The 57671-nt window shown below is 71.4% G+C and carries 54 protein-coding genes (2 of these 54 only partly in view); 5 read left to right on the top strand and 49 right to left on the bottom strand.

All coding sequences use genetic code 11. From position 1 onward, the window contains the following. The 7 genes from OG462_RS10045 to fmt all read right to left on the bottom strand — a co-directional run. On the bottom strand, positions 1-26 hold the 5' portion of the coding sequence (locus OG462_RS10045; RefSeq protein ID WP_406056534.1) for a GuaB1 family IMP dehydrogenase-related protein. Its footprint begins 1417 nt before the window's first position; 26 of the gene's 1443 nt are visible here — the first part of the coding sequence; its start codon is at positions 24-26; its stop codon lies beyond the left edge, outside the window. Positions 27-131: 105 nt separating this feature from the next. Beyond that, positions 132-464 carry a barstar family protein gene (locus OG462_RS10050; RefSeq protein WP_406056535.1) on the bottom strand — a complete coding sequence of 111 codons (333 nt, stop codon included), beginning with the start codon at positions 462-464 and terminating at the stop codon, positions 132-134. Then, a complete protein-coding gene (locus OG462_RS10055) occupies positions 454-882 on the bottom strand; it encodes a ribonuclease domain-containing protein (protein ID WP_406056537.1) in 429 nt (142 codons plus the stop codon). Before OG462_RS10055 ends, OG462_RS10050 begins: the two co-directional genes overlap by 11 nt. Positions 883-956: 74 nt before the next feature. After that, complete coding sequence (locus OG462_RS10060; protein ID WP_030316333.1) at positions 957-1973, bottom strand: sugar-binding transcriptional regulator; 1017 nt, start codon at positions 1971-1973, stop codon at positions 957-959. A 180-nt stretch (positions 1974-2153) separates the two neighbouring features. Then, positions 2154-2837, bottom strand: coding sequence for a ribulose-phosphate 3-epimerase (gene rpe / locus OG462_RS10065; protein ID WP_406056539.1), 684 nt, complete (start codon positions 2835-2837; stop codon positions 2154-2156). Positions 2838-2988: 151 nt separating this feature from the next. Next, the gene (locus OG462_RS10070) at positions 2989-4401 is read right to left on the bottom strand and encodes an RsmB/NOP family class I SAM-dependent RNA methyltransferase (protein WP_406056541.1); all 1413 of its coding nucleotides are present in this window, start codon (positions 4399-4401) and stop codon (positions 2989-2991) included. A 149-nt stretch (positions 4402-4550) separates the two neighbouring features. Continuing rightward, positions 4551-5483, bottom strand: coding sequence for a methionyl-tRNA formyltransferase (gene fmt, locus OG462_RS10075; protein ID WP_406056543.1), 933 nt, complete (start codon positions 5481-5483; stop codon positions 4551-4553). A gap of 227 nt (positions 5484-5710) precedes the next feature. On the opposite strand from fmt, the gene OG462_RS10080 reads away from it, so the two are divergent. Next, on the top strand, positions 5711-6229 hold the full coding sequence (locus OG462_RS10080; RefSeq protein ID WP_406056545.1) for a hypothetical protein: 519 nt from the start codon (positions 5711-5713) through the stop codon (positions 6227-6229). Positions 6230-6402: 173 nt separating this feature from the next. Here the strand turns inward: OG462_RS10080 and OG462_RS10085 are convergent, their stop codons facing one another. The 14 genes from OG462_RS10085 to pyrR all read right to left on the bottom strand — a co-directional run bounded on the left by OG462_RS10085 (position 6403) and on the right by pyrR (position 23049). Continuing rightward, positions 6403-8541: a primosomal protein N' gene (locus tag OG462_RS10085; RefSeq protein WP_406056547.1), complete on the bottom strand. Its 2139-nt coding sequence runs from the start codon at positions 8539-8541 to the stop codon at positions 6403-6405. A 94-nt stretch (positions 8542-8635) separates the two neighbouring features. Further along, positions 8636-9844: a methionine adenosyltransferase gene (gene metK, locus OG462_RS10090; RefSeq protein WP_406056549.1), complete on the bottom strand. Its 1209-nt coding sequence runs from the start codon at positions 9842-9844 to the stop codon at positions 8636-8638. A 299-nt stretch (positions 9845-10143) separates the two neighbouring features. Further along, positions 10144-11355, bottom strand: a complete 1212-nt coding sequence (gene coaBC, locus OG462_RS10095) for a bifunctional phosphopantothenoylcysteine decarboxylase/phosphopantothenate--cysteine ligase CoaBC (RefSeq protein WP_406056551.1) — start codon at positions 11353-11355, stop codon at positions 10144-10146. Positions 11356-11451: 96 nt separating this feature from the next. Continuing rightward, the gene (gene rpoZ, locus OG462_RS10100; protein ID WP_030316319.1) at positions 11452-11724 is read right to left on the bottom strand and encodes a DNA-directed RNA polymerase subunit omega; all 273 of its coding nucleotides are present in this window, start codon (positions 11722-11724) and stop codon (positions 11452-11454) included. Positions 11725-11788: 64 nt separating this feature from the next. Then, on the bottom strand, positions 11789-12361 hold the full coding sequence (gene gmk, locus OG462_RS10105) for a guanylate kinase (RefSeq protein ID WP_406056553.1): 573 nt from the start codon (positions 12359-12361) through the stop codon (positions 11789-11791). Between the two features lie 73 nt (positions 12362-12434). After that, complete coding sequence (locus tag OG462_RS10110; protein ID WP_030204477.1) at positions 12435-12758, bottom strand: integration host factor; 324 nt, start codon at positions 12756-12758, stop codon at positions 12435-12437. A gap of 342 nt (positions 12759-13100) precedes the next feature. Beyond that, positions 13101-13937: an orotidine-5'-phosphate decarboxylase gene (gene pyrF / locus OG462_RS10115; RefSeq protein WP_406056555.1), complete on the bottom strand. Its 837-nt coding sequence runs from the start codon at positions 13935-13937 to the stop codon at positions 13101-13103. After that, positions 13934-15043: a quinone-dependent dihydroorotate dehydrogenase gene (locus OG462_RS10120; protein WP_406056557.1), complete on the bottom strand. Its 1110-nt coding sequence runs from the start codon at positions 15041-15043 to the stop codon at positions 13934-13936. Before OG462_RS10120 ends, pyrF begins: the two co-directional genes overlap by 4 nt. Before the next feature lie 75 nt (positions 15044-15118). Continuing rightward, a complete protein-coding gene (gene carB, locus OG462_RS10125) occupies positions 15119-18427 on the bottom strand; it encodes a carbamoyl-phosphate synthase large subunit (RefSeq protein WP_406056558.1) in 3309 nt (1102 codons plus the stop codon). Then, positions 18420-19562 carry a glutamine-hydrolyzing carbamoyl-phosphate synthase small subunit gene (gene carA, locus OG462_RS10130; RefSeq protein WP_406056560.1) on the bottom strand — a complete coding sequence of 381 codons (1143 nt, stop codon included), beginning with the start codon at positions 19560-19562 and terminating at the stop codon, positions 18420-18422. The genes carB and carA overlap by 8 nt, the downstream gene beginning before the upstream one ends. Next, positions 19559-20131, bottom strand: a complete 573-nt coding sequence (locus OG462_RS10135) for a hypothetical protein (protein WP_406056562.1) — start codon at positions 20129-20131, stop codon at positions 19559-19561. Before OG462_RS10135 ends, carA begins: the two co-directional genes overlap by 4 nt. After that, positions 20128-21414, bottom strand: coding sequence for a dihydroorotase (locus OG462_RS10140; RefSeq protein WP_406056564.1), 1287 nt, complete (start codon positions 21412-21414; stop codon positions 20128-20130). Before OG462_RS10140 ends, OG462_RS10135 begins: the two co-directional genes overlap by 4 nt. Positions 21415-21416: 2 nt before the next feature. Then, positions 21417-22397 carry an aspartate carbamoyltransferase catalytic subunit gene (locus OG462_RS10145; protein ID WP_406056566.1) on the bottom strand — a complete coding sequence of 327 codons (981 nt, stop codon included), beginning with the start codon at positions 22395-22397 and terminating at the stop codon, positions 21417-21419. 85 nt (positions 22398-22482) lie between these two features. Continuing rightward, complete coding sequence (gene pyrR / locus OG462_RS10150) at positions 22483-23049, bottom strand: bifunctional pyr operon transcriptional regulator/uracil phosphoribosyltransferase PyrR (protein WP_406056568.1); 567 nt, start codon at positions 23047-23049, stop codon at positions 22483-22485. Positions 23050-23295: 246 nt separating this feature from the next. On the opposite strand from pyrR, the gene bldD reads away from it, so the two are divergent. Next, the gene (gene bldD / locus OG462_RS10155; RefSeq protein WP_015032294.1) at positions 23296-23796 is read left to right on the top strand and encodes a transcriptional regulator BldD; all 501 of its coding nucleotides are present in this window, start codon (positions 23296-23298) and stop codon (positions 23794-23796) included. 320 nt (positions 23797-24116) lie between these two features. On the opposite strand, the gene nusB is transcribed toward bldD, so the two are convergent. The 15 genes from nusB to OG462_RS10230 all read right to left on the bottom strand — a co-directional run bounded on the left by nusB (position 24117) and on the right by OG462_RS10230 (position 37931). Next, complete coding sequence (gene nusB / locus OG462_RS10160; protein WP_266963945.1) at positions 24117-24554, bottom strand: transcription antitermination factor NusB; 438 nt, start codon at positions 24552-24554, stop codon at positions 24117-24119. A 2-nt stretch (positions 24555-24556) separates the two neighbouring features. Further along, positions 24557-25123 (bottom strand): elongation factor P, encoded by a 567-nt coding sequence (gene efp, locus OG462_RS10165; protein ID WP_030316297.1) that lies wholly within the window; start codon positions 25121-25123, stop codon positions 24557-24559. Positions 25124-25172: 49 nt separating this feature from the next. Then, positions 25173-26285, bottom strand: coding sequence for an aminopeptidase P family protein (locus OG462_RS10170; RefSeq protein ID WP_406056570.1), 1113 nt, complete (start codon positions 26283-26285; stop codon positions 25173-25175). 71 nt (positions 26286-26356) lie between these two features. Next, positions 26357-27175: an AAA family ATPase gene (locus tag OG462_RS10175; protein ID WP_406056572.1), complete on the bottom strand. Its 819-nt coding sequence runs from the start codon at positions 27173-27175 to the stop codon at positions 26357-26359. A 437-nt stretch (positions 27176-27612) separates the two neighbouring features. Further along, positions 27613-28059, bottom strand: coding sequence for a type II 3-dehydroquinate dehydratase (aroQ, locus tag OG462_RS10180; RefSeq protein ID WP_328945649.1), 447 nt, complete (start codon positions 28057-28059; stop codon positions 27613-27615). Beyond that, complete coding sequence (gene aroB, locus OG462_RS10185; protein ID WP_406056574.1) at positions 28056-29153, bottom strand: 3-dehydroquinate synthase; 1098 nt, start codon at positions 29151-29153, stop codon at positions 28056-28058. Before aroB ends, aroQ begins: the two co-directional genes overlap by 4 nt. Further along, complete coding sequence (locus tag OG462_RS10190) at positions 29150-29671, bottom strand: shikimate kinase (RefSeq protein ID WP_406056576.1); 522 nt, start codon at positions 29669-29671, stop codon at positions 29150-29152. The genes aroB and OG462_RS10190 overlap by 4 nt, the downstream gene beginning before the upstream one ends. Continuing rightward, on the bottom strand, positions 29668-30852 hold the full coding sequence (aroC, locus tag OG462_RS10195; protein ID WP_406056578.1) for a chorismate synthase: 1185 nt from the start codon (positions 30850-30852) through the stop codon (positions 29668-29670). Before aroC ends, OG462_RS10190 begins: the two co-directional genes overlap by 4 nt. A gap of 114 nt (positions 30853-30966) precedes the next feature. Further along, positions 30967-31200 carry a hypothetical protein gene (locus OG462_RS10200; RefSeq protein ID WP_406056580.1) on the bottom strand — a complete coding sequence of 78 codons (234 nt, stop codon included), beginning with the start codon at positions 31198-31200 and terminating at the stop codon, positions 30967-30969. Between the two features lie 38 nt (positions 31201-31238). After that, positions 31239-32066 carry a shikimate dehydrogenase gene (locus tag OG462_RS10205; protein ID WP_406056582.1) on the bottom strand — a complete coding sequence of 276 codons (828 nt, stop codon included), beginning with the start codon at positions 32064-32066 and terminating at the stop codon, positions 31239-31241. Continuing rightward, positions 32063-33892, bottom strand: a complete 1830-nt coding sequence (mltG, locus tag OG462_RS10210) for an endolytic transglycosylase MltG (protein WP_406056584.1) — start codon at positions 33890-33892, stop codon at positions 32063-32065. The genes OG462_RS10205 and mltG overlap by 4 nt, the downstream gene beginning before the upstream one ends. A 102-nt stretch (positions 33893-33994) precedes the next feature. Next, a complete protein-coding gene (gene ruvX, locus OG462_RS10215; RefSeq protein ID WP_406066454.1) occupies positions 33995-34459 on the bottom strand; it encodes a Holliday junction resolvase RuvX in 465 nt (154 codons plus the stop codon). Between the two features lie 2 nt (positions 34460-34461). Further along, entirely contained in the window at positions 34462-37131 is a 2670-nt protein-coding gene (gene alaS / locus OG462_RS10220) for an alanine--tRNA ligase (RefSeq protein WP_406056586.1), read from the bottom strand. Then, positions 37131-37487 carry a DUF6167 family protein gene (locus tag OG462_RS10225; RefSeq protein ID WP_406056588.1) on the bottom strand — a complete coding sequence of 119 codons (357 nt, stop codon included), beginning with the start codon at positions 37485-37487 and terminating at the stop codon, positions 37131-37133. The genes alaS and OG462_RS10225 overlap by 1 nt, the downstream gene beginning before the upstream one ends. Positions 37488-37493: 6 nt before the next feature. Continuing rightward, positions 37494-37931 (bottom strand): DUF948 domain-containing protein, encoded by a 438-nt coding sequence (locus OG462_RS10230; RefSeq protein WP_055599503.1) that lies wholly within the window; start codon positions 37929-37931, stop codon positions 37494-37496. Positions 37932-38089: 158 nt separating this feature from the next. Here OG462_RS10230 and OG462_RS10235 point away from each other — a divergent pair, with 158 nt between their 5' ends. Further along, positions 38090-40402, top strand: a complete 2313-nt coding sequence (locus OG462_RS10235; protein ID WP_406056590.1) for an ATP-binding protein — start codon at positions 38090-38092, stop codon at positions 40400-40402. A 49-nt stretch (positions 40403-40451) separates the two neighbouring features. Here OG462_RS10235 and rpsD read toward each other — a convergent pair whose 3' ends face one another. From rpsD to OG462_RS10265, 6 genes are all read right to left on the bottom strand, one after another. Beyond that, the gene (gene rpsD / locus OG462_RS10240; RefSeq protein WP_024758279.1) at positions 40452-41066 is read right to left on the bottom strand and encodes a 30S ribosomal protein S4; all 615 of its coding nucleotides are present in this window, start codon (positions 41064-41066) and stop codon (positions 40452-40454) included. A gap of 355 nt (positions 41067-41421) precedes the next feature. After that, positions 41422-42114: an HNH endonuclease family protein gene (locus OG462_RS10245; protein WP_406056593.1), complete on the bottom strand. Its 693-nt coding sequence runs from the start codon at positions 42112-42114 to the stop codon at positions 41422-41424. Between the two features lie 131 nt (positions 42115-42245). After that, the gene (locus OG462_RS10250; protein WP_406056595.1) at positions 42246-43604 is read right to left on the bottom strand and encodes a replication-associated recombination protein A; all 1359 of its coding nucleotides are present in this window, start codon (positions 43602-43604) and stop codon (positions 42246-42248) included. 91 nt (positions 43605-43695) lie between these two features. Further along, positions 43696-44322, bottom strand: a complete 627-nt coding sequence (locus OG462_RS10255) for a vitamin K epoxide reductase family protein (RefSeq protein WP_406056597.1) — start codon at positions 44320-44322, stop codon at positions 43696-43698. Between the two features lie 167 nt (positions 44323-44489). After that, on the bottom strand, positions 44490-45752 hold the full coding sequence (gene hisS, locus OG462_RS10260) for a histidine--tRNA ligase (protein ID WP_406056599.1): 1263 nt from the start codon (positions 45750-45752) through the stop codon (positions 44490-44492). A gap of 10 nt (positions 45753-45762) precedes the next feature. Then, positions 45763-46470, bottom strand: coding sequence for an MBL fold metallo-hydrolase (locus OG462_RS10265; RefSeq protein ID WP_030316256.1), 708 nt, complete (start codon positions 46468-46470; stop codon positions 45763-45765). A 172-nt stretch (positions 46471-46642) separates the two neighbouring features. Here OG462_RS10265 and OG462_RS10270 point away from each other — a divergent pair, with 172 nt between their 5' ends. Together OG462_RS10270 and OG462_RS10275 are read left to right on the top strand one after the other, a co-directional pair. Beyond that, on the top strand, positions 46643-47452 hold the full coding sequence (locus OG462_RS10270) for a peptidylprolyl isomerase (protein WP_406056601.1): 810 nt from the start codon (positions 46643-46645) through the stop codon (positions 47450-47452). Between the two features lie 199 nt (positions 47453-47651). Next, positions 47652-48881 carry a DUF349 domain-containing protein gene (locus tag OG462_RS10275; RefSeq protein ID WP_406056603.1) on the top strand — a complete coding sequence of 410 codons (1230 nt, stop codon included), beginning with the start codon at positions 47652-47654 and terminating at the stop codon, positions 48879-48881. Between the two features lie 66 nt (positions 48882-48947). Here the strand turns inward: OG462_RS10275 and OG462_RS10280 are convergent, their stop codons facing one another. The 7 genes from OG462_RS10280 to ruvA form a co-directional block, all read right to left on the bottom strand. After that, positions 48948-51437 carry a RelA/SpoT family protein gene (locus tag OG462_RS10280; RefSeq protein WP_406056605.1) on the bottom strand — a complete coding sequence of 830 codons (2490 nt, stop codon included), beginning with the start codon at positions 51435-51437 and terminating at the stop codon, positions 48948-48950. A 276-nt stretch (positions 51438-51713) separates the two neighbouring features. Then, positions 51714-52265: an adenine phosphoribosyltransferase gene (locus OG462_RS10285; RefSeq protein ID WP_406056607.1), complete on the bottom strand. Its 552-nt coding sequence runs from the start codon at positions 52263-52265 to the stop codon at positions 51714-51716. Beyond that, on the bottom strand, positions 52262-53344 hold the full coding sequence (gene secF, locus OG462_RS10290; protein WP_406056609.1) for a protein translocase subunit SecF: 1083 nt from the start codon (positions 53342-53344) through the stop codon (positions 52262-52264). Before secF ends, OG462_RS10285 begins: the two co-directional genes overlap by 4 nt. Position 53345: 1 nt before the next feature. Further along, positions 53346-55121 (bottom strand): protein translocase subunit SecD, encoded by a 1776-nt coding sequence (secD, locus tag OG462_RS10295; RefSeq protein ID WP_406056611.1) that lies wholly within the window; start codon positions 55119-55121, stop codon positions 53346-53348. Between the two features lie 144 nt (positions 55122-55265). Beyond that, positions 55266-55742 (bottom strand): preprotein translocase subunit YajC, encoded by a 477-nt coding sequence (gene yajC, locus OG462_RS10300; protein WP_406056613.1) that lies wholly within the window; start codon positions 55740-55742, stop codon positions 55266-55268. Positions 55743-55907: 165 nt separating this feature from the next. Continuing rightward, the gene (gene ruvB, locus OG462_RS10305; RefSeq protein WP_406056616.1) at positions 55908-56987 is read right to left on the bottom strand and encodes a Holliday junction branch migration DNA helicase RuvB; all 1080 of its coding nucleotides are present in this window, start codon (positions 56985-56987) and stop codon (positions 55908-55910) included. A gap of 88 nt (positions 56988-57075) precedes the next feature. Further along, a protein-coding gene (gene ruvA / locus OG462_RS10310; RefSeq protein ID WP_406056618.1) for a Holliday junction branch migration protein RuvA crosses the window boundary here: on the bottom strand, positions 57076-57671 show its 3' portion. 37 nt of this gene lie beyond the right edge of the window; only the last 596 of its 633 coding nucleotides appear in the window; the start codon falls outside the window, past its right edge — the gene reads right to left on this strand; the stop codon is at positions 57076-57078.

Consider the following 57671-nt stretch of genomic DNA (forward strand, 5'->3'; position numbering starts at 1 on the left):
GGCTTGACGTCATTGAGGAAACGCACGTGCTGACATCCCAGTCGTTCGGATCGGCCCCTAGGCATTTCAGCCAGGGGAAAAAGCACGTAGTTCATTCTCCCACGCCAGTACGAATACCAGCCCCGGGCGATTCATCCGAGGCTTGCGGCAGGGCTTTCGTCGGATCCTCCGAAAGCCTCCCCCAGGGAGACGAGGACCGTGAGGTGCGTGGGACGCTCGTCGACGGCCGTGGCGAAGACGTCCTGGGCCGTCCGCCACTCACGCGGGCGTGTCCTGGCGTACTCCTGCCAGCCGGTGACGACGAGGGTGACCGGCTCGGGCAGATCGGTGAGGCAGTCGGCGAGTGCGTCCCAGTTCCGGCCGAACCAGTCGGGCAGCGCGAGGGCGGTGGCACACCGGTCCATGAGGCCGGCCTTCTCCGTGACGCCGGTCAGGTCGAGGACGACGGGGTCGTCAATTCTCATCCGTGATCACCTCCCGGAAGCTGTCGTAGTGGTCGTCGGTCCAGTAGATCTCGCCGTTCCGCCCGGTGACGATCCGGCGTGCGCCCCGGTCGCGTTCGCCGGGGGTCTTCACGGTGTACTCCCGGTAGTAGCCGCGTTGCTCGCGGGGCAGGATCCGCTCGAAGTTGGAGAAGACGGCGCCGTCCTTGGCGTACGGGAAGGGGCCGCCGCGCGCGATGAGTTCGAGCGTCCTGCGCGCTTCGGGCGGCAGGTCGGAGGCCCGCACGGTGGGCAGTCCGGAGGTTCCGGTGGGCGCGGCGGCCGTGGCGGTGGTGCGAGCAGGGGCGACCGGGTCGGCGCCACCGCTCGCCGAGGAGCACCCGGCCAGGAAGACGCACAGGACGAGCGCGAGGAGCACGCGCAGGGGCCGGAGCAACATGTCCCGAACATACCGTTACGGGATGGCTCCGGCCCCTTGATCGTGCTGCGATCCGTTGGTCGTGCTGCGATCCGTCAGACGCCGTCCGGGTCCGTCCGGTCGAGCGCCGGGTGCGTACCCGGGCTGGACTCGGTCAGCAGGTAGTCCGCCGCGGCCCGGTCGGTGACCAGGCTGGTGACGAGCCCGGAGCGGAGCACCGCGCCGATCGCCGCCGCCTTGCGCTGACCGCCGGCGATGGCCACGACCTCGGGGATCCGGCGCAGCCGGTCCGCCTCGACGGTGATGCAGCGCTCGCCCAGGTCGCGGCCGACCCGGCGCCCCTCGGCGTCGAAGAGGTGTGCGGACATCTCGGCGGCGACGCCGAGCGAGGCGTAGTGGGCGCGCTCCTCGTCCGAGAGCATGTCGTGGACGGTCGAGATGCCCGGCTCCCAGGAGCCGATGGAGACACAGGCGACGGTCACCTTGTCGAAGTACTCGAAGGCCCGCGCGATACCGGTCTGGCTGCGCAGCGCGGCCGCGGTCGCCGGGTCGGGCAGCAGCATGGGCGCGTAGATCGGGTGCGCCTCGCCGCCGGAGACCTGCGCGGCACGGCGTACCGCCTCGACCGAGCCGCGCTCGGCGGTCCCGGCGTCGTACACCCCGGTGAGCTGGACGACCGTGCACGGGGGCAGCCGGTCGAGGGCCGCCGCCATGTGGATGGTGGAGCGGCCCCAGGCGAGGCCCAGGACGTCTCCCTCGGTGACCAGCTCGCCGAGCAGGTCTGCCGCGACCTCGCCGAGGTTCTCGGGGTCGGGCGACTCGTCCTCGCCCTCCGCCGGGGACTCGACGACGACGGCGTGACGAAGCCCGTAGCGGGCGCGGAGCGCGTCGGAGCGCTCGGCGTCCAGCTCGGCCGGCACGCGGATCTCGATCCGTACGAGATCGCGCTCCAGGGCGGTCTCCAGGACCCGGGCCACCTTGAAGCGGCTCACGCCGAACTCCTCGGCGATCTGGATCTTGGACTTGCCCTCGAGGTAGAAGCGGCGGGCCATGGCCGCCGCCTGCACCAGCTCCGCGGGGCCCATCCGCAGGGCTGACCGTCCCGCCGACATACCCGCCACCGCGATCTCCTCACCTGTTCACGTACCGCTGTTCACGTACCGACGTTCATGTACCGCTGTTCGCGTACCGCTGTCGTTCACACTCTGGACTCGCCGTCCATCCTGTCAGATACGGCGGGCCTTGATCAGTCCTGTCGGCGGCCCGACGGACCGCGTTCATCAGCCGGAGGCTCAGTGGCCACACGCCCACGGGGCGGTGGCCGTCACGGCGTCCGCGCGGGCCCGCAGCGAGGCGACGGCGGCGGCCGGGTCGGCGGCTCCGTAGACCGCGGAACCCGCCACGAAGACGTCGGCGCCGGCCTCGGCGCACCGCTCGATCGTGGACTCGGCGACCCCGCCGTCGACCTGGAGCCACAGCTCCAGACCGTGCTTGGAGATCAGCTCACGCGTCCGGCGGATCTTGGGCAGCATGATGTCGAGGAAGGCCTGACCGCCGAAGCCGGGCTCGACGGTCATGATCAGCAGCATGTCGAGCTCGGGGAGGAGATCCTCGTACGGCTCGATGGGCGTGGCCGGCTTGAGCGCCATCGAGGCACGCGCGCCCTTGGCCCGGATCTCCCGCGCGAGCCGGACGGGCGCGGCGGCCGCCTCGACGTGGAAGGTCACCGAACCGGCGCCCGCCTCGACGTACTGGGGCGCCCAGCGGTCGGGGTCCTCGATCATCAGGTGGCAGTCGAGAGGGGTTTCGGTCGCGCGGGCGAGAGACTCCACGATCGGCACACCCAGGGTCAGGTTGGGCACGAAGTGGTTGTCCATCACGTCGACGTGCAGCCAGTCGGCCCCGTCGACGGCCTTCGCCTCATCGGCGAGCCGGGCGAAGTCCGCGGACAGGATGCTGGGGTTGATCTGCGCCATGTGCCAAGCCTCCCACGTTCTTGGGCACTTCTTTGCCGCCGAGCGGTTTCGGATGCGGTCCAGACCATTTTCGGTGCGAAGCGACGAGTCCGGGACCGGCGCAGACCGGGAGATTACGGTCAGATGATCGAAGGGTCGGGCAGCAGCGCGGTCACGCGGTCCGGCGGATCAGCGCCAGATACATGGCGTCCGTACCGTGCAGATGCGGCCAGAGCTGGATGTCCGGTCCGTCGCCGATCGCCGGCACCCCCGGCAGCAGCGGGCGCGCGTCGATCAGCTCGGCGCCGCCGACCTTCTTCAGGACGTCGTCGACGACCACCCGGGTCTCGGCCAGGTGCGGCGAGCAGGTCGCGTACCCCACGACACCGCCGACGCGGACGGCGCTCAGCGCCTCCGTGAGCAGGGCGCGCTGGAGCGGGGCGAAGCCGTCCAGGTCCTCGGGGCGACGTCGCCAGCGGGCCTCGGGGCGACGGCGCAGCGCGCCGAGGCCCGAGCAGGGCACGTCCATGAGGACGCGGTCGAAGGAGCCGGGGCGCCACGGCGGGCGGGTGCCGTCGGCGGCGATCACCTGGTACGGGCCGGGGTTGCCGGCGAGGGCGCGCTCGACGAGACGCGCGCGGTGCGGCTGCTTCTCGGAGGCGAGCAGGGCGGCGCCGCGCTCGGAGGCGAGGGCCGCGAGGAGCGCGGCCTTGCCGCCGGGGCCCGCGCAGCCGTCGAGCCAGCGGGCGTCGGGGCCGTCGAGCGGGGCGTTGGCGAGGGCGATCGCGACAAGCTGGCTGCCCTCGTCCTGGACACCGGCCCGGCTCTCCTTCACGGCCTCGATGGCGCCGGGCTCGCCGCCCTCGGCCATCCGGACCGCGTACGGCGACCAGCGGCCCGGCAGGCTCTCGGTGGCCGCGGCCAGCTCCTCGGTGGTGGAGCGGCCGGGACGGGCGACGAGGGTGACCTCGGGACGCTCGTTGTCGGCCTCCAGGAGGTCCTCGATCCCGGCACGGCCGCCGCCGAGGGAGTCCCAGAGCGCCGAGACGACCCAGCGGGGGTGCGAGTGGACGACGGCGAGGTGGTCCTCGGGGTCCGCGTCGTACGGCGGGGCGACCTGCGCCACCCAGGCGTCGAGGTCCTGCTGCGAGATCTTCCGCAGCACGGCGTTCACGAACTTGGCCCGCCCGTCGCCGAGCACCACCCGCGCCAGCTCGACGCTGGCGGAGACGGCGGCGTGGGTGGGGATCCGGGTGCCGAGCAGCTGGTGCGCGCCGAGCGCGAGCACGTCGAGCACGGGCGGGTCGACCTCGCGCAGCGGCCGGTCGATGCACGCGGAGATGATCGCGTCGTACGTGCCCTGGCGGCGCAGCGTCCCGTAGACGAGCTCGGTCGCGAGCGCCGCGTCCCGCCCGTCGAAGTCCCCGCCCTCGCGGGCCTTCTTCAGCAGCGGCGGCAGCACCAGGTTCGCGTAGGCGTCCCGCTCGTCCACCGCCCTCAGCGCCTCGAAGGCGAGCATCCGGACGGGGTCCTTCTGGGGCCGCCGGTAGGGCTTGTGGGGACGGCGACGTGCCTGCTCGCTCAAAGGTGCTCCGCGTGACGAAATGACGAGGTCGAACCCCCCAAGCCTACGTCCGCCGCACCCCCACCCGCTCCCGGGCCCTTGAGGGCCGGTCCGTGTCCGGAAGGTCCCGCCTGGTCCGCAGGGCAGACGGCGCTACTTTCCGGACACCCCTAGGCTCCGAGGAGCTCGCCCGGCGCGATCCGCACGCCGCGGGCCCAGTCGGCGGCCTTCATCGGCTTCTTGCCCTGGGGCTGGACCCAGAGGAGTTCGACGGCGTACGAGCCGGTGCCCGCGTACACGTTGTTCTTGCCCGCCGCGAGCTGTCCCGGGGCCAGGTCGGTGCGGTCGGGCAGCGGGGCGACCTGGATCAGCTTGAGGCGCTCGCCACGGAAGAGCGTCCAGGCGCCGGGGGCCGGGGTGCAGCCGCGGACCACGCGGTCCACCCGGAGAGCGGGCGCGGCGAAGTCGACCTGAGCGTCCTCGACCTGGATCTTCGGGGCGAGGGTGAGGCCCTCGATCGGCTGCGGGACGGCCTTGAGCGTGCCGTCCTCGATGCCGTCCATGGTGGCGGCGAGCAGCCCGGCACCGGCGAACGCGAGCCGGGTGAGCAGGTCGCCGCTGGTGTCGGTCGGGCGGATGTCCTCGGTGACGACGCCGTAGACCGGGCCCGAGTCCAGCCCCTCCTCGATCAGGAAGGTGGACGCGCCGGTCACCTGGTCGCCCGCCATCAGCGAGTGCTGCACGGGCGCCGCGCCGCGCCAGGCCGGCAGCAGCGAGAAGTGCAGGTTGACCCAGCCCCGGGCGGGGATGTCGAGGGCGACCTTGGGCAGCAGCGCGCCGTACGCGACGACCGGGCAGCAGTCCGGGGCGATCTCCCGCAGCCGGGCGAGGAAGTCCTCGTCACGGGGCCGGGTCGGCTTCAGGACCTCGATCCCGGCCTCCTCGGCCCGCTGGGCCACCGGGCTGGCGACGAGCCGCCGGCCGCGCCCCGCCGGGGCGTCCGGCCGGGTGACGACGGCGGCCACCTCGTGCCGACCGGAGGCGAGCAGGGCGTCCAGGGCGGGTACGGCGACCTCGGGGGTGCCTGCGAAGACGAGCTTCATGGGTGGCGACTGCCTGTCTGTCCGGGGGCTTTACGGGCAACGCACCAGTCTAGGCGCCCCTAACGGAGGGGGCGTACGGAAGGACGAGCGCCCCGCGCATATGCGTGTACGCCCCCGCAGCGTGACCCAACTCCGGGTGGCGCGTTGGTCAAGAGAGATTGACCGAATCGGGTCGCCGTTCCCCCCTGCGGCCCTTCCCCTTACATGCCGGTTCGAGAGGCTTTCACATGGCCGACCACGCAACCCACGACGCCCAAGCTCGGGCGAGTCTGCACCTGTTGGTGCGGGACATCGAGCGGGTCCGGCGGCAGGTGGACGCACTGCGCACGCTCACGGCCCAGCTGGGCAATGTCTACCGCCCTCGCCGCTCCGGCCCGTCCACGGGCTTCGTCGTCTACGGGCGGGCCCCCGCCCCGACCGTTCGTCTCGCCCAGGAGCTGCGGGACAGCGTCGAGACCCTGGTGACAGCCGCGGTCGACTTCGACCGCTCACTCGGGTTCTCCTGGGACGCGGTGGGCTCCGCGCTCGGCGTCACCAAGCAGGCCGTCCACCGCCGTTACGGTGCCCGCCGGGCCCCCCAGCCGGGAGTCGGCATCGACCAGGACCCGATCGTGGAGCCGGGCGCGACCCGCACCCTTCCCTCGGTTCCCGCCGCCCGCTCGATGCCCCCGCAGCCCACGTCGGGCAGCGCCGCCCTCCGTGAGGAGCCGCGCACATCGGCCTTCCCCGGCCCGCGCAACGGCTGACCCGCGAGCACCCGACGGCCGTCCGTTCCCACGGGGAACGGACGGCCGTCCCATGTACCGGGGCGCCGCCGGGCACACGCGGCTGACCGGCGGGGCCGCACACCGGCCGGACTCGCGGCCGGCCCCCGGCTCGTACACGCGCACGCCCCGCTCCCCACAGGGCCACCCACCCGTCAGCCGATGTCCGGCGGGTCCACCCGGATCCGTACCGGGTCCCCGCCGCCCCGCGCGAGCCGGGCCGCGCGGGCCTGCTTGAGCGCCGTCGCCAGGGCCGCGCCGCTGCCCGGCGGGACCCGGACCAGGGCGCGGTCCCACTGCTCGCCCGGCGGCGGGTCGCCCGGCCTGCGTGGTCCGCCGGGGCGGACCACCGGCAGCGGCACCGGGCCGAGCACCTCGGCGTCGGCGGGCAGCCCGGCCGCCGCCAGGAAGCCTTCGACGGCCTCCGGCGGACCGGTCACCGCCGCCATCCGGGAGACCGGCGGGAAGCCCAGCTCGGCCCGCTCGGCCAGCTCGCGCTGGGCGTGCCCGACCGGGTCCCAGCGGACGAGCGCCTGGACCGGCCGGAGCGTCGGCTCGGCGACCACGACGACCGTGCCCCCCTCGGGCTGGCCCCGTACGAGCGAGGCCGCGTCGATCCAGCGGCGCAGGGCCTCCTCGCCCGCGCGCAGGTCGGGCCGGCCGAGCATGGCCCAGCCGTCGAGGAGCAACGCGGCCGCGTAGCCGCCCTCGGCGACCGGTTCGGCGCCTGGTGTGGAGACGACGAGCGCGGGGCGCCCGGGCACGGTGTCCAGGATGTGGTCCCGTCCCGAGGTCCTGACCGGCACCGCAGGAAACGCCCGGCCTAGCTCCTCCGCCGTCCGTCGCGCGCCGACGACCTGGGCCCGCAGCCGGGTCGAGCCGCACTCCACGCAGTGCCAGTCGGCGGCGCCGCGCCCGCACCAGCCGCAGTGCAGTTCCTGCTGCTCGGGGGCCTCCAGGGGCCCGGCGCAGTGGCGGCAGCGCGCGGGCGTCCGGCACCGCTCGCAGGCAAGCCTCGGTACGTACCCCCGGCGGGGCACCTGCACCAGGACGGGCCCGGTCTTGAGCCCTTCGCGTACGGTCTGCCAGGCCAGTGAGGGCAGCCGGGCGGCGCGCGCGGCCTCGTCACGGGCCAGTTCGCCGTCGCCCACGGTCCGGATCAGCGGGGCGGCCCTGCGGACCTGCTCGCGTCCGGCGATCAGCGCCTTGGCCCAGCCGGACTCGACGAGCTGCGCGGCCTCGACGGTGCAGCCGGTGCTGCCGAGGAGGAACGCGCACCGGTCGTGGGCGGCGCGGAGCAGCAGCACCTCGCGCGCGTGGGGCTGCGGGGCGTGCGGCTCGCTGTGGCTGCCGTCGCCGTCGTCCCAGATGACGACGAGTCCGAGGTCCCGGACGGGGGCGAACATCGCGGCCCGGGTGCCGACGACGGCCCGCACCGCGCCGCGCCGCACGGCGAGCCACTGCGCGTACCGCTTCTCGGGGCCCGCCTCGGCGGTGAGCACCGCGTGCCGTCCCTCCCCCAGGACTGCGGTCAGCGCCGCGTCGACGCGCCCCGCCGCACGGCCGTCGGGGACGACGACGAGCGCGCCCCGGCCGGAGGCCAGCGTGGCGCCCACGGCGCGGGCGATCTCCTCGGCCCAGTGCCGTCCCGGGAGCGCGTTCCACACGGCCCGGGGCGTCCCGCCGCGCGCGAGGGAGTCCAGGAACGCGGGCCCCCGCTCGTACCGCGTCCAGCTTCCCGGCTCCGGCGCGACGGGCGGCGGCAGCGGCTCCGGTGAGGTGCGCCCCTCGGCGCGGGCGCTGCGCGGCGGCACCGCGAGCTGGAGCACGTCCGCGAGGCTTCCCGCGTACCGGTCGGCGACGGCACGGGCGAGCCCCAGCAGCTCGGGCCCGAGGACCGGCTCCGGGGAGACGACGTCGGCGAGCGCGGCCAGCGGCCCCGAGTAGTCGGAGGTGGCCCGGCGCTCGACGAGGAAGCCGTCGATGAGCCGCCCGCCCTCCCGGCGCCCGTTCTTGACCTGGTGCGCCCCCGCACCGAACCGCACCCGCACCCGCACCCCGGGCTGGGCCGCCTCGTCCAGCTCCTCGGGGACCGCGTAGTCGAAGAACTGGTCGAGATGGAGCGACCCCTTGTTCACGACGACCCGCGCGACGGGCAGCTCTTTGGCCAGCGCGGCCCCCCGCCAGGTCCGCGGCTTGGCCCGCGGCACCTTCGCCTTCCGCACGGTCTCCCGAATGAGCGCGAGCTGCTCGGGCTCACCGGACTCGTCGGGCCTCTCGTTCTCGCTGCTCACAGCCCCATACCTACCAGACGCCACCGACAACCGGGCATGCCGAAGCCCGGCACCCCCACGGGGTACCGGGCTTCGGTCACGTACAGCCGGGGCCTTACAGGCCGGCGGCCTGCTTCAGGGCGTCCACGCGGTCCGTGCGCTCCCACGTGAAGTCCGGCAGCTCGCGGCCGAAGTGGCCGTAGGCGGCGGTCTGGGAGTAGATCGGGCGGAGCAGGTCGAGGTCGCGGATGATCGCGGCCGGGCGGAGGTCGAAGACCTCGGCGATGGCGTTCTCGATCTTCTCGTTGTCGACGGTGTTGGTGCCGAAGGTCTCGACGAAGAGGCCGACGGGCTCGGCCTTGCCGATCGCGTAGGCGACCTGGACCTCGCAGCGCGCGGCGAGGCCGGCGGCGACGACGTTCTTGGCGACCCAGCGCATGGCGTAGGCGGCCGAGCGGTCGACCTTGGACGGGTCCTTGCCGGAGAAGGCGCCGCCACCGTGGCGGGCCATGCCGCCGTAGGTGTCGATGATGATCTTCCGGCCGGTGAGTCCGGCGTCGCCCATCGGGCCGCCGATCTCGAAGCGGCCGGTCGGGTTCACCAGGAGCCGGTAGCCGTCGGTGTCGAGCTTGATGCCGTCCTCGACGAGCTGCTTGAGCACGTGCTCGACGACGAACTCGCGGATGTCGGGCGCGAGCAGCGACTCCAGGTCGATGTCGGACGCGTGCTGCGAGGAGACGACGACCGTGTCGAGGCGGACGGCCTTGTCGCCGTCGTACTCGATGGTGACCTGGGTCTTGCCGTCGGGGCGCAGGTACGGGATGGTGCCGTTCTTGCGGACCTCGGTCAGCCGGCGGGAGAGCCGGTGCGCGATGTAGATCGGCAGCGGCATCAGCTCGGGAGTCTCGTCCGACGCGTAGCCGAACATCAGGCCCTGGTCGCCGGCGCCCTGCTTGTCCAGCTCGTCCTCGTCGCCCTCGACCCGCTGCTCGTACGCGGTGTCCACGCCCTGGGCGATGTCCGGGGACTGGGATCCGATGGACACCGACACGCCACAGGAGGCGCCGTCGAAGCCCTTCTTCGAGGAGTCGTAACCGATCTCGAGGATCTTGTTCCGGACGAGGGTCGGAATGTCCGCCCACGCCTTGGTGGTCACCTCACCGGCGACGTGCACCAGGCCGGTGGTGATCAGCGTCTCGACTGCGACGCGCGAGGTGGGGTCCTCTCGCAGCAGTGCGTCGAGGATGGTGTCGCTGATCTGGTCAGCGATCTTGTCGGGGTGTCCCTCGGTGACGGACTCCGAGGTGAACAGACGACGGGACACAACGCTCCCTGGGGTTGCAGCGGCTGCTGGCTACTCGTTACGCGGACCGGCAGGGGGCTGCGCCCCGCGACGTTCCACGAACAGTCTATCGGTCGTGGTCGCGCAATGGACCAGGTGTCTCGCCTGGCGAATGCCCGTGGGCGAACGGAATCGGCCTCCGGCAAGGCGGAGGCGCCCGTCCCGGTGCGGCGTAAATCACCCGCCAGGCGGTGTTTCTCTTCCCTCGGAGCGTCGCGACACGCCGAAAATCAGTCGTCCCGCACCGGGCTCGCGCGGCCCGCCGCGGCGGGCCGGATGCGTCAGGTCGTGGCGCGCAGCCGGGGCAGGACCAGGTCCCAGACCGTCTCGGCGAGCGCCTCCTTCGGACCGTACGGTACGGGGGTCTCGGTGCCGTCCGAGGCGAGCACCACGGCCTCGTTCTCCTCGGAGCCGAAGGTCTTGCGCTCCCCCACCTCGTTGACGACGAGAAGGTCGCAGCCCTTGCGGCGGAGCTTCTCGCGGCCGTTGGCGAGGACGTCGTCGGTCTCGGCGGCGAAGCCGACCACCACCTGGCCCGGCAGGGCACGGTCCGCGGCGATCTCGGCGAGGATGTCGGGATTGCGGACGAGCTCGACGGTGGGCGCTCCGCCGTCGTCCTTCTTCTTGATCTTCCCGGCGGTGTAGACGGCCGGGCGGAAGTCGGCCACGGCGGCCGCCATGACCACCGCGTCGGCGTCGGCGACGGCCTTGAGCACGGCCTCGCGGAGCTGGACGGCGGTGCCGACGTGGACGACGTCGACGCCGGCCGGGTCGGGGATGCCGGTGTTGGCCTCGACGAGCGTGACCCGGGCGCCACGGGCGGCCGCGGCCCGGGCGAGCGCGTAGCCCTGCTTCCCGGAGGAGCGGTTGCCCAGGTAGCGGACGGGGTCGAGGGGCTCCCGGGTGCCGCCGGCGCTGACCACGACGTGCCGTCCGGCGAGGTCGGGGGCCGCGGTGCCGCGGGTGAGGATCCTGCGGCAGATCTCGAAGATCTCCGCCGGGTCGGGCAGCCGTCCCTTGCCGGTGTCGACGCCGGTGAGCCGGCCGACGGCCGGCTCGATGACGACGGCGCCGCGGCGGCGCAGGGTCGCCACGTTCTCCTGGGTCGCCGGGTGCTCCCACATCTCGGTGTGCATGGCGGGGGCGAAGACGACGGGACAGCGCGCGGTGAGCAGCGTGTTGGTGAGCAGGTCGTCCGCGAGGCCGTGGGCGGCCTTGGCGAGCATGTCGGCGGTGGCGGGGGCGACCACGACGAGGTCGGCGGCCTGGCCGATCCGGACGTGGGGCACCTCGTGGACGCTCTCCCACACCTCGGTCGAGACGGGGTGGCCGGAGAGCGCGGACCAGGTGGCCGCGCCGACGAAGTGGAGGGCGGAGTCGGTGGGGACGACCCGGACGTCGTGGCCCGACTCGGTGAGCCGTCGCAGCAGCTCGCACGCCTTGTAGGCGGCGATACCGCCGCTGACCCCCAGAACGACCTTCGGCTTCGTCACCACTGCCACTCCCCGCACTCGGATGCGTACGACTCCATGAGACACCACAGGCCCGGCGGATGTTCCGCCGGGCCTGTGGTGACGAACGTGACGTGCTTACGTAGCCGGGCCCTCGATGGCCTCGGACGTCAGCAGACCCGCGTTGATCTCGCGCAGGGCGATCGAGAGCGGCTTCTCGTGGACGTGGGTGTCGACCAGCGGACCCACGTACTCCAGCAGGCCCTCGCCGAGCTGGGAGTAGTACGCATTGATCTGACGCGCGCGCTTGGCCGCGTAGATCACGAGGCTGTACTTCGAGTCCGTGGCCTCGAGCAGCTCGTCGATCGGCGGGTTGATGATGCCCTCGGGCGCGGTGATGGAAGAGGACACGCTCTACCTTCCGAAGATGGAAAAAGGATCGGACAGCCGTTGGGTGTCCGGGGGAATCAGTGGATCATTCCCCAGAAGTCAACAGCATCAACGTTAGCAGCTCACGCGCAACGTCCTCGACGGAGGTGTTGACAAGGGTGGTGTCGAACTCCGACTCGGCGGCCAGTTCGATCTTCGCGGCCTCCAGACGGCGCGCGATGACCTCGGGCGACTCGGTGCCGCGGCCGGTGAGGCGGCGGACCAGCTCCTCCCAGCTCGGCGGGGCCAGGAAGACCAGCTGGGACTCGGGCATCGAGTCCTTCACCTGGCGGGCGCCCTGGAGGTCGATCTCCAGGAGCACGGGCTCGCCGGCGTCGAGGCGGTCGAGGACCGCGCGGCGCGGGGTGCCGTATCGGTTGCCCGCGAACTCGGCCCATTCGAGGAGCTCACCGTTGGCGATCAGCTTGTCGAACTCGTCGTCCGTCACGAAGAAGTAGTGGACGCCGTGCTTCTCGCCGGGGCGGGGCTTCCGTGTCGTCGCCGACACCGAGAGCCAGACCTCGGGGTGGACCTTGCGCATATGAGCGACGACCGTGCTCTTGCCGACCCCTGAAGGGCCGGAGAGCACGGTCAGCCGCGGACGTACCTCTGCTGCCATGCAGCGATTATTCCAGCTTTACCGGTGTGCCCGGGACGCGTGCCCCGGATCGGAAGCCGGACCGGTCACCGGATCAGGCGCCGGTGCTGCCGAACTCGCGCTCCAGGGAGGCGATCTGGTTGGAACCGAGACCGCGCACCCGGCGGCTCTCGGAGATGCCGAGCCGCTCCATGATCTGCTTGGCGCGGACCTTGCCCACGCCGGGCAGGGACTCGAGCAGCGCGGAGACCTTCATCTTGCCGATGACGTCGTTCTCCTGGCCGGTCTTGATGACCTCGTGGAGGGAGGCGCCGGAGTGCTTGAGTCGATTCTTGACCTCGGCCCGCTCCCGGCGAGCCGCGGCGGCCTTTTCGAGCGCGGCTGCGCGCTGTTCAGGGGTAAGGGGCGGAAGAGCCACGCCTACGTCACCTCGGATGTCGATCTGTCGGATACGGACCGGTGAGGAACCTGCTCGCCCCACACCAGTGGAGCAACGTTCAACGGAGTGGCCGTTGAACGCCTGCTCTGCCCCGGAGACTAGCGGCCGAGGCCGCTCCAGTCAGCGAGAACAGCGGAAAAGTCCTGGTCAGCATCGACCGACCGGGACTTTTCCGGCAAAACGACCCAGTTTTGAGCCAAGTTTTCGTCAAGGAGTGAGACGGCCCGGTGAGACGAGTCGTCTCACCGGGCCGAAACAGTCCCGAAATCCGGCTCGATCCGCTCCGACCTGCGGAGAAACCCGGAGCAGCCGTGGAGGCCGTTACCCGCCGACGGCCGCGCGGATCTCGTCCGCGTACCGGTGAGCCGAGTCCCGCAGGGCGGCCGCGTCCGGTCCGTGCCGCAGGACCCCGCGGCTGACGTTCGGGACGACGTTGCCGACCGCGGCGCCGAAGACGGCCGGGAGGTCGGCCGGGGTCGCACCCTGGGCGCCGATGCCGGGCGCGAGGAGCGGACCGTTGATGTCCAGGTCGAACGAGGACAGGTCGCCGAGGGTGGCACCGACGACCGCGCCGAAGGAGCCCATCGGGGTCTCCCCCGCGTTCTCCGCGGCGAGGTGGCCCAGCATGGTCGCGGCGATCGTGCGCCCGTCCTCGCGGACGGCCCGCTGGACCTCCGCGCCCTCCGGGTTGGACGTCAGGGCCAGGACGAAGAGACCGGCGCCGGACTCGCGGGCCAGGTCGACGGCCGGCTTCAGGGAGCCGTAGCCGAGGTACGGAGAGACCGTGAGCGCGTCGGAGAAGAGCGGGGAGTCCTTGCGCAGGAAGGTCTCCGCGTACGCGGCCATGGTCGAGCCGATGTCGCCGCGCTTGGCGTCCATGACGACGAGGCCGCCCGCGGCCCGCAGATCGGCGACGGCGCGCTCCAGGACGGCGACACCGCGCGAGCCGAAGCGCTCGAAGAAGGCCGACTGCGGCTTGAAGACGGCCACGGTGTCCGCGAGCGCCTCGACGACGGTGAAGGTGAACCGCTCCAGACCGGCGATGTCGTCGGTCAGGCCCCAGGAGTCGAGCAGGGTGGCGTGCGGGTCGATGCCGACGCAGAGCGGGCCGCGCTCGTCCATGGCGGAGCGCAGACGGGTACCGAAGGAGAGGATCACTTGGCGGCCTTTCGGGAGTCGGCGCCGACGGCCTCGGCGAGGGTGGCGTGCGGGGAGGCCGCGAGGCGCGCGGCGAGGCCCTTGTGGATCGCGCGGGCGTAGAACGGGCCCTCGTAGATGAAGGCGCTGTAGCCCTGGATCAGGGTGGCGCCGGCGAGGATCCGCTGCCAGGCGTCCTCGGCGTTCTCGATGCCGCCGACGCCCACGAGGACCAGACGGTCGCCCACGCGCGCGTGGAGGCGCCTGAGGACCGCGAGGGAGCGCTCCTTGACGGGCGCGCCGGACAGGCCGCCGGTCTCCTTGATCAGCGCGGGGTCGGACTTCAGGCCGAGGCCCTCGCGCGCGATGGTGGTGTTGGTGGCGATGATGCCGTCGAGGCCGAGCTCCAGGGCGAGGTCGGCCACCGCGTCGACGTCCTCGTCGGCCAGGTCGGGGGCGATCTTGACCAGGAGCGGGACCCGGCGGTCGGTGACCGTGCGGTCGGCGGCATCCCGTACGGCCGTGAGGAGCGGGCGCAGGGACTCGGTGGCCTGGAGGTTGCGCAGGCCGGGGGTGTTCGGCGAGGAGACGTTCACGACCAGGTAGTCGGCGTGCGCCGCGAGGCGCTCGGTGGACTTCACGTAGTCGGCGGCGGCGTCGGCCTCGGGGACGACCTTGGTCTTGCCGATGTTGACGCCCACGACGGTCCTGAAGACCGGTACGCGCGCGTGGAGGCGGGCGGCGACGGCGGCGGAGCCCTCGTTGTTGAAGCCCATGCGGTTGATCAGGGCGCGGTCCGGGATCAGCCGGAAGAGGCGCTTCTTGGGGTTGCCGGGCTGGGCCTCGCCGGTGACGGTGCCGATCTCGACGTGGTCGAAGCCGAGCATCGACATCCCGTCGATCGCGACGGCGTTCTTGTCGAAGCCGGCGGCGAGCCCGAAGGGTCCGTGCATCCGCAGGCCGAGGGCCTCGGTGCGCAGCTCCTTGTGGCGGGGCGCGAGGACGGCGGCGACGAAGGTCCGCAGGACGGGGACGCGGGCCGCGAGGCGGATCCAGCGGAAGGCGAGGTAGTGGGCCTTCTCGGGGTCCATGCGCTTGAAGACGAGGTTGAAGAAGAACTTGTACATGCGGGGAGTCCAGGTCGTCTCATGACGAGGGGGACACCGCAGGTCCTGCCGGTGTCCCCCTCCTCGTACGGGCTGCTAGTCGCGGGCCGCGGTCAGGTGCTCCGCGTGTTCCTGGAGCGAGCGGACGCCCACGTCGCCGCGGTTGAGCGCGTCGATGCCCTGGACGGCCGCGGCGAGCGCCTGGACCGTGGTGAGGCAGGGGACGCTGCGCGCCACCGCGGCCGTACGGATCTCGTAGCCGTCGAGGCGGCCGCCGGTGCCGTACGGGGTGTTGACGATCAGGTCGACCTGGCCGTCGTGGATGAGCTGGACGATCGTCTTCTCGCCGTTCGGGCCCTCGCCCTCGCTCAGCTTGCGCACGATCGTGGCGTTGATGCCGTTGCGCTTGAGGACCTCGGCGGTGCCGGAGGTGGCGAGCAGCTCGAAGCCGTGGGCGACGAGCTCGCGCGCCGGGAAGATCATCGAGCGCTTGTCGCGGTTGGCGACCGAGATGAACGCGCGGCCCTTGGTGGGCAGCGGGCCGTAGGCGCCGGCCTGGGACTTGGCGTACGCCGTGCCGAAGACCGCGTCGATGCCCATGACCTCGCCGGTGGAGCGCATCTCCGGGCCGAGGACGGTGTCGACGCCGCGCCCGTGCACGTCGCGGAAGCGCGACCACGGCATCACGGCCTCCTTGACGGAGATCGGCGCGTCGAGCGGCAGGGTGCCGCCGTCGCCGGTCTTCGGCAGCAGGCCCTCGGCTCGCAGCTCGGCGACGGTGGCGCCCAGCGAGATGCGGGCGGCGGCCTTCGCGAGCGGGACGGCGGTCGCCTTCGAGGTGAAGGGGACGGTCCGGGAGGCGCGCGGGTTGGCCTCCAGGACGTAGAGGATGTCGCCGGCCATCGCGAACTGGATGTTGATCAGGCCGCGCACGCCGACGCCCTTGGCGATGGCCTCGGTGGAGGCGCGCAGGCGCTTGATGTCGAAGCCGCCGAGGGTGATCGGGGGCAGGGCGCAGGCCGAGTCGCCGGAGTGGATGCCGGCTTCCTCGATGTGCTCCATGACGCCGCCGAGGTAGAGCTCCTCGCCGTCGTAGAGGGCGTCGACGTCGATCTCGATGGCGTCGTCGAGGAAGCGGTCGACCAGGACCGGCCGGGTGGGGCTGATCTCGGTGGACTCGGCGATGTACGACTCCAGGCGGGCCTCGTCGTACACGATCTCCATGCCGCGGCCGCCGAGCACGTACGAGGGGCGTACGAGGACGGGGTAGCCGATCTCGTCGGCGATGGCCTTGGCACCGGCGAAGGTGGTCGCGGTGCCGTGCTTCGGCGCGGGGAGGCCGGCCTCGGCGAGGACCCGGCCGAAGGCGCCGCGGTCCTCGGCGGCGTGGATGGCCTCCGGCGGGGTGCCGACGACCGGCACGCCGTTGTCCTTGAGCGCCTGCGCCAGGCCCAGCGGGGTCTGGCCGCCGAGCTGGACGACGACACCGGCGACGGGTCCTGCGAGGGTCTCGGCGTGGACGATCTCCAGCACGTCCTCGAGCGTCAGCGGCTCGAAGTACAGGCGGTCGGAGGTGTCGTAGTCCGTCGAGACGGTCTCCGGGTTGCAGTTGACCATCACGGTCTCGTAGCCGGCGTCGCTGAGCGCGAAGGAGGCGTGGACGCAGGAGTAGTCGAACTCGATGCCCTGGCCGATGCGGTTCGGGCCGGAGCCCAGGATGATCACCGCGGGCTTGGTGCGCGGAGCGACCTCGCTCTCCTCGTCGTACGAGGAGTAGAAGTACGGGGTCTTGGCGGCGAACTCGGCGGCGCAGGTGTCGACCGTCTTGTAGACCGGGCGGACACCGAGGGCGTGCCGGACCTCGCGGACGACGTCCTCGCGCAGGCCGCGGATCTCGGCGATCTGGGCGTCGGAGAAGCCGTGACGCTTGGCCTCGGCGAGGATCTCCGGGTGGAGCTTCTCGGCGGCGGCCAGCTCGTCGGCGATCTCCTTGATCAGGAAGAGCTGGTCGACGAACCAGGGGTCGATCTTCGTGGCGTCGAAGACCTCCTCCGGGGTGGCTCCGGCGCGGATGGCCTGCATGACGGTGTTGATGCGGCCGTCGGTCGGGCGGACCGACTCGCGGAGGAGTTCGGCCTTGTCGCCGGGCTCGCCGACGAAGGTGAACTGCGAGCCCTTCTTCTCCAGGGAGCGCAGCGCCTTCTGGAGGGCCTCGGTGAAGTTGCGGCCGATCGCCATGGCCTCGCCGACCGACTTCATGGTCGTGGTCAGCGTGGAGTCCGCGGAGGGGAACTTCTCGAAGGCGAAGCGCGGGGCCTTGACGACGACGTAGTCGAGCGTGGGCTCGAAGGACGCCGGGGTCTTCTCCGTGATGTCGTTCGGGATCTCGTCCAGCGTGTAGCCGACGGCGAGGCGGGCCGCGATCTTGGCGATCGGGAAGCCGGTCGCCTTCGAGGCGAGCGCCGAGGAGCGGGAGACGCGCGGGTTCATCTCGATGACGATGATCCGGCCGTCGACCGGGTCGATCGCGAACTGGATGTTGCAGCCGCCGGTGTCGACGCCGACCTCGCGGATGATCGCGATGCCGATGTCGCGGAGCCGCTGGTACTCGCGGTCGGTGAGCGTCATCGCCGGGGCGACGGTGATCGAGTCACCGGTGTGGACGCCCATCGGGTCGAAGTTCTCGATGGAGCAGACGACCACGACGTTGTCGTTCTTGTCGCGCATCAGCTCCAGCTCGTACTCCTTCCAGCCGAGGATGGACTCCTCCAGGAGCACCTCGGTGGTCGGGGAGAGCGTCAGGCCCTGGCCGGCGATGCGGCGGAGCTCGTCCTCGTCGTGGGCGAAGCCGGAGCCGGCGCCGCCCATGGTGAAGGAGGGGCGGACGACGACGGGGTAGCCGCCGAGGGTGTCGACGCCCTTGATGACGTCGTCCATGGTGTGGCAGATGACCGAGCGGGCGGACTCGCCGTAGCCGATCTTGGCCTTGACGGCCTCGACGACGCCCTTGAAGAGGTCGCGGTCCTCGCCCTTGTTGATGGCCTCGACGTTGGCGCCGATGAGCTCGACGCCGTACTTCTCCAGGACACCCTGCTCGTGCATGGAGATCGCGGTGTTGAGCGCGGTCTGGCCGCCGAGGGTGGGCAGGAGGGCGTCGGGGCGCTCCTTGGCGATGATCTTCTCGACGAACTCGGGGGTGATCGGCTCGACGTACGTGGCGTCGGCGATCTCCGGGTCGGTCATGATCGTGGCCGGGTTGGAGTTGACCAGGATCACCCGCAGGCCCTCGGCCTTGAGGATGCGGCAGGCCTGGGTGCCGGAGTAGTCGAACTCGGCGGCCTGTCCGATCACGATCGGGCCGGAGCCGATGACCAGGACGGACTGGATATCGGTGCGCTTAGGCACGCTCGGCCTCCATGAGGGATACGAAGCGGTCGAAGAGGTACGCGGCGTCGTGCGGGCCCGCGGCCGCCTCGGGGTGGTACTGGACGGAGAAGGCCGGCTGGTCGAGCAGCTGGAGGCCTTCGACGACCTGGTCGTTCAGACAGACGTGGGAGACCTCGGCGCGCCCGTAGGGCGTGTCGGAGACCTTGTCGAGGGGCGCGTCGACGGCGAAGCCGTGGTTGTGCGCGGTGACCTCGACCTTGCCGGTCGTACGGTCCTGGACCGGCTGGTTGATGCCCCGGTGGCCGTACTTCAGCTTGTAGGTGCCGAAGCCGAGCGCGCGGCCGAGGATCTGGTTGCCGAAGCAGATGCCGAAGAGCGGCGTCCTGCGCTCCAGGACGGCCCGCATGACGGCGACGGGACCGTCGGCGGTGGCCGGGTCGCCGGGGCCGTTGGAGAAGAACACACCGTCGGGGTTGACGGCGTAGATGTCCTCGGCGGTGGCGGTGGCGGGCAGCACGTGGACCTCGATGCCGCGCTCGGCCATCCGGTGCGGGGTCATGCCCTTGATGCCGAGGTCGACGGCGGCGACGGTGAACTTCTTCGTACCGATCGCGGGGACGACGTACGTCTCCTTGGTGGCGACCTCGGCGGCGAGGTTCGCGCCCTTCATCTCGGGCTGCTGGCGCACCTCGGCGAGCATGGTGCCCTCGTCGGGCAGCGCGCTGCCCGAGAAGATGCCGACGCGCATGGCGCCACTCTCGCGCAGGTGGCGGGTGAGGGCGCGGGTGTCGATGCCGGAGATGCCGACGACGCCCTGGTTGCGCAGCTCCTCGTCCAGGGAGCGCTTGGCGCGCCAGTTGGAGGAGACGCGGGCGGGGTCGCGGACGACGTAGCCGGAGACCCAGATCTTCGCGGACTCGGGGTCCTCGTCGTTGACGCCGGTGTTGCCGACGTGCGGGGCGGTCATCACGACGACCTGCCGGTGGTACGACGGGTCGGTGAGGGTCTCCTGGTAGCCGGTCATGCCGGTGGAGAACACGGCCTCGCCGAAGGTCTCCCCCACGGCCCCGTAGGCGCGACCGCGGAAGATGCGGCCGTCCTCCAGGACGAGTACGGCGGGAACCTTGCTGGTTCCCCGGGTGGAGGTCGTCATCGTGCGATGCCTTCCGTCGTGTTGATCATGGAGTTGATGGCCTCGACCCAGGCGGTGTGCTCGGCCGCCCGGTCGGACCGGAAGCCGGAGTCGAGCAGCTTGTCGCCGTGCGTCCAGGTGACGATCAGCAGACCGCCCTCGGCGAGGACCTTGCCGGCGATTCCCTTGTCGAGGCGGGCCTCGCGCAGGGCCTCGGCCGGGACGAAGAAGTCGTTCGCCCCGGGGCGAACGACCGCGATCCCGGCGTCGGTGAGCGTGAGCTCGACGCGGCTGCGGGTGCCGAGACCGTGGGCGACGATCCGGTCGAGCCACTGCCCGGCGGTGGTGGACCCGTGGTATCGCCCGCTGAGAGTCAGTTTCGCCGCACCGGCCGTCTCGGGCGCGGTGGGGAGCTCGGGGAGGTCCGACTGGAGGCTGCCGCGCCACTTCCAGCCCTGGCGCATCAGCCAGTACACGAAGGCGATGAAGAGCAGCAGTCCGGCGACCCAGCCGAGCCGTCCGGCCCAGTCGGTCACCTCCGCCGACTTCTGATCGGCAGCCTCTGCGGCGATTGCGATGAGTGGTGTCACGCCAGCTTCCCGTCCACGACCGTTGCCCGGCCCCGCAGGAAGGTGTGGGTGACGCGTCCCGGCAGCTCACGGCCCTCGTAGGGGGTGTTACGGCTGCGGGAGGCGAAGTCCGCGGGGTCCACGACACCACGGTAAGCCGGATCGACCAGCGTCAGGTTCGCGGGCTCACCAGCCGAGACGGGTCGTCCGTGGCCCTTCGCCCGTCCGATGCGGGCGGGCGCGAAGGACATCCGGTCGGCGACGCCGGCCCAGTCGAGGAGGCCGGTCTCGACCATCGTCTGCTGGACGACGGAGAGCGCCGTCTCCAGGCCGACCATGCCCATGGCGGCCGCGGCCCACTCGCAGTCCTTGTCCTCGTGCGGGTGCGGGGCGTGGTCGGTGGCGACGATGTCGATCGTGCCGTCGGCCAGCGCCTCGCGGAGCGCGAGGACGTCCTTCTCGGTGCGCAGCGGCGGGTTGACCTTGTAGACCGGGTTGTACGACCGGACCAGCTCGTCCGTGAGGAGGAGGTGGTGCGGGGTGACCTCGGCGGTGACGTCGATGCCGCGGGACTTGGCCCAGCGGACGATCTCGACGGAGCCGGCGGTGGAGAGGTGGCAGATGTGGACGCGGGAACCGACGTGCTCGGCGAGGAGGACGTCGCGGGCGATGATCGACTCCTCGGCGACGGCCGGCCAGCCGCCGAGACCGAGCTCGGCCGAGACGATGCCCTCGTTCATCTGGGCGCCCTCGGTGAGGCGGGGCTCCTGGGCGTGCTGGGCGACGACGCCGTCGAAGGCCTTCACGTACTCCAGGGCGCGGCGCATCATCACGGCGTCGTCGACGCACTTGCCGTCGTCGGAGAAGACGGTGACGCCGGCGGCGGAGTCGTGCATGGCGCCGAGCTCGGCGAGCTTCTTGCCCTCCAGGCCGACCGTGACGGCGCCGATGGGCTGCACGTCGCAGTAGCCGGACTCCTTGCCGAGCCGGTAGACCTGCTCGACGACACCGGCGGTGTCGGCGACCGGGTGGGTGTTGGCCATGGCGAAGACGGCCGTGAAGCCGCCGGAGGCGGCGGCGCGGGTGCCGGTGAGGACGGTCTCGGAGTCCTCGCGGCCGGGCTCACGCAGGTGCGTGTGGAGGTCGACGAGGCCGGGCAGCAGGATCTGGCCGTCGGCCTCGATCACGGTGGCGCCCTCGGCGGACAGGCCCGTGCCCACCTCGGCGATGGTCTCGCCGTCGACGAGGACGTCCTGGATCTCGCCGCCCAGCACCTGTGCACCGCGGATAAGGATCTTGCTCATGGTTACTTGCTCTCCTCGGTACGGGTGTGGGTGACGGCGGAGTCGTTGCCGCCCAGAAGCAGGTAGAGGACCGCCATCCGGACGGAGACGCCGTTGGCGACCTGCTCGACGACCGTGCAGCGGTCGGAGTCGGCGACCTCGGCGGTGATCTCCATCCCGCGGACCATGGGGCCGGGGTGCATGACGATCGCGTGCTCGGGCATCTTCGCCATCCGCTCGCCGTCGAGCCCGTACCGGCGCGAGTACTCGCGCTCGGTGGGGAAGAAGGCGGCGTTCATCCGCTCGCGCTGCACACGCAGCATCATGACCGCGTCGGACTTCGGCAGCACGCGGTCGAGGTCGTACGAGATCTCGCAGGGCCAGGTCTCGACGCCGACGGGGACCAGGGTGGGCGGGGCCACCAGGGTGACCTCGGCGCCGAGGGTGTGCAGCAGGTCGACGTTGGAGCGGGCGACCCGGCTGTGCAGGACGTCGCCGACGAGCGTGATCCGCTTGCCTTCGAGGTCCCGGCCGAGCCCGGCGTCCCGGCCGACGAGGCGGCGGCGCATGGTGAAGGCGTCCAGGAGGGCCTGGGTGGGGTGCTGGTGGGTGCCGTCGCCGGCGTTGATGACGGGGGCGTCGATCCAGCCGGAGGTGGCGAGGCGGTACGGGGCTCCGGAGGCCCCGTGCCGGATGACGACCGCGTCGACGCCCATGGCTTCCAGGGTCTGCGCGGTGTCCTTGAGGGACTCGCCCTTGGAGACGCTGGAGCCCTTGGCCGCGAAGTTGATCACGTCGGCGGAGAGGCGCTTCTCGGCGGCCTCGAAGGAGATCCGGGTCCGGGTGGAGTCCTCGAAGAACAGGTTGCAGATGGTCCGGCCGCGCAGCGTCGGCAGCTTCCTGATGGGCCGGTCGGCCACCCGGGCCATCTCCTCGGCGGTGTCGAGGATCAGGACGGCGTCGTCGCGGGTGAGGTCGGCGGCCGAGATGAGGTGACGCATCATCGGTGAGTCTCTCCGTCGTGGGGAGGTGTGAGGGCATGCGGGGGCGCAGGGGTGTGCCCCGGCCCCGCGGGGGAAGCCGGTCCGGCTAGGCGGTGGGCCTGGCACCGAGCAGGACGGTGTCGCGACCGTCCTCCTCGGCGAGCTGGACCTTGACCGTCTCCCGCAGCGACGTGGGGAGGTTCTTGCCGACGTAGTCGGCGCGGATCGGAAGCTCGCGGTGGCCGCGGTCGACGAGGACGGCGAGCTGGACCGCACGGGGGCGGCCGATGTCGCCGAGGGCGTCGAGGGCGGCGCGGATGGTGCGGCCGGAGAAGAGCACGTCGTCGACGAGGACGACCAGGCGGCCGTCGACGCCGTCACCGGGGATCTCGGTGCGGCCGATGGCACGCGCCGGCTTCATCCGCAGGTCGTCCCGGTACATGGTGATGTCCAGGGATCCGACGGGGATCTTGGTGCCGGTGATCGATTCGAGCTTCTCGGCGAGCCGGCGGGCGAGGAATACACCGCGGGTGGGAATGCCGAGGAGAACCACGTCGTCCGCGCCCTTGGCGCGCTCGACGATCTCGTGTGCGATGCGGGTCAGGACCCGCGCGATGTCCGGGGCCTCGAGAACGGGCCGGGCGTCGTCGCTGTACTGCTGCTGGGTGTCCATGAAGAAACGGACCTCCTTCTCCGCCTCACGGGACGGCTCTTAAAGGACGTCGGATTTGCGACGTCAACGATACCAGGGGCGGCCGGGAGACTCCCTCGCACCCCCGGCGCCACTCCGGGCGCCGTCCCCCGGGAGGAGGCGGTACGGACCATTCGGCTTGACGGGAAAGAGTAACGCTGCGTAACCTCACAGTGAGTTACCAGCCGCGCGGCGCAGCCGCATGTCGTCACAGCGTCCGGGAGCGTTATGTCCAGCGAATACGCAAAGCAGCTCGGGGCCAAACTCCGTGCCATCCGCACCCAGCAGGGTCTCTCGCTCCACGGGGTGGAGGAGAAGTCCCAGGGCCGCTGGAAGGCCGTCGTGGTCGGTTCGTACGAGCGTGGCGACCGCGCGGTGACCGTGCAGCGCCTTGCCGAGCTGGCCGACTTCTACGGGGTGCCGGTGCAGGAGCTCCTGCCGGGCACCACTCCGGGCGGGGCCGCCGAGCCGCCGCCGAAGCTGGTCCTGGACCTGGAGCGGCTGGCGCACGTGCCGCAGGAGAAGGCCGGCCCGCTCCAGCGCTACGCGGCGACGATCCAGTCGCAGCGCGGCGACTACAACGGCAAGGTGCTGTCGATCCGTCAGGACGACCTGCGCACCCTCGCCGTCATCTACGACCAGTCCCCCTCGGTCCTCACCGAGCAGCTGATCAGCTGGGGCGTCCTCGACGCGGACGCGCGCCGCGCCGTCGCCCACGAGGAGAACTGACCCCTTCCGGGGAACCAGCAGAAACGTACCGCCGGGCCCATGGACGTCATCCGACGTCCATGGGCCCGGCGCTTTTCTGTCGTCACGAACGCCCGGGGGCCCGGCTCTTCGCTGCCGTCACCAGCTCGCGGGGGCCCGGCTCGTAGCTGCCGTCACGAGCGGGCGGGAGTCCGGCTCCTTGCCACCGTCACAAGCGTGCGCGGGCCCGGCCCCTTTTGCTTTCGCGAGCAGTCGGTCCGGGGCAATCCGGTGGGATACGCCGAAGGGGCCCGCAGCACTCGTGCTGCGGGCCCCTTCGACTGCCGGTGACGTTCTGGGACTCAGACGTCCGTGTCCCGGCGCAGACGCGGCTTCAAGTCCTTGAAGCGCGCGAGCAGACCGTTGACGAAGGTCGGGGACTCGTCCGTGGAGAACTCCTTGGCGAGCTGCACCGCCTCGTCGATCGCGACCGCGTCCGGCGTGCCGTCCTCCCAGATCAGCTCGTACGCACCGAGGCGCACGATGTTCCGGTCGGCGACGGGCATCCGGTCGAGGTCCCAGTCCACCGCGTAGGTCGCGATGAGCTCGTCGATCCGGGCCACGTGGGACGCGTAGCCCTCGACCAGCTGCATGGTGAAGTCGTTCACCGGCGGCTGGCGGTCGTCCGACCGCGCGTGCCGGACCTGGTCCGCGAGAACCTCCTGGACGGAGGCACCACGCTGGTCCGCCTCGAAGAGGATCTGGAAGGCGCGCTTGCGGGCCTTGCTCCGAGCGGCCACGGTTACTTGTTCACCCGGCCGAGGTAGTCGCTGGTGCGGGTGTCGACCTTGATCTTCTCACCGGTGGTGATGAAGAGCGGGACCTGGATCTCGTGGCCGGTCTCCAGCGTGGCGGGCTTGGTGCCGCCGGTGGAGCGGTCGCCCTGGACGCCCGGGTCGGTGTGCTTGATCGTCAGCTCGACGGCGGCCGGGAGCTCGACGTAGAGCACCTCGCCCTCGTGCTGGGCGACGGAGGCGGTGAAGCCCTCGATGAGGAAGTTGGCGGCGTCGCCGACGGACTTGCGGTCGACCATCAGCTGGTCGTAGGTCTGCTCGTCCATGAAGACGAAGTAGTCGCCGTCCATGTAGGAGAACTGCATGTCGCGGCGGTCGATGGTGGCCGTCTCGACCTTCACGCCGGCGTTGAAGGTCTTGTCGACGACCTTGCCGGACAGCACGTTCTTAAGCTTGGTGCGCACGAAGGCCGGGCCCTTGCCGGGCTTGACGTGCTGGAACTCGACGACGGACCAGAGCTGGCCCCCGTCGAGCTTGAGCACCATGCCGTTCTTGAGGTCGTTCGTGGAAGCCACGGTTGCGGAATCTCCTGGACTGACGCGGGACCGCGGAGACGTACGCGCCTTACAGCGCGAGCAGCTCCTTGGTCGTGATGGTGAGTAGCTCGGGTCCGCCGTCCGCCTCCTGGCGCACGACGAGCGTGTCATCGATCCGGACCCCGCCCCGGCCCGGGAGGTGGACCCCCGGTTCGACGGTGACCGGCACACAAGCGTCCAGTTTACCCATGGCCGAGGGTGAGAGCTGCGGGTCCTCGTCGATTTCGAGCCCCACCCCGTGCCCGGTGAGGGGTACGGCGGCCTCTCCGTGCCCCGCCGCGTCCAGGATCTGGCGGGCCGCCCGGTCCACGTCCCGGTACTCGGCGCCCGGCGCGAGGGACTCCCGCCCGGCCCGCTGAGCGGCGAAGACGAGCTCGTACAGCTCGATCTGCCAGTCGGCAGGAGTGGTGCCGATGACGAAGGTGCGGCCGATCTCGCACCGGTAGCCGCGGTAGTCGGCGCCCAGGCAGACGGAGAGGAAATCCCCCTCCTCGACCCGGCGGTCGGTGGGCCGGTGCCCACGGCGGCCGGAGTGCGGGCCGGTCGCCACCGAGGTGGGAAAGGCGGCCCCGTCGGCACCGTGGTCGACGAGCCGCCGCTCCAGCTCCAGGGCGAGGTGGCGCTCGGTCCGCCCCACCAGGATCGACTCCAGGAGTTCGCCGAGCGCCTGGTCGGCGATCTCGGCGGCGATCCGCAGACACGCGATCTCGCCCTCGTCCTTGACGATCCTCAGCTGCTCCACGGCGCAGGAGAGGTCGGCGAGACGCAGTCCGGGCGCGACGGAGCCCATGGCCCGGTGCCGGGCCACGGTCAGGTCGTGCTCCTCGACCGCCAGCGCGTCGGCGCCCGCCCGGCGGGCGAGGTCGACGGCGGCGACGGCCGGATCACCGCCGCCCGCGGGCAGGACCTGCCGGCGGAGGAGTTCGTCGAGCCGTCCGTCGGCCGGTTCGCCGGTGGGCGCGACCGGGCAGAGCAGGACGTCCGCCTCGGGCTCGGGCCCGACGAGGAGGACGGCGCCCGGGGGCGAACCGCCCGCGAGATAGCGGACGTTGGCGGGGCGGGAGACCAGGGCCGCCGGGCTGCCCGCGGCCGCGCACCGATCGCGCAGCCGTACACGGCGGTCCGCATACACCTCTGACATGCTCCGAGCCTACGAGGAGCGCGGCGCGGTGGCCTGTTCAGGACGGCCGACCGGGCAGGGCCCCCGGAGGGTCACCAGGTGGGCGGGCTGGCGATCGCGCGGGCCAGGACGTCGTCGAGGACCCGGGCGGTGGTCTCGACGTCGTACGTGGAGTTGTCGATGATCGGCAGGCCGGAGCCGTACCAGCCGGCCATCCGGCCGTGGATGGCGGCGACCTCCTCGTCCGAGAGGCGCCGGTTGCCGCTGCGCTCGGCGTTGCGCTCCAGGACGATCTCCAGTCCGGGCAGGAGCACCACCGGCAGCAGCCCGGGGCCGACATGGCGCTTCCAGCCGCCGAGGCCGACGACGGGCCGGTCGGGGAAGACCGCGTCGTCGACGATGCAGGAGATGCCGTTGGCGAGGAAGTTGCGCGCGGCGAAGCCGCAGGTGCGGCGGGCGAGCCGGTACTGCGCCTCGGAGTGCTCGTTCCACCCGGACTGCGGGTCGGCGAAGCCGGAGCAGACCCACTCGCGGACGTCGTCGAGGCTGATGTGCGCGGTGGGCACGCGGCGGCGCTGCGCCCAGTGCCGGGCGACGGTGGTCTTGCCGGCGCCCGCGGGGCCGATCAGCAGTACGGCGAGGGTCGCCCCTCCGGTCCCGAGTCCGTGCTCCACGGCGGGCGCGAGCGGCGCGCTCACGGGCGGCAGGGGGACGTGACCGGTGAGGTCGACGCGCGGGGGCTGACCACCCTGGTGCTGCGGCCCGCCGGAATGCTGCGGTACGGCTCCGGAGCCGTACCGGCCGGGCGTCCCGGGCCCGGCGGGGGGCGCGGGGTGCGGAGGCGGTGCCGTGTGCGGGGGCGGCGCGGCGTGCGGGGGCCGGGGGGCTCCGCTCTGGACGGTCGGGTGCACGCCGAGACGCGATCCGCCGGGCGGACCCGGGTAGGGGGCGCCGGGCGGAGGCGGCGGTATGGGCGGACGCCCGCCCGGGGCGCCACCACCGGCGGCGGAAACGGGCACGGGTCCGGGGCCGGGGACAGCTCCGGAAACCGGCACGGAGCCAGGAACAGGTCCGGCTCCGGGTCCGGGCACGGGTCCGGGGCCGGACCCGTGCCCAGGAACAGTCCCGGGAGCGGAAAGGGGCACGTGTCCCGGGCCGGTGCCGGGGCCGGGCGCCTGTCCCGGGCCGGGCGCCTGGCCCGGTCGCTCGGGCGGTGGCAGCGGACCCCCCACTGCGTGCTGCATCCGGTCCCACTCCGTCTCGTACGCCTGATGTATCCGGTGCGCCGGAACGTTACCGCCCCCGGCCCCCACAAGGGGAACGGCCGGGGCCTCCCCCTGGTGCCCTGTCAGCCCGTCAGTTCCTCGGCGAGCGCCCGCAGGGCCAGCCGGTAGGACCCGATCCCGAACCCGGCGACCGTCCCGGTCGCCACGGCCGCGACGACCGAGGTGTGCCGGAACTCCTCCCGGGCGTACGGGTTCGAGATGTGGACCTCGATCAGCGGCGCCGTCCGCTGCGCGGCCGCGTCCCGCATCCCGTACGAGTAGTGCGTGAACGCACCGGGGTTGATCACCACCGGGGTCGAGCGGTCCGCGGCCTCATGGAGCCAGCGGATCATCTCGCCCTCGTCGTTCGTCTCCCGCACCTCGACGTCGAAGCCGAGCTCCGCGCCGAGGGTCTTGCAGGACTCGACGAGCCCCTTGTAGGAGGTGGCGCCGTAGATGTCGGGCTCGCGCGAGCCGAGCCGGCCCAGATTGGGGCCGTTGAGCACCAGAACCGGACGGGGCTCGCTCACGCGGACACCTCGCCGTACGCGGCGATCAGGACCGCCGGGTCGGGGCCTTCCAGGACGGTCGGCTTGCCGATCCCGTCGAGGACGATGAAGCGGAGGAGGTCGCCGCGGGACTTCTTGTCCACGCGCATGGTCTCCAGGAGCTTGGGCCACTGGTCGCCGCGGTAGGTGAGCGGCAGTCCGACGGACTCCAGGATCGCGCGGTGCCGGTCGGCGGTGGCGTCGTCGAGGCGCCCGGCGAGGCGGCCGAGCTCGGCGGCGAAGACCATGCCGACGGAGACGGCGGCGCCGTGGCGCCACTTGTACCGCTCGTTCTTCTCGATGGCGTGGGCGAGGGTGTGGCCGTAGTTGAGGATCTCGCGGCGGCCGGACTCCTTGAGGTCGCCGGAGACGACCTCGGCCTTGACCTTGATCGAGCGGACGAGCAGCTCGGCGGTGTGGGGACCGGCGGGGGTACGGGCCGCCTGCGGGTCCTCCTCGATGAGGTCGAGGATCACCGGGTCGACGATGAAGCCGGCCTTGATGATCTCGGCGAGGCCGCTGACGTAGTCGTGCACCGGCAGCGAGTCGAGGGCGGCCATGTCACAGAGGACGCCGGCGGGCGGGTGGAAGGCGCCGACGAGGTTCTTGCCCTCGGCTGTGTTGATGCCCGTCTTGCCGCCGACGGCCGCGTCGACCATGGCGAGCACGGTGGTCGGTACGGCGATCCAGCGGACGCCCCGCAGCCAGGTCGCGGCGACGAAGCCGGCCAGGTCGGTGGTGGCGCCGCCGCCGACGCCCACGATGACGTCGCTGCGGGTGAAGCCGGTCTGGCCGAGCGCCTTCCAGCAGTAGGCGGCGACCTCGACGGTCTTCGCCTCCTCGGCGTTCGGCACCTGGATGGCGACCGCCTCGTAGCCCTGATCGGCAAGGTCGGCGCGGAGCGCCTCGCCGGTGTCGGCGAGCGCCTCCGGGTGGATCACGGCGACCCGCCTGGCCTGGGTGCCGATCAGGGCCGGGAGCTCATCGAGCAGCTGTCGGCCGACCAGCACCTCGTACGGATCCGTGCCGGCGCTGCCCGCGACGTGGATACGGGTGACTTCCTGGTCCGTCGTCATGCGTCCTTCTTCAGATCCAGTGCCGCGAGGACCGCGTCCGCGACCTCTTCGGGGGTGCGGTCGTCGGTGGTGACGACGGCCCGCGCGACTTCGGTGTACAGGTGGCGGCGCGCGTCCATCAGTTCGCGCCACTGACGGCGCGGGTTGACGGCGAGCAGCGGCCGCGCGGTGTTGAGGCCGACGCGCCGGACCGCCTCGTCGACGTCCATCGAGAGGTACGCGACGGGCAGCCCGGCGAGGAGGGCGCGGGTGCCGTCGTCGAGGATCGCGCCACCGCCGAGGGCGAGGACGCCCTCGTGCTCGGCGACGGCCGCGGCGACCGCGTCCCGCTCCAGGGCGCGGAAGTGCTCCTCGCCGTCCTCGACGAAGATGTCGGAGATCTCGCGTCCTTCGGCGGCGACGATGTCGGCGTCGGTGTCCCGGTAGGGCGCGCCGAGCCGTTCGGCCAGGAGCACGCCCACCGTGGACTTGCCGGAGCCCATGGGCCCGACGAGGACGACCAGGGGACCGGCGGTCACCGGATGGTCAGGTTCTCGAGGTACGAACGCACGTTGCGGCGGGTCTCCGGGACGCTGTCGCCGCCGAACTTCTCGACGACGGCGTCCGCGAGGACGAGCGCGACCATGGCCTCGGCGACGATGCCGGCGGCGGGGACGGCGCACACGTCGGAGCGCTGGTGGTGGGCCTGGGTGGCCTCGCCGGTGGCGACGTCGACGGTGGCGAGGGCGCGCGGCACGGTCGCGATGGGCTTCATCGCGGCGCGGACCCGCAGCAGCTCGCCGGTGGTCAGACCGCCCTCGGTGCCGCCGGAGCGGCCGGAGGTGCGCTTGAGGCCGTCCTCGGTCTTCACGATCTCGTCGTGGGCCTTGGAGCCGGGCACACGGGCCAGCTCGAAGCCGTCGCCGACCTCGACGCCCTTGATCGCCTGGATGCCCATGAGGGCGGCGGCCAGCCGGGCGTCGAGACGCCGGTCCCAGTGGACGTGCGAGCCGAGGCCGACGGGCACCCCGTAGGCGAGGACCTCGACGACACCGCCGAGGGTGTCGCCGTCCTTGTGGGCCTGGTCGATCTCGGCGACCATCGCCTTCGACGCGTCTGCGTCGAGGCAGCGGACCGGGTCGGCGTCGAGCTTCTCGACGTCGGCGGGGGTCGGGTAGACGCCGTACGGCGCCTTGGCGGCAGCCAGCTCGACGACGTGCGAGACGATCTCGATGCCCGCGGTCTCCTTGATGAAGGAGCGGGCGATCGCGCCGAGGGCGACTCGGGCGGCGGTCTCCCGGGCGCTGGCGCGCTCCAGGATCGGCCGGGCCTCGTCGAAGCCGTACTTCTGCATGCCGGCGAGGTCGGCGTGTCCGGGACGCGGCCGGGTCAGGGGGGCGTTGCGGCCCGTCTCCTTGAGCTCGGCGGGGTCGACCGGATCGGCCGCCATGACCTTCTCCCACTTGGGCCACTCGGTGTTGCCGACCATGACGGCGATCGGGGAACCGAGGGAGAGCCCGTGCCGGACTCCGCCCAGGAAGGTGATCTCGTCCTGCTCGAACTTCATCCGGGCGCCACGCCCATAGCCGAGGCGTCGCCGCGCGAGGTGGTCCGCCACCAGCTCAGTGGTGACCGGGACGCCGGCGGGAAGGCCCTCCAACGTCGCGACCAGCGCGGGTCCGTGGGATTCCCCAGCGGTCAGCCAACGCAACCTGCTCAACGATGCTCCTCATGCTCGCGCCTGGGTACTGCGACGGCGCGACCGGGTGCGCGGCCCTGGCCCGCCATCCCCGATCCTCCCACGTCCGCGGGACGAACCCGTCCTCCGGTCCAGCTATCGGACGTCGGCCTCGTTCGCCTGGACGGCCTCGTCCTCCCCGGAGGGCGCGCCGAAGCGTTCGCGCAGCCGGCCGAGGGCGAGGTGGACGAGGACGGCGCCCCCCAGCGCGAGCAGCGGATACCTCACCCAATCGGGCATGTCGTGGAAGAACGCCGCGAAGATCATCCGCGCGATGTCCCAGGACGTGCCCCATCGGGACGCCAGTATCGATTCCCCACCCGTGTCCACGGCCGCTCCCCCGTGATCCCTTCGGTACGGAGCGGATCCTAACGAGCCGCCAGCGCCCGCTCCCCCGCCGCCCGCATCGCGGCCAGCGGCGCCTTGGGGACGCCCGTCATCTGCTCGACCTGGAGGACCGCCTGGTGGACCAGGAGGTCCAGACCGCCGACCACCTTGCCGCCGCGCTCGGACCAGGCCGCGGCGAGTGCCGTCGGCCAGGGGTCGTACAGGACGTCGAAGAGGGTGCCGACCGTGTCGGGCACGGCGCTCGCCAGGGCGTTCGTCGTACCGGCGGGGGTGGTCGCGACGACCAGCGGGGCCGCGAAGGCCTCCGCCGCGTCGTCCCAGGCGGCGGTACGGACGTCCACGCCGAGCCGCTCGCCCCAGCCGCGCATCTCCTCCGCGCGCGCCTCGCTCCGTACGTACGCGGTGACGGGCCCCGCGCAGATCCGGGCGAGGGCGGCGAGCGCGGAGGAGGCGGTGGCGCCGGCGCCGAGGACCGCCGCCGACTCCACCTTCTCGACATCCCGCTCCCGCAGGGCGGCGAGCATGCCGGGGATGTCCGTGTTGTCGCCGGCCCGCCGCCCGTCCTCGCGGAAGACGACCGTGTTCACGGCCTCGACCGAGGCGGCCGTGTCGCTGATCTCGTCGAGCAGCGGGATGATCGCCCGCTTGAGCGGCATGGTCAGCGACAGGCCGGCCCAGCTGCGGTCCAGCTCGCCCACGAACCCGGGCAGCCCGGCCTCGTCGACCTCGAAGCGCTCGTACGACCAGTCGTCGAGGCCGAGCGCGGCGTACGCGGCCCGGTGCAGGACCGGGGAGAGCGAGTGTGCGATCGGCGAACCGACGACGGCCGCGCGGCGTTGCTCGTTCACTGCCCCTGCTTCCGTTCCTTCTCGTACTCCGCGACGTTCTGGTTGTGTTCCTTGAGGGTCACGGAGAAGACGGTCTTGTTCTCGTTGATCGACACGAAGTAGTACCACGGGCCGTCGGCGGGGTTCATCGCCGAGTTCAGCGCCTCGATGCCGGGGTTGCTGATGGGACCGGGGATGAGGCCCTTCACGTCGTACGCGTACGTATTGTACGGATCCTTGATCTTGCGCATCTCTTCGACGGTTCCGACGTCGAGGGTGCTCTCGCCCTTGAGGTAGTTCACCGTCGAGTCGAACTCCAGACGGCCCACGGTCTCCACGTTGTTCGGCTTGAGGCGGTTGTAGACCACCCGCGCCACCTTGTCGAAGTCGTGTTTGTACTTGCCCTCGACCTGCACCAGGCTCGCGACCGTCAGGACTTCCCACGGCCCCTTCAGACCGTGCTCCTTCGCCTTCGCGTCGAGGTCGAGCTTCCCGTACTCCTGGTTCGCGCGGTTGACCATCTTGCGCAGCGCGTCCTCGGGCTTGTTGCCCTTCGCGACCGGGTAGCTCGCCGGGAAGAGGAAGCCTTCCAGCGGGTCCTTGATGTCGGGGTGGTTCTTGGCCCAGTCGGGCAGGCCCAGGCTGTTCGCCTTCGCGAAGGCGATCTCCTTGGTGGTACCCGGCTTCAGGTCGAGGCGCTTGTCGAGCTGGTCGTAGACCCAGGCGTTCCGCTTGCCCTCGGGGATGACCATGTTCGCCTGGCTCTTCGGGTCGAGCATCATCGTGACCGCGCTGTCCGCCGACATCTCCTTCTTCAGCGTGTAGACGCCGGCCTGAATGGAGAGGCCGTCGGGGTTGCGTCCCTGGGCCGAGACGAAGGCGTCGACGCTCTTGACGACGCCCTCCTTCTTCAGGATGTTGCCGATGTCGGAGCCGAGCGCGCCCCTGGGGATCTCGACCTGCACCTCGCCCGTGCCCGTGCCCGCGTAGTCCTCGGCCGCGCCGAACTGGCCCTGCCAGAACTGGTAGCCGAAGTAGCCGACGCCACCGACGCCGCCCGCCAGGACGAGCGTGACGACGAGGCAGGCCACGCCGTTCTTGCCCTTGCGTTTGGTCGCCTTGCTCCGGCGTTCGCGGTCGCCACCGCGGGAGCCCCGGCCGCGGCCCGGCTCGTCGTCGTACTCGTCGTCGTCCGGGTCGTCCTCGCCGGTGAAGAAGGGGTGCTTCTCCTCCTCCGGCTCCGGGCGGGCCTCTTCCTCCGGCGCCCAGTCGATCACCGGCTCCGGCGGGTGCTGCCGGCGGCCGGGAGGCTGGGGCGGGGGGTACGCCTCAGGGGTGCCGTACAGGTCGGGGTTCTGGCCGCCGTAGGGATCGGCCGGAGTCCCGGCGTACGGCATCGCCGCCTGGCCCGTCTCCCAGTTGCCGTCGTACTGCTGTCCGAGATGCCCGGGCGTGTCGTACCCGCCCTGGTACCCCGCCCCGTACTGCTGCTGCTCGTACGCCTGCTGGTACTGCTGAGGCTGCTGGTACTGCTGAGGCTGGTGCTGCTGATACTGCTGCGGGTCGACGTACTCCTGCGGCTGCTGCTGGTACTGCGGCTGCGCATGCTGCTGCTGGTACGGGTCGCCCTCGTACCCCTGAGCAACGTGACCGGCCTGACCGCCTTGCCCGTACGGGTCCTGGCCACCCTGCCCGTACGGGTCCTGGTAGCCGTGACCGCCCTGGTCGTACTGGCTCGCCTGCTGCGGATGCGGGTACTGCTGCTGGCCCTCCCACCCCTGGTCCCCGTAGAGCGGGTCCCCGGGGTGCCACGGTTCGGAGCCGGGGCTCCGGCCATACTCAGTCATCGATCCCCAAAACAGCCGCGAGGCTTCCGGACGATCCGCCTCTACGTAGTGCGGCAGCTGTTCGAACACCGCCGCATCGCGCGGAACGTTACCGTATCGCGATCAGATGACCACTTCGACGCCCTCACCGGGCGGATTACCTGATACCCGTTCGGACTCAAGAGCGTTCTGAAGGATGATCACAGCGGCGGCCTGGTCGATGACGGACCGCCCCTTCTTGGCCTTCACTCCGGAGGCCCGCAGACCCTGGGTCGCGGTGACCGTGGTCATCCGCTCGTCGACGAGACGGACCGGCACCGGGGCGATGCCCTTCGCCATCTCCCCGGCGAAGGCACGGACCTTGATCGCGGCCGGACCCTCCCGCCCGCTGAGCGAGCGGGGCAGGCCCACGACGACCTCGATCGGCTCGTACTCCTCGACGATCTGGCGGAGCCGCCGGTGGGCGGCCGGGACGTCACGTCCCGGCACGGTCTCCACCGGCGTGGCGAGGACCCCGTCGGGGTCGCACGAGGCGACCCCGATCCGGGCGTCCCCGACGTCCACCGCGATACGGCGGCCGCGGCGCATCGTCACGCCGTCTCCACCACGAGACGCTCGACGGCGGCGATGGCCTCGCCGACCGCCTCCGGGTTCGTACCGCCGCCCTGGGCGACGTCCGGCTTGCCGCCGCCACCGCCACCGAGGGTCTTGGCGGCCGTGCGGACCAGCTCGCCGGCCTTGAGACCGCGCTCACGGGCGGCCTCGTTGGTGGCGATGACCGTGAGCGGCTTGCCGTTGGCCGTGGTGAACAGGGCGACGACGGCCGGACGGTCGGACGGGATGCGGCCACGGACGTCGAGGACCAGCTTGCGCAGGTCGTCGGCGCCGGTGCCGTCCTGGACCTGACCGGTGACGAGGGCGAGGCCACGGATGTCCTGGGCGGAGTCGACGAGGCCGGCGGCGGCCTGGAGGACCTTCTCCGCGCGGAACTTCTCGATCTCCTTCTCGGCGTCCTTCAGCTTGCCGAGCATGGCGGAGATCTTCTCCGGCAGCTCTTCCGGGCGGCCCTTGACCAGCTCCTGGAGCTGGGCGACGACCGTGTGCTCCCTGGCGAGGAAGTTGTACGCGTCGACGCCGACGAGGGCCTCGATACGGCGCACACCGGAGCCGATGGACGATTCGCCGAGCAGCTTCACCAGGCCCAGCTGGGCGGTGTTGCCGACGTGCGTACCGCCGCACAGCTCCTTGGAGAAGTCGCCGATGGTGACGACACGGACCTGCTCGCCGTACTTCTCGCCGAACTCGGCGATGGCACCCTGGCGCTTGGCCTCGTTGATCGGCATGACCTCGGCGTGGACCTCCAGCTCGCGCGAGAGGACCTCGTTGATCTTCTGCTCGACGTCGGTGAGGACGGCGCCGGGGACGGCGTTCGGCGAACCGAAGTCGAAGCGGAAACGGCCGGGCTGGTTCTCGGAACCGGCCTGGGCGGCCGTCGGGCCGAGGGCGTCGCGCAGCGCCTGGTGCGTGAGGTGGGTGGCCGAGTGGGCGCGGGCGATGGCCCGGCGGCGGCGCACGTCGATGGTGGCGTAGGCGGTGGCGCCCACGGTCACCTCGCCGACCTGCACGGAACCCTTGTGCACGGAGACGCCCGGGACCGGCTGCTGGACGTCGCGGATGTCGATGACGGCGCCGCTGTGCAGCTTGATCCGGCCCTGGTCGGCGATCTGACCGCCGCCCTCGGCGTAGAAGGGGGTGCGGTCGAGGACGACCTCGACCTCGTCGCCCTCGGAGGCGGCCGGCGAGGAGACACCGTTGACGAGGAGACCGACGACCGTGGTCTCGCCCTCGGTGTTGGTGTAGCCGGTGAACTGGGTGGCGCCGTTGCTGTCGGCGATCTCCCGGTACGAGGTCATGTCGGCGTGGCCGGTCTTCTTCGCCATGGCGTCGGCCTTGGCGCGGTCCCGCTGCTCCTTCATCAGGCGGCGGAAGCCGTCCTCGTCCACGGCGAGGCCCTGTTCGGCGGCCATCTCCAGGGTGAGGTCGATCGGGAAGCCCCAGGTGTCGTGGAGCAGGAACGCCTTGTCGCCGGAGAGGATCGTGCCGCCGGCGGCCTTGGTCTCGGTGACGGCGGTGTCGAGGATGTTGGTGCCGCCCTTGAGGGCCTTCAGGAAGGCGGCCTCTTCGGCGAGGGCGACGGTCTCGATCCGCTTGCGGTCGGTGATCAGCTCCGGGTACTGCTCGCCCATCGTGTCGATCACGGTGTCGACGAGTTCCTGGACGACGAGACCGGAGGCGCCGAGCAGGCGCATGTTGCGGACGGCGCGGCGCATGATGCGGCGCAGGACGTAGCCGCGGCCCTCGTTGCCGGGGGTGACACCGTCGCCGATGAGCATCACGGAGGTGCGCATGTGGTCGGCGACCACGCGCAGCGAGACGTCGCTGTCGTGGGCCTTGCCGTAGGCGACGCCGGTGAGCTCGGTGGCCTTGTCGATGACGACCTGGAGGGTGTCCGTCTCGTACATGTTCTGGACGCCCTGGAGGATCATCGCCAGGCGCTCCAGGCCGAGGCCCGTGTCGATGTTCTTCGACGGGAGCTCGCCGAGGATCGGGAAGTCGTCCTTGCCGGTGCCCTCGCCGCGCTCGTACTGCATGAAGACCAGGTTCCAGATCTCCACGTACCGCTCGTCGTTGACGGCCGGGCCGCCCTCGACACCGAACTCGGGGCCACGGTCGTAGTTGATCTCGGAGCACGGGCCACAGGGTCCGGGGACGCCCATCGACCAGTAGTTGTCCTTCTTGCCGAGGCGCTGGATGCGCTCGGCGGGGACGCCGACGACGTCACGCCAGATCTGCTCGGCCTCGTCGTCCTCCTGGTAGACCGTGATCCAGAGCTTCTCCGGCTCGAGCCCGTAGCCGCCGTGCTCCACCGAGGAGGTCAGCAGCTCCCAGGCGAGCTTGATGGCGCCTTCCTTGAAGTAGTCGCCGAAGGAGAAGTTGCCGCACATCTGGAAGAAGGTGCCGTGGCGGGTGGTCTTGCCGACCTCTTCGATGTCCGGCGTACGCACGCACTTCTGCACGCTGGAGGCGCGCGTGAACGGCGGCTTGACCTCGCCCAGGAAGTAGGGCTTGAAGGGCACCATGCCGGCGGGGACGAGCAGCAGAGTCGGGTCGTCCGCGATGAGCGACGCCGAAGGGACGACGGTGTGCCCGCGCTCCTCGAAGAAGCTCAGCCAGCGGCGGCGGATTTCAGCCGACTCCATCAGTGGTCCTCATTCCGGTTGTACGAGATCGTGGGGATTGAATGCGTGGTCGGGTACGGGGTGGGGCCGAGCGCGCCCCGGCGGCGCGGCTCCGGAAGCTCCCGGCCCTGGGCCGGGCCCGGGTCGACGGGTGCGTCGAGGCCGAGCGCCTCCTCCAGTTCGGCCTCCCGCTGGACCATGCCCGCCCTCACGTCGAGGGCGAAGTCCTTGAGGCGGTGGCCGGTCTCGATCGCCTTGTTCGCGGCCTGGGCCGCGAGGCTCTCGGGGGTCAGCTGCTTCAGCTTCCGGTTGACCTTGGTGGTGGCCCACACGCCGGCGGCTGCGCCGGCCGTGAACCAGAACGTGCGGCGGAACATCGCGGCTCAGCCCTTCTGCTTCCGGCGTCGCGAGGACGGCACGGTACGGCCGACGATCACAGTACGTCGCGAGGAGGTCCGCGGCACGTCCGCGCCGTCCCCGCCGCGGCCGAGCGCCTTGCGCACCCCGTAGCCGAAGGCGGCGACCTTGACCAGCGGGCCGCCGAAGGTGGACGCGACGGTGGAGGAGAGCGCGGAGGCGTTGGAGGTGACCTCCTGGACGTCCGAGGCGATGGCGTCGACCCGGTCGAGCTGGGTCTGTGCCGAGCGGACGGTCGCGGAGGCGTCGGCCAGCAGGGGGACGGCCTGCTCGGTCACGTCCGCCACCATCTTGGTGGTCGCCCTGAGCGTCTGCGCCAGCCTCACCAGCACCACGGCGAGGAAGGAGACCAGGATCGCCCAGAAGACGGCCACCAGGATCCCGGCAACCTCTCCACCGGTCACTCTGCACCGCTCTCTGCTGTCGTTGGGCCCTTGCGAAAAGTCGTCCCCCGACCCTATCGCGCCCGGGCTGTCGCGCCGTACCGCATTACCGCCCGTGGGACGGGAGTTACGGGAACCGATTGTACGGAGCGCGCGGGGGTGAGTACGCTCCGTGTCCCATGCGACGGAGCAATCTCCCGGCGGAGCTGAACCGATTCGTCGGACGGGCCGCCGAGCAGGCCGCACTGACGGCCCTCCTTGACGCGTCCCGGCTGGTCACGGTCGTGGGCGTGGGCGGGGTGGGCAAGACCCGGCTGGCGCTGAGGGCTGCCGCGGGGGTGCAGAAACGCTACGGCGACGGGGTCCGGCTCGCCGAGCTCGCGCCGTTGCGCGACCCCGACCTGATCGAGTACGCCCTGGTCGAGGCGCTCGGCCTGACCGACCACACTCCCAGACCCCCGCGCGAGGTGCTCGTCGAGCACCTCGCGGAGCGGCGGACACTGCTGGTCGTGGACGGCTTCGAGCATCTCGTGGAGCACTGCGCGCCGCTGGTGCGCGAGCTCCTGGAGCACGCTCCCGGGCTCACCGTCCTGGCGGTCGGCCGGCGGCCTCTGCGGGTGGCGGGCGAGGCCGTCTTCCCGCTGGCACCGCTGGGCGAGGCGGACGCGATGACGCTGCTCGTGGAACGTGCGGCGGAGGCGGGCGCGCCGGCGCTGCCCGGTGCGGGAGCGGGGGCCGTCCACAGGGTTCCGGCTCTGACGGGCGCTCCGGCCCGCCCGCGAGCCACGGCCCTGCCCGGAGTGCCGGCCCTCCCCGGAGTACCGGGGCTCCCCGGCGGGTCGGCCCACGACGACGGGGCCACGCAGGCCCGCGGCCGGGACGCCGTACGGGAGCTGTGCCGGCGGCTCGACGGGATTCCGCTCGCCCTCGAACTGGCGGCCGGGCGGCTCCCGCTGCTCTCCGTCGAGCAGATGCTGTTCCGCCTCGACGACCGCTTCCGGCTCCTCACGGACGGCGCGCGCGGGGCGCTCCCCCGCCATCAGACCCTGCGCACCGCCATCGGCTGGAGCCATGAGCTGTGCACCCCGGAGGAGCGGCTCCTCTGGGCGCGGCTCTCGGTCTTCCCCGGCCCCTTCGACCTGGAGGCGGTGGAGTACGTGTGCGGGGGCCCGGAGCTGCCGCCGGAGCAGATCCTCGATCTGCTCGGCGGGCTGCTCGCCCAGTCGCTGCTCACCCGCGAGGACACCCCGGCGGGTCCCGCGTACCGGATGCTCGACACGGTCGCCGCGTACGGGGCGGAGTGGCTCGCGGCGCTCGACGACACCGAGCGGATGCGGCGGCGGCACCGCGACTGGTACATGGGCCTGGCCACCTGGTGCGAGCTGGAGTGGTTCAGCCCGCGCCAGCCCGAGGTCGCGGCCCTGACGGAGGCGGCGCTGCCGCATCTGCGGGCGGCCCTCGACCTGTGTCTGGAACTTCCGGAGGACGCGCATCTCGCCCAGCACCTGGCGGGCACGCTCTGGTTCGCATGGGTCGGCTGCGGGCGCCTCTCGGAGGGCCGGCACTGGCTGGAACGGGCACTCGCGCTCGAATCCGGCCACGAGGAGGCACGGCTGAAGGCGCTCTGGGTGCTCGGGTACGTCGCGGTCCTGCAGGGCGACGGTACGGCGGCGGTGGCGGCGCTCCACGAGTGCGGAGAGCGGGCCAGGTCCTCGCGGAACGCGCTGGCGGAGGCGTACGCGACGCACCGGATGGGCTGTCTCGCGCTGCTCACGGACGACATGCCGCGCGCCGAGGAGCTGATCGGGCGGGCGCTCGACGCGTACCGGGAGCTCGGCGAACTGAACAGCAACGTGCTGATGGGGCAGGTCGAGGTGGGCCTGGCGCGCGCCTTCCGGGGCGATCTGGAGGGGGCGGTCAGCCTCTGCCGCGAGGTCAAGGACATCTGCGAGGAGCGGGGCGAGCTCTGGGCCCGGGCGTACGCCCTCTATGTACTGGGGTACGCGGCCTGGACCAGGGACGCGTACGAGGAGGCGCGGGAGCTGCTCACCGAGTGCGTGTCCATCAACCACGCCTTCCGCGATCTGGTCGGGACCGTCCTGGCGATCGAGATGCTCGCCCTGGTGTCGGTCAGCGAGGGCGATCCGATGGAGGCGGCGGTCCTCCAGGGGGCGGCGGTGCCGCTGTGGGACACGGTGGGTGTCCGGCTCTTCGGCTCGGCGGCGTTCGACGCGCCGAGGACGCTGTGCCAGCAGCGGGCCGAGGAGGCGCTGGGGGCGGAGGCGTACGGCGCCGCGTTCCGGGCGGGCCAGGGGCTCTCGGCGGCGGAGGCGGTGGAGCGCGCGCTCGTGGCCGGTCGAAGTCCGGCCATCGGCGGCCCGGCGGAGGAGTCCGCCCCGCGTCCCTTCCGTACGGCCGGTACGGCGGCGGTCCCGGGAACGCGGAAGCCCGCCGGCTCCCCCACCGGAAAGGGTGGGGAAGCGGCGGGCTGAACACCGCGGGGGTGGTACTACTTCCCCCGGCTTGCGCCGGGGGCCCGAATCAGCGGGCGTAGTACTCGACGACCAGCTGCTCGTCGCAGATGACCGGGATTTCCTTGCGGTTCGGGTCGCGGTCGAGGCGGAAGGCCAGGGCCTTCAGGTTGACCTGCAGGTAGCGCGGGGTCTCACCGTCGGCGGCGAAGCCACCCTCACGGGCGACCTCGAACAGCGGCTTGGTGCGGCTGCGCTCGCGGACCATCACGACGTCGTCGGGACGGACGCGGAACGACGGCTTGTCGACCTTGCCACCGTTGACCTGGATGTGGCCGTGGACGACCATCTGGCGGGCCTGGTAGATGGTGCGGGCGATGCCCGAACGCAGGACCAGGGCGTCGAGGCGACGCTCGAGCTCGACGACCAGCGCCTCGCCCGTCTTGCCTTCGGCCTTCTTGGCGCGGTCGTAGGCGCGCGCCATCTGGCGCTCGCTGATGTCGTACTGGGCGCGCAGACGCTGCTTCTCGAGCAGACGGACCTTGTAGTCCGAGTTCTGCTTGCGGCCACGGCCGTGCTCGCCCGGCGGGTAGGGGCGGGCCTCGAAGTACTTGACAGCCTTCGGGGTCAGCGCGATGCCGAGGGCACGCGACTTCTTGACCTTGGGACGGGACTGGTTCGGCATGAACCAACCTCTCTACTGTGTACGAAACGGCTTCACCAGGGTTAGGGGAGGTCGCATCCGCAGCCGGGAAACCCGCCGGGTCCGTACAGGACGGACCTGCCGGGCAGCCGCTCCCAGGTCTGGGCACATACGTGCAGCACGCGAACGACCCACCGCCGCGCCCGGGAATCCGGGTGGTGGTGGGTTGCCCGCGACACCTTCGAAGGTGCGCGACGCTCCTGGAAACCCCGCCCGAGGGCCGGGTCTCCGGCTGACTGTCCCGTTCTGGTGTGCCGACCGGAGCCGGACACGGGACGCAGCAATCCCGACCAGTGTAGCGGCTCCGCGGGACTCCCTCGCACGCGGTCCGGCGGCCTCAGCGGCAGGTGTCCAGGAGCTCCTGGACCGCCTTCTTCTCCGGCGGGGACACCGTGAGGCCGTACTTCGCCTTGATCCCGGTCCAGCGCCGGCCGTACTCGCACCAGTACGCGGTCCTCGGCGGGCGCCACTTGTCCGGGGTCTTGCTGCTCTTGTCGTAGTTCGTCTGCTTGTCGGTGGCGAGCAGCACGTCCAGGTCGTTGGCGTACGTCAGCCGCCGCTCGGGCGTCCACGCCCAGGCACCCGCACGCCAGGCCGCACCGAGGGCGACGACGTGGTCGGTCTGGATCTGCGAGGCCTTGCGGTACGAGTAGGGCAACTGCTTGCCGGTGTACGGGTCGTGCAGGACACCGGACAGGACGACGCACGGGTTCCGGTCCCCGAGCCTCACGTCCGAGAGGTCCCGGTGCAGCACGTCGTCCCGGGTGTCGCAGCCGTTGCGCCCGCCGGGGGCGTCGGTCTCGTCGGACCAGCCCTTCCCGAACTTCGTCCGCTCGTACGTCTGCCAGTTCTCGCCCCGGGCGACCTCGAGGGCGGCCAGCTGGGTCCTCGCCTGCGCGGGGGTGGGCGGGAAGCCGGGGCTGACGAGGGGGACGGCGGAGTTCAGTGCGGCACTGGGCTCTGGTGCCTCGGTGTGCCCGCACGCCACCGCGCTCACTGCAAGGAGCAGCACTCCCGCTTTACGGATCATGGGGTGAGGCTAGGTGCGTGGGGTGCGGGTCCCGCGGAAGTGCGCCGTGCTGGGGGCTGTGCCCACCCTGCCCCCGGACTCCGTCCGGGGGCAGCCCCACGGCCCGCGGGGACGATCGCCCGCAGCCGGACCTACTCCTCGCCCTTCAAACGGGCCCTCACACGCTCGACCACGTCCGCGTAGCGGGCCTCCGCGCCGTAGCGGGTGGGTTCGTAGTACTGCTTGCCGTGGATGGTGTCCGGGGCGTACTGCTGGGCCGCGATGCCGCCCGGGACGTCATGGGGGTAGACGTAGCCCTGGGCGTGGCCCAGCTTGGCCGCGCCCTTGTAGTGGCCGTCACGCAGATGCGGCGGGACCGATCCCGCGTGGCCGTTCCGTACGTCCGCCAGGGCGGCGCCGATAGCGATGGTCGCCGCGTTCGACTTCGGGGCCAGGGCGAGGGCGATCGTCGCGTGGCTCAGGGTGAGCGCCGCCTCGGGGAAGCCGATCATCGCGACGGCCTGCGCGGCCGCGACGGCGATCGGCAGCGCGTTCGGGTCGGCGAGTCCGATGTCCTCGCTCGCGGAGATCATCAGGCGTCGGGCGATGAACCGCGGGTCCTCCCCCGCCTCGATCATCCGCGCCAGGTAGTGCAGGGCCGCGTCCACGTCCGAGCCGCGGATCGACTTGATGAGCGCGCTGGCCACGTCGTAGTGCTGGTCGCCGTCCCGGTCGTACTTCACGGCCGCCCGGTCGACGGTCTCCTCGACCGTCTGGAGGGTGATCTCCGGCTCGCCCTTGGCGATGGCCGCGCCCGCGGCCGCCTCCAGGGCGGTCAGGGCACGCCGGGCGTCGCCGCCCGCGACGCGCAGGAGGTGCGCCTCGGCGTCCTCCGGCAGGGTCACGGCTCCGCCGAGTCCCCGCTCGCCGGTGAGGGCCCGCGCCATCAGCCCGCGCAGGTCGTCGTCGGTCAGCGGCTCCAGGGTGAGGAGCAGCGAGCGGGAGAGCAGCGGGGAGATGATCGAGAAGTACGGGTTCTCGGTGGTGGCGGCGATCAGCGTCACCCAGCGGTTCTCGACGGCGGGCAGCAGCGAGTCCTGCTGGGCCTTGGAGAAGCGGTGGATCTCGTCGAGGAAGAGGACGGTCTCCTTGCCGTAGCCACCGACCGCGCGGCGGGCACCGTCGATGACGGCCCGGACCTCCTTGACGCCCGCGGTGATGGCCGACAGCTCCACGAACCGCTTGTTGGTCGCCTTGGAGACCACGTACGCGAGGGTCGTCTTCCCGATGCCCGGCGGGCCCCAGAGGATCACCGAGGAGGCGCCGGCGGGGCCGCCGTCCCCGTCGCCCACGAGACGGCGCAGCGGCGATCCGGGCTTGAGCAGGTGCTTCTGGCCCACCACCTCGTCGAGGGTGCGCGGGCGCATCCGGACGGCCAGCGGGCTGCTGGCCGGGTCCTTCTCCTGGCGGTCTTCGGCTGCTGCGGTAAAGAGGTCGGGCTCCACAGTCATGAAGCCTAGGTCACGCCACTGACAGCGCTGTCTCCGTCAGCTGCCCGTCAGCGGTCCGTCGGCTGCCCGTCGGCGGTCCGTCCGCGGTCCGTCAGCTGGTCCAGAAGTCCCACCAGCGGGTCAGGATCAGCATGCCGATGATCCCGATGTGCAGGACGGGGAGGATCCAGGTGAACTCGTCGAAGAACGTCCTGAGGCCGCGTGGGGCGGGGATGACACCGTGGCGGACGTTGTGCGAGGTCACGTACCAGAACATGACGATCGTGGCGACCCAGGCCAGGCAGCACCACAGGCAGAGCGAGTTGATCTCGTACAGCGACTGGTACATCAGCCAGGTGCAGAAGCCGACACCGAACAGGGTGCCGGCGTTGAGGCCGAGCCAGTACCAGCGGCGGTAGCGGGCCCCGGCGAGCAGGGCGAGGCCGATCGCGATCACCATGGCGTACGTGACGAGGCCGAGCATCGGGTTCGGGAAGCCGAAGACCGAGGCCTGCTCGCTCTTCATGATGTTGCCGCAGGAGACGATCGGGTTGAGGCTGCACCCGGGGACGAAGTTCGGGTCTTCGAGGAGCTTGAACTTGTCGATCGTGATGACCCAGGCGGCGAGCACCCCGGCCGCTCCGGTGATCACGAGCAGCCAGGCGAAGGCCTTGCTCGCTCCGATCGTGCCGTCGTCGCGCCGGCCGGTCGCGGCCTCGTCCACCGCTGCCTTCGTCATGTTCGCCTTTTCCCTCGCTCGCGGGCCTTGTGGGCACGGTCATTCTGCCGCACGGGGCACCGCGCCCACCGTTCGCCGAAGATAAGTGAAGCGAACATAAGGGCGACGCGGAGGGGCCCGGACCCACGCGCGTGCGTGGGTCCGGGCCCCTTCGTCCCTACGGTCCGTCAGGCCAGCTTGGCCCGTACCGCGTCGAGCAGGGCGTCCACGGCGACCGCCTGCTGCTCGCCGGACTCCATGTCCTTGAGCTGGACGACACCCTCGGCGAGGTCGCGCTCACCGGCGACGACGGCGAGACGCGCACCCGAACGGTTGGCGTCCTTCATCGCACCCTTGAGGCCCTTGCCACCGAACGAGAAGTCCGCGGCGATGCCCGCCCTGCGCAGCTCGGTGACCTTGCCGAAGAGGACGCGGCGCGCCTCCTCGCCGAGGGCCACCGCGAAGACGCTGGTGGCGGCGGGGATGTCGAGCTCGACGCCCTCCGCCTCCAGGGCGAGGACCGTACGGTCCACACCGAGCGCCCAGCCCACCGACGGCAGCGCGGGGCCGCCGATCATCTCGGAGAGGCCGTCGTAGCGACCGCCGCCGCCGACCGCCGACTGCGAGCCGAGACCGTCGTGGACGAACTCGAAGGTGGTGCGGGTGTAGTAGTCCAGGCCGCGCACCAGCTTGGCGTCGTCCTCGAAGACGACGCCCGCCGCGGTGATCAGGGCGCGCACCTCCTCGTGGTACGCCTTGCACGCGTCGCACAGGTAGTCGCGCAGCAGCGGGGCGCCGACGAGCTGCTTCTGCACGGCCTCGCGCTTGTCGTCGAGGACGCGCAGCGGGTTGATCTCCGCGCGGCGCAGCGTCTCCTCGTCGAGGTCGAGCCCACGCAGGAAGCCCTGGAGCGCCTCGCGGTAGACGGGACGGCACTCCTTGTCGCCCAGCGAGTTGAGCAGGATGCGGAAGTTCCGCAGGCCGAGGGAGCGGTAGGCCTCGTCGGCCAGGATGATCAGCTCGGCGTCGAGCGCCGGGTCCTCGGCACCGATCGCCTCGGCACCGACCTGGGAGAAGTGGCGGTAGCGGCCCTTCTGCGGGCGCTCGTACCGGTAGTACGAGCCGGAGTACCAGAGCTTGACCGGCAGGTTTCCCTGCTTGTGGAGGTTGGCCTCCAGGGCGGCACGGAGCACGGAGGCGGTGCCCTCGGGACGCAGGGCGAGCTTGCTGCCGCCCTTGGTCTCGAAGGCGTACATCTCCTTGGTCACGATGTCGGTGGACTCGCCGACGCCGCGGGCGAAGAGGTTCACGTCCTCGAAGCCGGGGGTCTCGACGTAGCCGTATCCGGACTTCCGCAGCGGCGCGGAGATCGCCTCGCGGACCGCGAGGTATGTCGCCGATGTCGCCGGGATCAGGTCGTACGTGCCCTTGGGGGCCTTGAAGGTGCTCACGAAAATCTCGTCACATTCCTCGTCGGGGAGCGTCCGTGCTCCCGAGGCCGGCGGCCACGTCCCGCAGATAGGGGTTCGTGGCGCGCTCCTGGCCGATGGTCGTCTGGGGACCGTGTCCCGACAGCACCACGGTCGAGTTGTCGAGCGGCAGGCACACACGGGCCAGCGAAGCGAGCATCTCGTCCATGTCACCGCCGGGAAGGTCGGTGCGTCCGATGGAGCCGGCGAACAGCAGGTCCCCGGAGAAGAACACGGAGGGGATCTCCGTGGTCTCCGGCATCCTGAAGGTCACCGACCCCTTGGTATGACCGGGCGCGTGGGCGACGGAGAAGTCCAGACCGGCGAGCTTCAGCTCGGCGCCGTCGGTGAGTTCTCGCACGTCGTCGGGCTCTCCCACGGTCAGCTCGCCCATGAGAGGCATCCCGATGGAGCGGCCGAGGGCCTTCTCCGGGTCGCTCATCATGTAGCGGTCGGACGGGTGGATCCACGCGGGGACGTCATGGGCGCCGCACACCGGGACGACGGAGGCGACGTGGTCGATGTGTCCATGGGTGAGGACGACGGCGACGGGCTTGAGCCGATGCTTCTTCAGCGTCTCCTCGACACCCTGGGCGGCCTGGTGGCCCGGGTCGATGATCACGCACTCCTCGCCTGCGGCGGGGGCGACCAGATAGCAGTTGGTCCCCCAGGCCCCGGCGGGGAACCCGGCAATCAGCACGTTCGTCCTTAGATGTCGTCCGGCACGGGGGCGCGGAATTCGCGGAACCCGCAGAAAACGCGGAATGCGGCAGATCAGAGCCTACCGGCGGTGCCGGTTCCACAGCCAACCCGTATACGGTACGGGCACATCCGGCCAGGACAGGAACACACGAGCGACAGGAGCGGAACCGGTGGTCACCAGCGATCAGCGGCGGCGGCAGCTTGCCAGGGAGAAGTACGCGCGTCAGCAGCAGCGGCGGGAGGAGAACCGACGCAAGGCGAAGCGCCGCAACACCGTCGTCGCGGCCGCCCTCGCGGTGGTCCTCGCGGCGGGCGCCGCGGTCTACGCGTCCGTGGCGCTGACGGGCGACGACTCCCCCAAGGACAACGCGGCGGGCTCCGACAACTCGGCGAGCAGCTCGCCCAGCAGCCCGGCGCCCTCGCAGAGCGAGTCGGCGAGCCCGGAGCCGGTGATGTCCGTGGACGCCAAGGCCACGTACGCCATGGCGCTCAAGACGAACGAGGGCGACGTCACGATCACCATGGACGCGGCGAAGACCCCGCGCACGGTGAACTCCTTCTCGCACCTCGCCTCGAAGAAGTACTTCGACGGGACGAAGTGCCACCGGCTCACCACTCAGGGCATCTTCGTGCTCCAGTGCGGTGACCCCAAGGGCGACGGCACCGGCGGCCCGGGCTACACGATCCCGGACGAGAACCTGGGCGCGCTCGGCAAGGCGGGCTCGGACGGCTCCGTGACCTACCCGGCCGGCACCGTGGCGATGGCCAACACCGGGCAGCCGGGCAGCGGCGGCTCGCAGTTCTTCCTCGTCTACAAGGACACCAAGCTGCCGCCGAGCTACACGCCGTTCGGAAAGATCGACGCGGCCGGCCTCCAGGTGGTCAAGGACGTGGCCGCGGCCGGTGTCACGGGCGGCGCCACCGACGGCGCCCCGAAGAAGGCCGTCACCATCGAGAAGGCGACCGTCGCGAAGAAGTGAGCCGGGCGTCCGCACGCACGCGTGACCGTGAATCTCGGTCGCGCTGAGTGCGGACAGCCGGGCCGCCGTTCGCCTAGATTGGCGTTGTGCAGCGTTGGGCCGTCGGCCGCGCTGCGGATGGCGGGCGAGGCCCGCCGGGAAACTGTGGACGATGCCCGGGGGGTACGACCCCGCGACGGCATCATGGTGAGGAGGCGCTGTGAGCAGCGACCCGTGGGGCCGCGTCGACGAGACGGGCACCGTGTACGTGCGGACGGCCGAGGGCGAGAAGGTCGTCGGATCGTGGCAGGCCGGCACCCCTGAGGAGGCCCTGGCCTACTTCGAGCGCAAGTACGAGGGCTTGGTTGTCGAGATCGGCCTCCTCGAGAAGCGGGTGAGGACCACCGACCTCTCGGCGAAGGACGCCACCGCGGCGATCGAGCACATCCGGCACCAGGTCGACGAGCACCACGCCGTCGGCGACCTGGCCGCGCTCGCGACCCGCCTCGACAAGCTCGTCGAGACGGTCGACTCGCGCCGCGAGGAGCGCAAGGCCCAGAAGGCCAAGCAGACCGACGAGGCGCGCACCGCCAAGGAGAAGCTCGTCACGGAGGCCGAGGAGCTGGCCCAGAGCGAGCAGTGGCGCTCCGCGGGCGAGCGGCTGCGGGCGCTCGTGGACACCTGGAAGGGCCTCCCCCGGCTCGACCGCAAGTCCGACGACGAGCTGTGGCACCGCTTCTCGCACGCCCGCTCGGCTTTCTCGAAGCGCCGCAAGGCCCACTTCGCCTCGCTGGACGCGCAGCGCGAGGACGCCCGCAAGGCCAAGGAGCGTCTGGTCGCCGAGGCGGAGTCGCTGTCGAACTCCACCGACTGGGGCACCACGGCGGCCCGCTACCGCGACCTGATGACGGAGTGGAAGGCGGCCGGCCGCGCCCAGCGCGAGCACGAGGACGACCTGTGGAACCGCTTCCGCGGCGCCCAGGACGTCTTCTTCGCGGCGCGCGGCGAGGTCTTCGCCGAGCGGGACGCGGAGCAGACCGAGAACCTCAAGCTGAAGGAGGAGCTCGCGACCGAGGCCGAGAAGCTGCTGCCGGTGTCGGACCTGAAGGCGGCGCGTGCGGCCTTCCGTTCCCTCAACGAGCGGTGGGAGGCCATCGGCCACGTACCGCGTGACGCCCGTCCCAAGGTCGAGGGCCGGATGCACACGGTGGAGCGGGCGATCCAGGAGGCCGAGGAGACCGAGTGGCGCCGGACGAACCCGGAGGCACGCGCGCGTGCCGCGGGTCTGACCGGTCAGCTCCAGGACGCGGTCGAGAAGCTGCGCAAGCAGGTCGACGCGGCCCGCGCCGCCGGCAACGACGCGAAGGCCGACAAACTCGCCCGTGAGCTGGAGGGCCGCCAGGCCCTGCTCGACCAGGCCATGAAGGGCCTGGAGGAATTCGGCGGCTGATCGAGCCGTGACCGTACGAGGAAGGCCCCCCGGCTCGCTGCCGGGGGGCCTTCCTCGTACGTGCTGCTACGGCCTGCGGGCCGAGGTCACGCGGTACACGTCGTAGACGCCCTCCACGCCCCGTACGGCCTTCAGGACGTGGCCCAGGTGCTTCGGGTCGCCCATCTCGAAGGTGAAGCGTGAGGTGGCCACCCGGTCACGGGAGGTCTGGACGGCCGCCGAGAGGATGTTCACGTGCTGGTCCGAGAGGACCCGGGTGACGTCCGAGAGCAGTCGCGAGCGGTCCAGGGCCTCGACCTGGATGGCGACGAGGAAGACGGAGGACTGGGTGGGTGCCCACTCGACCTCCAGGATCCGCTCCGGTTCCCGGGAGAGCGACTCCACGTTGACGCAGTCGCTGCGGTGGACCGATACGCCGCTTCCGCGGGTGACGAAGCCGATGATCGGGTCGCCGGGCACGGGGGTGCAGCAGCGGGCCAGCTTCACCCAGACGTCCTCGACACCCTTGACGACGACACCGGGGTCGGCGCTGGAGCGGCGCTTGGAGCGGCCGCGGGTGGGCATGGTCGCCTCGTCGATGTCCTCGGTGGCGGCCTCCTCGCCGCCGAGCGCCTGGACCAGCTTCTGCACGATGGACTGGGCGGTGACATGGCCCTCGCCGATCGCCGCGTACAGCGAGGAGATGTCGCTGTAGCGCATCTCGTGGGCGAGGGTGACGAGGGAGTCGCCGGTGAGGATCCGCTGGATCGGCAGGTTCTGCTTGCGCATGGCCCGCGCGATGGCGTCCTTGCCCTGCTCGATGGCCTCGTCGCGGCGCTCCTTGGAGAACCAGGCGCGGATCTTGTTGCGGGCGCGCGGTGACTTGACGAAGCCCAGCCAGTCGCGGGAGGGCCCGGCGCCGGCGGCCTTGGAGGTGAAGACCTCGACCAGGTCGCCGTTGTCGAGGGTCGATTCGAGCGGCACGAGCCGCCCGTTGACCCGCGCTCCTATGGTGCGGTGGCCGACCTCGGTGTGGACGGCGTACGAGAAGTCGACGGGGGTGGCACCGGCGGGCAGCGCGATGACGTCGCCCTTGGGCGTGAAGACGAAGACCTCGTTGCGGGAGAGGTCGAAGCGCAGGGACTCCAGGAACTCGCTGGGGTCCTCGGTCTCCTTCTGCCAGTCGAGGAGCTGGCGCAGCCACGCCATGTCGTTGAGGTGGTCGTCCTTGCCGGTCCTCTTCGGCACGTCGGCGCGCACCTTGGAGGCGCCGGCGACGGCCTCCTGCTTGTACTTCCAGTGCGCGGCGATGCCGTACTCGGCGCGGCGGTGCATGTCGAAGGTGCGGATCTGCAGCTCGACCGGCTTGCCGTTGGGTCCGATGACCGTCGTGTGGAGCGACTGGTACATGTTGAACTTCGGCATCGCGATGTAGTCCTTGAACCGGCCGGGGACCGGGTTCCATCGCGCGTGGACGGTGCCGAGGGCCGCGTAGCAGTCGCGGACGGTGTCCACGAGGACGCGGATGCCCACCAGGTCGTAGATCTCCGCGAAGTCACGGCCGCGGACGATCATCTTCTGGTAGACGCTGTAGTAGTGCTTGGGGCGGCCGGTGACGGTGGCCTTGATGCGGGCGGCGCGCAGGTCGGCCTGGACCTCGTCGGTCACTATGGCGAGGTACTCGTCCCGCTTGGGGGCGCGCTCGGCGACGAGCCGGACGATCTCGTCGTACATCTTGGGGTAGAGGATCGCGAAGGCGAGGTCCTCCAGCTCCCACTTGATGGTGTTCATGCCCAGGCGGTGGGCCAGGGGTGCGTAGATCTCGAGGGTCTCGCGGGCCTTCTTCTCCTGCTTCTCCCGCTTGAGGTAGCGCATGGTGCGCATGTTGTGCAGGCGGTCGGCGAGCTTGATGACCAGGACGCGCGGGTCCTTGGCCATGGCGACGACCATCTTGCGGACGGTCTCGGCCTGCGCGGCCTCGCCGAACTTGACCTTGTCGAGCTTGGTGACGCCGTCGACGAGGAGCGCGACCTGGTCGCCGAAGTCGCGGCGCAGGGTGTCGAGGCCGTACTCGGTGTCCTCGACGGTGTCGTGCAGGAGACCGGCCATCAGGGTCGCCGGGTCCATGCCGAGCTCGGCGAGGATGGTGGTGACGGCGAGCGGGTGCGTGATGTACGGGTCGCCGCTCTTGCGCTTCTGGCCGCGGTGCCAGCGCTCGGCGACCTGGTAGGCCCGCTCGACCTGGCGCAAAGTCGCCGTTTCGATCTTCGGGTCGTTGGATCGGACGATCCGCAGCAGCGGTTCGAGGACCGGGTTGTACGGGGAGGAACGCTGGACGCCGAGCCTGGCGAGGCGGGCACGGACGCGGTTGGACGAGCCGCCGGAGCGTGCGGGCGCGGCCGGCGCGGGCCGTGCGGGCGCGGGCGTGGGCGTCTCGGGGGCCGGTGCGGGCGCGGGCGCGGCAGGCGGGGGCCCGGTCTCCGCGGGCTTGTTCTGGGGCGTGCCGGTCCCCGGCGCGGCCTTTTCGGCCTTCGGGTCGGGCTGCGCGGCGGAGAGTGACTGGGCCTCGTCTGGCAAGAGCGCTCCTCGTGCGGTGCCGGGTCCCCCGGTCAGGCCCGGAAAGGCCATGGTATCGAGCCACGGGTCACGGTGCGCAACGCGGTGGCCGCTCGCCCGGGGAGCGCGGGGCTCACGCGGCCCGCGAACCCCGCTGTCCGGCGGCCGTCGGTTCCGGCGGACCGCCTGGCAGCGTGACGACGTGCGGGAACGACGAAGGGCGCCTCGGGAGGTCCCGGGCGCCCTGTGCCGTATCCCTCGACCGTCATCGGGCGGGGGATCGTCGTACGTGAAGCATCACACTCGGATGAGTGCCGTGAGCGGTGCCCCGTTCAGGGCGGGCTCCAGACGGGCGCGGCCCGGCAGGAAGCCGAGCTCCATCAGGACCGCGACGCCCGCCACCTCGGCGCCCGCGCGGCGGATGAGCTCGATGGAGGCCTCGGCCGTGCCACCGGTGGCGAGGACGTCGTCGATGACCATGACGCGGTCGCCCGCGGCCAGGTCCTCGGCGTGCACCTCGATCTCGGCGGTGCCGTACTCCAGCTCGTACGCCTGGCGGAGCGTCGCCCCGGGGAGCTTGCCGGCCTTGCGGACCGGGATGAAGCCCAGGCCCGCGCGGACGGCCACCGGGGCGGCCAGGATGAAGCCGCGCGCCTCGAGGCCGACGATCTTCGTCGCGCCGTGCGCGGAGCACAGCGCGGCGAGGGCGTCGGTGAGCGCCGTGAACGCCTCCGGGTCCGCGAGCAGCGGCGTGATGTCCTTGAACAGCACGCCCGGCTTCGGGTAGTCCGGTACGTCGCGGATGCGGCTGAGCAGGAGGTCGGTGACGTCCTGGGCCTCTGCGGTCATCCTCGGCGCTCCTGGGCACGGCCCCGACGGCTCACCCGGGGACCGACGACGGCGGCCTCGGGGTCGCCGGCGGACGTCTCGTCCGAGCCGTCGTACGACTCGCCCTTGGCGGCCGCGCCGGCCCGCTTCGCCATGATGCGCTTCTTGAGTGCCCTGATCGCCGGCTCGCGCTCCTTGAGGTCGGCGACGAGCGGGGTGGCGATGAAGATCGAGGAGTACGCACCGGCGGCGAGACCGACGAACAGCGACAGCGAGATGTCGTTGAGCATGCCGGCGCCGAGGACGCCACCACCGATGAAGAGCAGGCCGGCGACCGGCAGCAGCGCGACGACGGTGGTGTTGATCGAACGGACCAGGGTGCCGTTGATCGAGCGGTTGGCCAGCTCGCTGTACGTGAAGCGGGTCTGCTTCGTGATGTCCTTCGTCTGCTCCTTGAGGGAGTCGAAGACGACGACCGTGTCGTACAGCGAATAACCGAGGATCGTCAGCAGACCGATGACCGTACCGACGGTGACCTCGAAGCCGACCAGCGAGTAGATGCCGACCGTGATCGTGAGGTCGTGGATCAGCGCGATGAGCGCCGCGGCCGCCATTCTCCACTCGAAGGCGATGGCCAGATAGATCACCACGAGGATCATGAAGACCGCGAGGCCGGTCCAGGCCTTGGTGGCGATCTGCTCACCCCAGCTGGGGCCGACGATCTCCGCCGCGATCTTGTCCTCGGGGACGTTCAGGTCCTTGGCGAGCTCCGAGCGGACCTGGTCGGACTGCGCGGTGTCGAGGCCGCCGACCTGGATGCGCAGGGAGCCGTTGCCGAGCTGCTGGACGATCGCGTCGTGGCCGGAGGCCTCTTCCGCGTACTCCTGGGCCTGGCTGACGGAGACTTCCGACTTCGGGGTGGTGAAGACCGCGCCGCCCTGGAACTCGATGCCCATGTTGAGGCCGCGGACGGCCAGGGCGACGATGGCGGTGATGGTGATCAGGATGGACAGGCCATACCAGATCTTGCGGTTGCCGATGAAGTCGTAGCCGACCTCACCGCGGTGGAGCCGGGCGCCGAGATCGCCGAGCTTCGACATCTCACGCCTCCTTCGGGTCGACAGGGCCAGCGGCAGAGGCATTGGCACGACGGGTGCGGCGCAGCGGCGGCTTGGCGCCGAGTCGCTTCGGGTCCAGGCCGGACCAGGCGTGACCGTCGCCGAAGAACTTGGTCCGCGCGAGGAGCGTCATGACCGGCTTGGTGAAGAGGAACACCACGACGACGTCGAGCAGGGTGGTCAGGCCGAGCGTGAACGCGAAGCCCTTGACCTTGCCGACGGTGACGATGAAGAGCACGGCCGCGGCCAGGAACGACACGAAGTCGGAGACCAGGATGGTGCGACGGGCACGCGGCCAGGCGCGCTCGACGGCCGGGCGGAGCGTGCGGCCCTCGCGGAGCTCGTCGCGGATGCGCTCGAAGTACACGATGAACGAGTCCGCGGTGATGCCGATGGCGACGATGGCGCCGCAGACGGCCGGCAGGTTCAGCGCGAAGCCGATGGCCGGGCCGAGCAGGGCCATGAGCACGTAGGTGAGCAGCGCGGAGACGCCGAGGCTGAGGATGGCGATCAGCGACAGGCCGCGGTAGTAGGCCACCAGGTAGATGATGACCAGAGCCAGGCCGATGGCGCCGGCGATCAGACCGGCCTGCAGCTGGTCACCGCCGAGTGCGGCGGTGACGGTGTCGACGCTCTGCGTCTCGAAGGAGAGCGGCAGGGCACCGTACGACAGGATGTTGCCGAGGTCCTGGGCGGACTGCTGGTTGAAGTTGCCGGAGATCTCGGCGCTGGCGCTCAGCGTCTGGCGCACCGAGGGCGCCGAGACGACCTCGCCGTCCAGGACGATCGCGAACCGGTTCTGCGGGTCGGCCTGCGCCGACAGCTTGCCGGTGATCGACTGGAACTTCTTGGAGCCACCACTCGTGAAGTCCATGGTGACGATCCACATGCCGCGCTGCTGGTCGAAGACGCCCTTGGCGTCGTCGACGTCCTTGCCTTCCACCTCGGCCGGGCCGAGGAGGTACTTCGACCACACGCCCGGCGCGTCCTCGCCACAGGCCACGGTGGGCTGGGCCGGCAGGACGCCCTGGCCGGCGGACGAGCGCTGCTTGGCGTCGAGGCAGTTCAGGGAGGCGAACTTCTGCTGGAGCGCCGCGGTGGCGGCGTCAGGCGTCGGGGTCGCCGACGGGGTCCCGGTGGCCTTCGGCGTCGCGGACGACGAGGCGCTGCCGGTCGGCGTAGGCGTCGGGGCCTTGAGGGCCTCGGTGAGCGCCCGGCCCTGGGCGGAGCCGGTGGCGGTCGGGGTGGCCGACTTCTCACCCACGGACGAGCCGGAGGTGGAGGCGGACGGCTTCGGCGTGGCCGAGGGGGAACCGGAGGAACTGGCGCTGGGCGCCACCGCGGGTCCGCCGTCCGTCACCGCGAGAACGGGCCGGAAGTAGAGCTGGGCGGTGGTACCGACCTGCTCCCGGGCCTGCTTCTCGTTCGTCCCGCGAGGGATGTTGACGATGATGTTCTCGCGGCCCTGCGTCTGGACCTCGGCCTCGGAGACACCGAGACCGTTGACACGGCGCTCGATGATGCCGACGGCGGTGTTCATGTTGGTCTCGTTGACCGCCGACTCCTGGCCGGGATCAGCCTTGGCCTTGAGCGTGATCGACGTGCCGCCGGCGAGGTCGATGCCCAGGCGCGGGGTGGTGTGCCCCGACCAGAACATGCCGCCGGTGAGCGCGACCATGGCGATCAGGATGAGTGCCAGGGCGCGGCCCGGCCGGCTCTGTCCCCCCGCCGGCCTTCGGCCCTTCTTCGGTGCTGCCACCTGTCGTATCTCCCTGTCCAACCGTCTCGCGCCGGGTATGCGTGAGACGGCCACGAAGTGTGTGTGGGGACCTGCCCCCGCAGACCTTGGAACCGTTCGGGGACCGCGCGCGCCGGTGGGCGTGCGCGGTGGCCCCGGCCGCGACTACTTGGCGTCGGTCTCGCCGTCGGTCTTGCCGTCCTTCTGCCCCTCGGTGGCGGCCTCGGCCGCGTCCGACTTCTTCGTCAGATCGGCCTTCGGCGCAGCGTCCTCGACCTCGGCGGTCTCCGTGGCCTCGGCGGCCTCGGTCAGCGACGAGGCGTCGTCCGGGACGACGGTGTCGGAGTCCGAGTCCTCGTCGTCACCGTGGACGATGCGGTTGTACTCGGAGTCCTCGAGGACGGCGCCGATCGAGTTCTTCGCGTAGACGGCGTGGACGCCGGGCGCGACCTCGAGGAGGACGGTCTCGTCGCCGATCTCCTTGACGGTGGCGTACATCCCCCCGATCGTCCGTACGCCGGTGCCGGGCTGCATCTCGTTGCGCATCTGCGCCGCCGCCTGCTGCTTCTTCTTGGCAGAGCGGGTCATCAGGAACATGGCCCCGATGAGGACGATGAAGGGGAGGAGGGTCACGATGCTCACGGGACGGGTTTCCTTCGCACGGTCGCGGAGAACCCGCGGCCTGATCTTCGGGGGTGGGCGCGCCGACCAGAAAGGGCGGCATCGGCGGAGTCTAGGCGAGTCCGCATCGATGGAACAACGTCCAGCATCGCACCCTGGTTCCTGTCCGGGCGAGTGTCAGCACCGTCACGCCCCGAAGAGCCCCTGTTGTCCGCTTCCTGGCGTCCCCGGGCCCGCTGCCTGCGGTGGAACGAGTCCGAGGTGCGCCCATGCCGCGGGAGTGGCGACCCGACCACGGGGCGTACGGGCCAGCAGACCTTCGCGTACGAGGAAGGGTTCGGCGACCTCCTCGACGGTCTCGCGCTCCTCTCCCACCGCGACGGCGAGGGTGGAGAGACCGACCGGGCCGCCGCCGAACAGCTTGAGCAGGGCCTCCAGGACGGCGCGGTCGAGCCGGTCGAGGCCGCGGCCGTCGACCTCGTACACGCTGAGGGCCGCCTCGGCGATCTCCCGGTTGATCACTCCGTCGGCCCTGACCTGCGCGTAGTCACGGACGCGGCGGAGCAGACGGTTGGCGATACGGGGGGTGCCCCGGGAGCGGCCGGCGATCTCGGCGGCGCCGGCGGGGTCGATCTCGACGTCGAGGAGTCCGGCGGAGCGGTGGATCACGCGCTGGAGCTCGCCCGGGTCGTAGAACTCCATGTGGCCGGTGAAGCCGAAGCGGTCGCGCAGCGGGGGCGGCAGGAGCCCGGCCCGGGTGGTGGCGCCGACCAGGGTGAACGGCGGGAGTTCGAGCGGGATGGCGGTGGCGCCGGGGCCCTTGCCGACGATGACGTCGACGCGGAAGTCCTCCATCGCCATGTAGAGCATCTCCTCGGCGGGCCGGGACATGCGGTGGATCTCGTCGAGGAAGAGGATCTCGCCCTCCTGGAGGGAGGAGAGGATCGCGGCGAGGTCTCCGGCGTGCTGGATGGCAGGGCCCGAGGTGATGCGGATCGGCGCGTTCATCTCGGCGGCGATGATCATCGAGAGGGTCGTCTTGCCGAGGCCGGGGGCGCCGGAGAGCAGCACGTGGTCGGCGGTGGCGCCGCGCTGGCGGGCGGCCTTGAGGACCAGGTCGAGCTGCTGGCGGACCTTCTCCTGACCGACGAACTCGCTGAGGTCCTTGGGGCGCAGGGCCGCCTCGACGGCCTGGTCGTCACCCTCGGCGGAGGCACCGACGATGCGTGCCTCGTCGGCACCGGTGGTCTCGTCGTCCCAGTTCACGGATGTCTGCCTTCTCGGTGGTGGTGCGGTGGTCTGTGCGCGGCGGCGGCCCCCGGGGGTGGGGGAAGGCCCGCGCGGCGGTTCGTCGTCAGCGCGCGCGGTTCAGGGACTGCAAGGCCGCGCGCAGCAGCTGCGGCACGGGCGCCGAGCCTCCCGCGGCGATCGCCTCCTCGGCCTGCGGCGCCACCGCGGCCACCGCCTCCTCCGCCTCGCGACTCGCGTATCCGAGACCGATCAGCGCGGCGGACAACTGCTCCGTCCACGGCGCCGGTCCGGACGCCGCCGCTCGCTGCGCGCCGACCATCCCGCTGCTGCCGAGCGGCGCGCCGAGCTTGTCCTTCAGTTCGAGGAGGAGTTTCTGCGCGCCCTTCTTGCCGATGCCGGGAACGGCCATGAGGGCCTTCTCGTCACCCGTCGACACGGCGATGCGCAGGGCGTCCGGGCTGTGCACCCCGAGCATCGCCTGCGCGAGGCGGGGCCCGACACCGCTCGCGGTCTGGAGGAGCTCGAAGACCTGCCGCTCGTCGTCGTCGGCGAAGCCGTACAACGTGAGGGAGTCCTCCCGGACGACGAGGGAGGTGGCGAGCCGGGCGTCCGCACCGATCCGCAGTCCCGCGAGCGTTCCCGGGGTGCACTGGACGGCCATGCCCACGCCGCCGACCTCGATGACGGCCGTGGTGGGGG

The organism is Streptomyces sp. NBC_01077 (genome assembly GCF_045162855.1).
Classification (GTDB): Bacteria; Actinomycetota; Actinomycetes; order Streptomycetales; family Streptomycetaceae; genus Streptomyces.

Bases quoted from the DNA above. Each gene is read 5' to 3' on its own strand.
- OG462_RS10050 (WP_406056535.1), bottom strand. From the start codon at position 464: ATGAGAATTGACGACCCCGTCGTCCTCGACCTGACCGGCGTCACGGAG.
- OG462_RS10055 (WP_406056537.1), bottom strand. From the start codon at position 882: ATGTTGCTCCGGCCCCTGCGCGTGCTCCTCGCGCTCGTCCTGTGCGTC.
- OG462_RS10060 (WP_030316333.1), bottom strand. From the start codon at position 1,973: ATGTCGGCGGGACGGTCAGCCCTGCGGATGGGCCCCGCGGAGCTGGTG.
- rpe (WP_406056539.1), bottom strand. From the start codon at position 2,837: ATGGCGCAGATCAACCCCAGCATCCTGTCCGCGGACTTCGCCCGGCTC.
- fmt (WP_406056543.1), bottom strand. From the start codon at position 5,483: ATGAAGCTCGTCTTCGCAGGCACCCCCGAGGTCGCCGTACCCGCCCTG.
- OG462_RS10080 (WP_406056545.1), top strand. From the start codon at position 5,711: ATGGCCGACCACGCAACCCACGACGCCCAAGCTCGGGCGAGTCTGCAC.
- gmk (WP_406056553.1), bottom strand. From the start codon at position 12,361: ATGGCAGCAGAGGTACGTCCGCGGCTGACCGTGCTCTCCGGCCCTTCA.
- OG462_RS10120 (WP_406056557.1), bottom strand. From the start codon at position 15,043: ATGTACAAGTTCTTCTTCAACCTCGTCTTCAAGCGCATGGACCCCGAG.
- carA (WP_406056560.1), bottom strand. From the start codon at position 19,562: ATGACGACCTCCACCCGGGGAACCAGCAAGGTTCCCGCCGTACTCGTC.
- OG462_RS10140 (WP_406056564.1), bottom strand. From the start codon at position 21,414: ATGAGCAAGATCCTTATCCGCGGTGCACAGGTGCTGGGCGGCGAGATC.
- OG462_RS10145 (WP_406056566.1), bottom strand. From the start codon at position 22,397: ATGATGCGTCACCTCATCTCGGCCGCCGACCTCACCCGCGACGACGCC.
- pyrR (WP_406056568.1), bottom strand. From the start codon at position 23,049: ATGGACACCCAGCAGCAGTACAGCGACGACGCCCGGCCCGTTCTCGAG.
- bldD (WP_015032294.1), top strand. From the start codon at position 23,296: ATGTCCAGCGAATACGCAAAGCAGCTCGGGGCCAAACTCCGTGCCATC.
- OG462_RS10170 (WP_406056570.1), bottom strand. From the start codon at position 26,285: ATGTCAGAGGTGTATGCGGACCGCCGTGTACGGCTGCGCGATCGGTGC.
- aroB (WP_406056574.1), bottom strand. From the start codon at position 29,153: ATGACGACGGACCAGGAAGTCACCCGTATCCACGTCGCGGGCAGCGCC.
- mltG (WP_406056584.1), bottom strand. From the start codon at position 33,892: ATGACTGAGTATGGCCGGAGCCCCGGCTCCGAACCGTGGCACCCCGGG.
- ruvX (WP_406066454.1), bottom strand. From the start codon at position 34,459: ATGCGCCGCGGCCGCCGTATCGCGGTGGACGTCGGGGACGCCCGGATC.
- alaS (WP_406056586.1), bottom strand. From the start codon at position 37,131: ATGGAGTCGGCTGAAATCCGCCGCCGCTGGCTGAGCTTCTTCGAGGAG.
- OG462_RS10225 (WP_406056588.1), bottom strand. From the start codon at position 37,487: ATGTTCCGCCGCACGTTCTGGTTCACGGCCGGCGCAGCCGCCGGCGTG.
- OG462_RS10235 (WP_406056590.1), top strand. From the start codon at position 38,090: ATGCGACGGAGCAATCTCCCGGCGGAGCTGAACCGATTCGTCGGACGG.
- rpsD (WP_024758279.1), bottom strand. From the start codon at position 41,066: ATGCCGAACCAGTCCCGTCCCAAGGTCAAGAAGTCGCGTGCCCTCGGC.
- OG462_RS10245 (WP_406056593.1), bottom strand. From the start codon at position 42,114: ATGATCCGTAAAGCGGGAGTGCTGCTCCTTGCAGTGAGCGCGGTGGCG.
- OG462_RS10250 (WP_406056595.1), bottom strand. From the start codon at position 43,604: ATGACTGTGGAGCCCGACCTCTTTACCGCAGCAGCCGAAGACCGCCAG.
- OG462_RS10255 (WP_406056597.1), bottom strand. From the start codon at position 44,322: ATGACGAAGGCAGCGGTGGACGAGGCCGCGACCGGCCGGCGCGACGAC.
- OG462_RS10285 (WP_406056607.1), bottom strand. From the start codon at position 52,265: ATGACCGCAGAGGCCCAGGACGTCACCGACCTCCTGCTCAGCCGCATC.
- secF (WP_406056609.1), bottom strand. From the start codon at position 53,344: ATGTCGAAGCTCGGCGATCTCGGCGCCCGGCTCCACCGCGGTGAGGTC.